The following is a 43,848-nucleotide window of genomic DNA, read 5'->3' on the forward strand; positions in this document are numbered from 1 at the left end:
GCATGGGGGCAGTTTCCGTCAGTTCCGCCCGGCACCCCAGGCCGACTCCGTCCAGGCCTCCATAGGGCAGCAACAATGCATGGCCGGCGCGAAAGCCGACCACCTCGCAAGGCACGGAGCGCCCGTCGCGGGCGATGATGCGACAGCGGTCGCCGACGGACAGGCTGGCCTGCACGCCGCCGATCTCGATCACCAGGCCGCGCACGCTGGCCACGCGGCCGAACAGGCGCTCGGTGGGCAAACGCTCGATTTCACCAACCAACGTCTGGATCAGGCCGCTCATACCCATGCGCCTCGCGCCTCGCTGCCAAGTCTGGAAATGTCACAGGGTGTTTCTCATGTACAGGTTGGGACCCCAGGGCAATCGGGTGAAGGGGCATCTCATCGCCGAGATGGACCTCCGGGTGAGAGGCTCGCACAAAACCCGTCATTGCGAGCCGGCGTCTCTGGACGCCGGCGAAGCAATCCAGGGCTTGTTCATGACGTATACGCCCTGGATTGCTTCGTCACTTCGTTCCTCGCAATGACGGATTGCGTGTTTTTGGCGGCAGATGAACCACTCATGCGGATTTTTCGCTCCCACAGGCGTCGTTCACCCGATTGCCCTGCTGGGACACGCGTCACGTTGACGCCCACCCGTGCGGTGTGATAATGATTAAGAAAAGTTAAAGCACTCTCAACAGGTCTGTCGCGCGGGGACTTGCGTAGGGTTGGAGGTCGGCAAACTGTGACGCTTCGTCGGTGTGCAGGGGGTACACCGTCATCCTGGGGCGGGGGGATTGCCTGAACTGCGAAGGGACCACGCCCGATGCGGGTGCTGATTATCGAAGACGACGCCGCCACGGCGGACGGACTGGCGCTGATTCTGCGACGCGAAGGCTGGGTCGCGGACAAGACCGACCTCGGCGAGGACGGTCTTGAGATCGGCAAGCTCTACGAATACGACATCATCCTGCTCGACCTGATGCTGCCGGACATGGACGGTTTGGACGTCATTCGCGGGCTGCGCGCGGCCCGCGTCGAGACGCCCGTGCTGATCCTCTCCGGCATCGACGAGTCCTCGCGCAAGGTCAAGGGGCTCGGCATCGGCGCCGACGACTACCTGACCAAGCCGTTCGACCGGGGCGAACTGCTGGCCCGGATCCAGGCCATTGTGCGCCGGGCACGGGGTCATTCCCAGCCGGTGGTGCAGGTCGGGCGCCTGTCGGTCAACCTGGGGACCCGGACCGCCGAGATCGACGAGCAGCCCTTGCACCTGACCGGCAAGGAATACGGCATCCTGGAACTGCTGGCCATGCGCCGGGGCAGCACGCTGACCAAGGAGCAGTTCCTCAACCACCTGTACGGTGGCATGGACGAGCCGGAACTGAAGATCATCGACGTCTTTATCTGCAAGCTGCGCAAGAAGATCGCCAAGGCCACCGGGTCGGAAACCTATGTGGAAACGGTGTGGGGGCGCGGTTACCGCCTGTGCGAGCCGGCCGAGGCGGCCGCGAAAACGGCCTGACGGGGCGTTGGCGCACAGACCACGGAACGGATGAGCGTGGCCTCTCACCCGCACCGCGCTGTCGGATGATCAGTTCAACGCCATCGCCGCCTGGACAAGCTCGACGAACCGGGCACGGTGGCCGTTCGGGTCCTCGCCTACGGCGCCGCTCGCCAGTTCCAGCACGTCCCCCAGGCCATGGTCGCCGACCGCCGTGTTCCCCTGAAGGATCTGCGCCAGCCCTGCGACGGCGACCGCGAACCGGGCGTCATCGTCCTGTTGCGCCACGGGTGCGCGGTCGGCGTCGGTCACCGGCCGCGTCATCAGGCGCGAGGCCGTCTCGCCCGGGGTCTTCCAGCGGAGGCGCAGGTGGGCGATCTCGGCCTCTCGGCCGCCGGCCGGTGCCGCCGACGCCGTGTCACCATACCGCCGCTCCGGCAGCCGCAGCCCGGCCGAGCCCGGCGCGGCGATCTCGTAGATCGCGGTGACGGTGTGGCCGTCGCCGATCTCGCCGGCGTCCACCGCGTCGTTGGCGAAGTCCTCCTCGCGCAGCAGGCGGGTCTCGTAGCCCACCAGGCGGTATTCGGCGACGCGCGCCGGATTGAACTCGACCTGGAACTTGACGTCGTCGGCGATGGGTTGAAGCTGCGCGGCCAGCTTCTCGACCAGCACGCGGCGGCCCTCCTCCAGCGTGTCCAGATAGGCCGCCATGCCGTTGCCGGCCTGGGCAAGCTGTTGCATGGTCTTGTCGTTGTAGTTGCCGCGACCGACGCCGAGAATACTGAGGTAAATCCCGGTCTCGCGCTTGCGGGCGACGTAGTCCTCCAGGCGGCCGTCATCGATCACGCCGAGGTTGAAATCGCCGTCGGTGGCCAGGATGATCCGGTTGATGGCGCCCTTCTGGAAGTTCTCCTCGGCCAGCGCATAGGCCGTGGCGATGCCCTTGGAGCCGGCCGTGCCGCCGCCGGAGGTCAGGCGACCAAGCGCCGTGCAGATCGTCTCCTTGTCGTCGGCGGGCGTGGGCTCCAGCACCACGCGGTCGGCGCCAGCGTAGGTCACCAGGGCAATGTGATCCTCGGCGCCCAGTTGATCCACCAGAAGCGCCATGGACCGCTTGACCAGCCCCAGGCGGTCGGGACCGTGCATGGAGCCGGACACGTCGGCCAGCAGCACGACGTTGGCCGGCGGGCGCTGGCTGCGCTCGGGCGACCAGCCGCGAATGCCGACCACCATGACCTCGCGTCCCTGGCCCCACGGCGACGGCATCACGGTGACATCCGGGGCGAAGGGCTCGGCGGCGGTGCGCGGGCGGGGATAGGCGTAGTCGAAGGCGTTCACCATCTCCTCAACCCGCACGGCATCGGCCGGCGGGTGGTCGCCGTCGCGGATGAAGCGGCGCACCACGCCCATCGACGCTGTGTCGACGTCGGCGGAGAAGGTCGAGACCGGGTGATCGGCGGTGCGTGTCACGCCGTTCAGGTCGACATCGGAAAAACGGTCCCGTTCGAGGTCGGACGGCGCCGGCTGCTGTTGGCCCCAAGGCTGACCCGGACGGGGTCGCGGTGCATATTTCAAGGCGTCGGGCATCTCGGAGACCGCAGATCGCGCCGCCTCCTGGGGTGCTGGCGCCGGGGGGGCCGCCTGGGGAAGCTGGTTGCGGCGCACCGGCGCGCTGCCGCCGGTCCAGCCAGGCGGAATCGTGGGCCGGATGGTCGAGTCCGTCTGGGTTGCCTCGGTCCGTTCGACGATGGCCAGGCAGCTGTCCGCCGCGCTGGCCGCCGCGCTGGCGGCCGGGGCGACGAACGGCGCCGCGAGCAGGACAAGGACGAGACCGGCGTGACGGCCGGTCCGGGCGCGGTAAGTCATGGGTCGTCTCCCCTCATTGAACGACGCGGTGGACGCTGGCCGCGCCCTTCCCCATGTCAGCCGCAGGGCCGCCGGAGCGCGGTGCGCCGGTCACGGGCGGGCGGGACTGGCGTCGGACCCGTCCCTGATGCAAGCTGGTCCACGAAGGCGTCCACAAAATGGCGGAACCGGCACGAATGCGGGGCGGGGCGGCGCGGCGTCGGCAAGACTGTTGGCGGTGTTCGGGACCGCGAGGACGAAGAGGCACACGACAGGATGTATAGTTCCACCACCTATGATATTCGTGTCACGGTCCAGCCCATCTATCTGGAGGATCAGTCGGAGCCGGACGAGGGGCACTACGTCTGGGCCTATCAGGTGGTCATCGGCAACGAGGGCACCGAGTCCGTGCAGTTGATGCGCCGGCACTGGCTGATCACGGACGCCAACGGCTTCATCCGGGATGTGGAAGGCGCCGGGGTCGTCGGCGTCCAGCCTGTGCTGGAGCCCGGCGAGGTGTTCGAATACACCAGCGGCTGCCCACTCAGCACGCCATCGGGCTTCATGCAGGGCACATACGCAATGCGGTGGACCGAGACCGGCGAAATGTTCGACGTCGAAATCCCTGCCTTTTCGCTGGACAGCCCGCATGGCGGGCACAGCGTCCATTGACGCGGAGGCGGGGAGAGGGCGCTCTCATGGTCAAGCCTGCTGGTGATCTCCGGGGTGCTCGCTTATTGGGCGTTTGACGCCAACGGTTTTGTGCGTCTCCGCAGTGGTGTGAAATATTTGTTTCAGGATCAAACCCGGGTACACTCCCGCGCCATGTGCACTAGACTTGGGCGGCGCGGCCGAACGGTCGGTCGCGTGGGATGAGCCGGCGTTGGTCGGTGTCCGAGCGTGCGGCGCCCCGACCGCCAAGAGTGTGCCCAGGGAACGACCTTTGGGCGCCGGGGTCGGTCGGTGGCGAGCCGGTGGCGATCCCCGGTGGCGATCCGACGACGCGCCGTGGCACACCGGCCGATGGGACAACGGGGGAAGCCAAGCGTGCAGCCGTCAAGCGGACAATCGATCGGCCGGCACGCCAGCAATGATCAGGCCAGCGACATGACGGCATTTGGACCAACGACGCGGTACTACAAAACCATCTTTCTATCCGACATCCACCTGGGGACGCGCGGCTGCAAGGCCGAGATGCTGCTCGACTTCCTCAAGTACACCGAGTCGGAAACCCTGTACCTTGTGGGGGATATCGTCGACGGCTGGCGGCTCAAGAAGCACTGGCACTGGCCGCAACCGCACAACGACGTGATACAGAAACTGCTGCGCAAGGCGCGCAAGGGTACTCGCGTCATCTTCATCCCCGGCAACCACGATGAGTTCGCGCGCGATTACTGCGACGCCGATTTCGGCGATGTGGAACTGCGCCGCGAGATCATCCACGAGGGCGCGGACGGTCGCCGTTATCTGGTCATCCATGGTGATGAGTTCGACGGCGTGGTGCTGTACGCGCGCTGGCTGGCGGTGCTGGGCGACTGGGCATATGTGACGGTGCTGGAACTGAACCACTGGTTCAATGTGGCGCGTCGGCGTTTGGGGCTGCCCTACTGGTCCGTCTCTCAGTACCTGAAGCACAAGGTCAAGAACGCCGTCCAGTACATCACCAAGTTCGAGGACAGCATGGCCGAGCTGGCCCGCAAGCGCGGTGTCGACGGCATCATCTGTGGCCACATCCACCATGCGGAAATCCGGCAGGTGGGCGAGGTGCTGTACTGCAACGACGGCGACTGGGTCGAAAGCTGCACGGCCATGGTCGAACACGCCGACGGCCGCATGGAGATCATCGACTGGACCAAGGTCCGCGATGTCTCGATGGTCGAGGTGTACCGCGGTCGCGGACGACGCAAGGATGTCGGCTCGGACACCGAGCCCGAGCCCGCCGAGGAGACGGTGCCCCTGGCCCAAGTGCGGGAGGTGACGGGCCAATCGCCGGCGCAGGCGCGCGGCAGTGGTGGCGGGGCCGAGGCGGACCGGCCGCGCGAGTCGTCTGGAATGGCTTGACCGATGGTCGCTATACTGCCGCCGTCTGTTCCGTCCTGAGGCGACACGCTTCGCCTCGTTCTCCTGTCGAGCCCCGCGACGATGACCAGCCCGACCGCCCCAGACCCCGCTCCTGAACCCGAATCCGACCCGCCCGGGGCTGGCGCCGGGTCCGATCCGGCCGAGCCGTTCGGGGTGTCCGGGGCGCCGGGTGTGGTCGGCGCGGCCGCGCGGATCCTGATTGTCACCGATGCCTGGTACCCCCAGGTCAACGGGGTGGTACGCACCCTGGATACGCTGCGCAGCCATCTGGAGGGACGCGGCCACGCCGTGCGGATGCTGACGCCGGACCAGTTCGACACGGTCCCCTGCCCGACGTATCCGCAGATCCGCCTGGCCCTGGCGACGCGTCACCGTGTGGCCCGGGCCATCGTCGAGTGGCGGCCGACCGTCATCCATATCGCCACCGAGGGGCCGTTGGGCTGGGCCGCGCGCGGGGTGTGCCTCGACCGGGGCGTGCCGTTCACCACGGCCTTCCACACGCGCTTTCCCGAGTATGTCCATGCCCGCTTCTGGGTGCCGGTGGACTGGAGCTACGCGCTGTTGCGCCACTTCCATGCGCGGTCGCGCTCCATCATGGTGGCCACCCAGTCGATCGAGGACGAGTTGACCCGCTGGGGGTTCTCCAACATTCGCCGGTGGGGGCGGGGGGTGGACACCGACCTGTTCCGGCCGCGCGACAAGACCATGCTCGACGACGTGATCGCCGGGCCGCGCCCGTGGTTCGTCTATGTGGGTCGCGTGGCCATCGAAAAGAACATCGAGGCGTTCCTCACCCTCGACCTGCCGGGCACCAAGATCGTCGTCGGCGGTGGCCCGCAGCTGGACGAGTTGCGCGCCGGCTATCCGGACGTGCGATTCGTGGGCGAGAAGCGCGGCGAGGACCTGGCGGCGCACTACGCCGTCGCCGATGCCTTCGTCTTCCCCAGCCTGACCGACACGTTCGGCTTGGTGCTGCTGGAGGCCTTGGCCAGTGGCGTGCCGGTGGCCGCCTTCCCCGTGGCCGGGCCGAAGGACGTGATCGGCGACGCACCTGTGGGCCGCCTGAGTCACGACCTGCGCGAGGCGGCGCTGGCGGCCCTGGACGCGGATCCCGAGGCCTGCCGGGCCTTCGCCCTGCGGAACTCCTGGGACGCCAGCGTGGACCAGTTTCTGTCCAACGTGCAGCCCTTTGATCCGGCGGCCCTGGCGCCGGCCGAGGCGGGCGGCGCTTGACCCGCCGCCATGGCCCTCGTAAGCCTGACCGGGATCTCCCCATCTCCTCTTCTGTGACGGCCGCGCGGACGGATGCTCTTGCTGACCCTGTACCGGGGATTGACCGATCTGTCCGCGCCGCTGGTCCACCTGCTGCTGCTGCGTCGGCGCGCGCGCGGCAAGGAGGATGCGCACCGCCTGGGCGAGCGCCTTGGCCGGCCCGGACGCCAACGGCCGGCCGGGCCGCTGGTGTGGGTCCATGGCGCCAGTGTCGGCGAGGCTGTCTCCCTGTTGCCGCTGATCGACCGTATCCTGGTCGAACGGCCCGGCATCTCTGTGCTGTGTACCACGGGGACCGTCACGTCGGCGGCACTGATGGCCGAGCGGTTGCCGGCGCGGGCGGTGCACCAGTACGTGCCCGTCGACCGCGTGGCCTGTGTGCGCAGGTTCCTCGATCACTGGCGGCCCGACCTGTTGCTGTTGGCCGAAAGTGAGTTCTGGCCCAACCTTTTGCTGGAGACGGCCCGGTGCGGCGTGCCCATGGTGCTGTTGAACGGGCGGGTGTCCGACGCATCGTTCGCGGCGTGGCGGCGCTATGCCCGGCGACCCATGCGGCACCTGCTGGGCCTGTTCCGCCTGGCCCTGGCGCAGAGCGAGACCGATGCGGCGCGCCTGCGAGACCTGGGGGCCGAGCCCGTGGCCTGCGTCGGCAACCTGAAGTTCGCCGTCCCGGAGGCTCCGGCTGACCCGGCGGCGCTGGACCGGTTGCGGGCGGCCGTGGGCGAACGCCCCTGCTGGCTGGCGCTGTCCACCCACGCTGGCGAGGAATCTCTTGTCGCCCGGGTGCATCGCACAGTGGCGGCACGGGTCCCGGGTCTGCTGACTCTGGTGATGCCGCGCCACGCGGCGCGCGGCGCCGCCGTGCGGGCCGACCTGGAGGCCGCGGGCGTGACGGTGGCGCAACGCTCGGCCGGGGCCGAGCCGGGTCCGGACACGGACGTCTACCTCGCCGACACCATGGGCGAGGTGGGACTGGTCGCGCGGCTGGCGCCGGTGGTGCTGATGGGCAAGAGCCTGCTGGGCGAGGGCGGCGGGCAGAACCCGCTGGAGCCGGCGCGGCTGGGGGCGGCGGTGCTGTTCGGTCCGCGCATGGAGAACTTTCGTGACATCAGCGCGCGCATGGTGGCCGCCGGCGCCGCGCGGCCGGTCGCCGACGAAGCGGACCTGGCCGAGGCCCTGACGGATCTGCTGCGGGACGCGGCGGTGCGGGCGGCATTGGGGGCGCGCGGCCAGGCCTTCGCGGTAGGGGAGGCGCATGTCCTGGACCGGGTGATGGAGGCCCTGGCGCCCGTGCTGGATCCGCTGATGGCCGGAGGGGGCGACGATGCGCGCGCCTGAGTTCTGGACGAAGGACGGGCCGGCGGCCCGGTTCCTGGAGCCTGTCGGTCTGCTTTATGGCTGGGCCACGGCGCGGCGGTTGCGGCGGGGGACGCCCGTGCGGCTGCCCGTGCCGGTGATCTGCGTCGGCAATCTGGTGGCCGGCGGGGCCGGCAAGACGCCGCTGGTGGCCGACCTGACGCGTCGCCTGCGGCGGGACCACGGTGTCGACGCGATGGTGCTGTCGCGCGGGCATGGCGGGACCGCGCGAGGGCCGCTGCGGGTCGATCCGGCCACGCACGACGCCGCCACGGTGGGCGACGAGCCGTTGATGCTGGCGCGCGAGGGCCTGCCGGTGTGGATCGCCCGCGACCGGGCGGCGGGCGGGCAAGCCGCCGTGGCGGGCGGGGCGGGCGTGTTGGTGATGGACGACGGCTTCCAGAACCCGGCGCTGGCCAAGGACCTGTCGCTGGTCGTCGTTGATGGCGGGCGCGGCTTCGGCAACGGTCGGCTGATCCCCGCCGGCCCCCTGCGCGAGCCGGTGCCGGTCGGCCTGGGACGGGCCGATGCGGTGGTCATCATGGGGCGCGATACCGCGCGCGTGGCCCGTGTTGTGCCGCCCCACGTGCCCACCCTTGGGGCGCGGATCGTCCCCGGGCCGCGCGTCGAGGCGCTGGCGGGACAGCGCGTGGTGGCCTTCGCCGGCATCGGTGACCCCGGCAAGTTCTTCGCCATGCTGCGCAACGCCGGCTGCGACGTGGTGGCGATCCATCCCTTCGCCGATCACCACCCCTACCAGCCCACCGACATCCAGCCGATCCTGGACGAGGCCTTTGGCCTGGGCGCCGTGCCGCTGACCACGGCCAAGGACGCCGTGCGCCTGCCCGACGACCAGCGCCAGCAGGTGGACGTGGCGGATGTCACCGTCACTTGGGACGACCCGTCGGCCCTGGAAACCCTGCTCGGGCGGGTGCTGGCGCGGTTTTCATCGCCTCGGCCGCAGGCCGGCGCTTGACAGCCCCGCGCCCCCGTCCTATCTCGTTGGCACTCGCCGGGTCAGAGTGCTAACAACCTCTCGAAACCGGCCGAAATCAACAGGTTGGCCGCCTTCCCAGGGCGGCCTTCAGTGAATTCGCAAGCATCGTCTCAAAACTTTCGACCGAAACGACGTCGATCGACGGAGGAAAAGAATGAAACTGCGTCCGCTGCACGACCGCGTGCTGGTGAAGCGTGTGGAGTCCGAGGAGAAGACCGCCGGCGGGATCATCATCCCCGACACGGCAAAGGAAAAGCCCATGCAGGGCGAGATTCTGGCCGTCGGCGCGGGTGCGCGCGGCGAGGACGGCAAGGTCACCCCGCTGGACGTCAAGGTGGGTGACCGCGTCCTGTTCGGCAAGTGGTCCGGCACCGAGGTGAAGATCGACGGCGAAGAGCTGCTGATCATGAAGGAAGCCGACATCATGGGCGTCGTGGAATAAGCCGGCGCCCACTCCCTCGACCGACCTTCCCCGACATTCCGGATCAAGAGGATAGACAGACATGACCGCCAAGGATGTTCGTTTCGGCATCGACGCCCGCAACCGCATGATGAAGGGCGTCGACACCCTGGCCGATGCCGTCCGCGTGACGCTGGGCCCCAAGGGCCGCAACGTGGTGATCGAGAAGAGCTTCGGCGCGCCGCGCATCACCAAGGACGGTGTGACCGTGGCCAAGGAGATGGAACTCTCCGACAAGTTCGAGAACATGGGCGCCCAGATGGTCAAGGAGGTCGCCTCCAAGACCGCCGATCTGGCCGGTGACGGCACCACCACGGCAACCGTTCTCGCCCAGTCCATCGTCCGTGAGGGCGCCAAGGCCGTGGCCGCCGGCATGAATCCGATGGACCTGAAGCGCGGCATCGACCTGGCCGTGTCGGCCGTCGTCGAGGATATCCAGAAGCGCTCGACCAAGCTGAAGAACAGCCAGGAAGTGGCCCAGGTCGGCACCATCTCGGCCAACGGCGAGGAGTCGATCGGCAAGATCATCGCCGAGGCCATGGAAAAGGTCGGCAACGAGGGCGTCATCACGGTCGAGGAGGCCAAGGGCCTGGAGACCGAACTGGACGTCGTCGAGGGAATGCAGTTCGACCGCGGCTATCTCTCGCCGTACTTCGTGACCAACACCGAGAAGATGCTGTGCGAGCTGGAGAACCCGTACATCCTCATCAACGAGGGCAAGCTCTCCAGTCTGCAGCCGCTGCTGCCGGTGCTCGAGTCCGTGGTCCAGTCCGGCAAGCCGCTGCTGATCATCGCCGAGGACGTCGAGGGCGAGGCCCTGGCCACCCTGGTGGTCAACAAGCTGCGTGGCGGCCTGAAGGTCTCCGCCGTGAAGGCGCCCGGCTTCGGTGACCGCCGCAAGGCCATGCTGCAGGACATCGCCATCCTGACCGGCGGCCAGGTGGTCTCGGAAGAGGTCGGCATCAAGCTGGAGAACGTCACCATCGACATGCTGGGCACCGCCAAGAAGGTGACCCTGACCAAGGAAGAGACCACCATCGTCGATGGCGCCGGCGAGAAGGCCGAAATCGAGGGGCGCTGCAACGTCATCCGCAGCCAGATCGAGGAGACCACCAGCGACTACGACCGCGAGAAGCTGCAGGAGCGGCTGGCCAAGCTCGCCGGCGGTGTGGCGGTGATCAAGGTCGGTGGTGCGACCGAGGTCGAGGTGAAGGAGAAGAAGGACCGCGTCGACGATGCCCTGCACGCCACCCGCGCGGCGGTCGAGGAAGGCATCGTGCCGGGCGGCGGTGTCGCCCTGCTGTACGCCTCTCGTGTTCTGGAAGGCGTGAAGGGTGCCAACTCCGACCAGCAGGCGGGCATCACCATCGTGCGCCGCGCCCTGCAGTCGCCGGTGCGTCAGATCGCCGAGAACGCCGGTGCCGACGGCGCCGTCGTGGCCGGCAAGCTGATGGAGCAGGACAACCCGCACTTCGGCTTCGACGCCCAGAACGACACCTACACCGACATGATCAAGGCCGGCATCATCGACCCGACCAAGGTCGTGCGCGCGGCCCTGCAGGACGCGGCCTCCATCGCCGGCCTGCTGGTGACCACCGAGGCCATGGTCGCCGACGTGCCGGAGAAGAAGGACGGCGGCGGCGCCGGCGCCGGTGCCGACATGGGCGGCATGGGCGGCATGGGTGGCATGGGCTTCTAAGTCCGCCGTTCCCGCCAAAAGTGATCCGACGGAAAAGGGGCCGCGTTCCGAAAGGGGCGCGGCCTTTTTCTATTGTAGTGTCCAGTGTTTGAGAATTGCCGGCACCTATTTTCGCGTGAGGTGGAATAGATTTGCTTGGCCTATAGGGACGCCGAAAGTCACCTTCGATTTGCTATAATGTTCATTGTACACCCGAAATCCTTTAGAGTTCAGCATTAGGGTTAGCTTCTGTTTCTCTTCATCTGTGAGGTTCTTGACAGATATGTCCTGTGCGTAGCCGCCAACGTGTGCGAACCCATTTGGCTTGCCGGCCTGCTTGGCAATTTCAGAGTTCCACCATTCAACTTGCTCTTTTGTTAGCTCGCCTCTTTTTGGGAGAGTCTTCAACTTGTATTTGCTCTTGAACCGCCCTTTTATATTAGGGTAGTTTTTTTCATATTTAGGATCCAAAATAATTTGTAATTGTTCTTCGATCGTCCTGTTTCCGCTTGTTAAATACGCTTTTCCTTTTGTGATTGGGTACTTTTTTTCAAACTCATCTAGCGCGGCGGCCACGTCATTTTCCAGTTTCGTGGGGGTACTTTTTCTACTTCCCATGACAATTCTTCCCTCAAAAAAGAACGATGGACGTGCACGTTTGTTCGAGCGAGCGCTTCGGCGACGGAACGAGCGTCCCTGAATGTTTGAGTGCCCTGCCGAACTCAGCCTTTCCAATATGCTTCAGACGACCACATCCTCTGCGATCCCACAAGCGTGAACTGTGTTCTTTCCAACGGGCGGGCCAATTGCGACCTGCGGAGTCTGTTGTGATGGCAAGCGCAGTCGGTTTGCTGACCCTTACGCCTGGGCGAGACGCATGTTATATCCCGCGCAAGGCAGACGGTGCGGCGTTCTTGGCGCCGCCCACTCACCATCCGAGCGAAAGGCCATGCGCGAGCCGCCGGCAACGGAAACCGGATCGACACCTCCGGACGCAGGCGTCCGTGGCGACGCCCCGTCCAATGGGCGGCGGCCGCACGGCTGGTGGCGCCAGACGTTGCGCCTGATCCGCTTTCGTCTTGTCATCCCCCTGATGCGCAGCCACCATCCGCCGGAGCATTCGGCGCGAGGGGTCATGGTCGGCCTGATGTGGGCCATGACGCCGCTGGTGGGCATCCAGATGATGTTGGTGCTGGCCACCTGGTTCGTCGCCAGCCGGCTGTTTTCGTGGCACTTCAGCCTGGTCCTCGGGCTGGCCTGGACCTGGATCACCAACGCGTTCACCATCCTGCCGTTCTACTACGCCTATTACGTGACCGGACAGCTCATGCTGGGCCACTGGGACGACGTGACCGGCTTCGAGTCCTTCGTCGCCTTGTGGGAGGGCACGTTCGCCGCGAACCTGGGCTTCTGGTCCGCGCTGTATGCCTATGTCGCGGATATTGTCGCCGGCTGGGGCCTGCCGCTGGTGGTCGGCTCGGTGCCCTGGGTCGTCCTCAGCGGTGTGCTCGGATACTGGCTGAGTCTGCGGGTATCGCGCCGGCACGCGGCGGCGCGGGCTGAACGGCGCGCCCATGCCGACCGCCGCCAGGCCTCGCGCGCCGCCGCCTGGACGGCCGCCGACGGGCGCGATGGTGCATCGGATTGACGGGCGGCCCCGAGGGCGCCAAGATCGGCGCCATTCGGTGACTCCCTTGTTTCATTCGGGATTTGACGGAAGCCTTTCATGCCCCTTGGTCGTCCGCGCCGCCGTCGGCGCTCGGGACACGCGGTCCTCATTCTGTTCCTGCTGCTTCTGGGCACCGGTGCCGTCGGCGCCGGGCTGTACTACGGATACCTGCTGCTCAGCCGGGACCTGCGGGACCGCGTCGGTCTGCTCGAGGCCCGCTTGGAAGACATGCGGGACTCGCTGGACGCCTCGGAACGGGCGCGGGGAAGCCTGTCGGTGGAGTTGGAGGAGGCGCGCGCCCGCCTGCGGTATGTTCAGACCCGGTACGAGCGCGATGTGCCGCACGGAGAGGCGCGCCGCCTGCACGACCTGGTGGTCCGGATGTTGGGCGAGGGGATTGCCGCGGATCGGCTGGCGTTCCTGATCCGGGCGGCGCAGACGCCGGCCGATTGCGAGTCCCCTCCGGAAACCCGGCAGTTCTTCGTCCGTGTGCCCGGGCACGCGGCGTCGGCCACCTCGGTCAGCTTCGCCGACCGGCGCATCACGGTCTCGGCGGAGGGGGCGGTGGCGACCGACGAGCAGGATCGGCCGGAGGCGTGGTTCGATCCGGCCAAGCCGGTTCAGGTGGAGTTCAGCCGCCTGGGAGGCGAGACGGAGGAGGTCGAGGGCGTGCTGCCGCTCCATCACGCCATGGTTCTGGACGGCTCCGAGTACCGGTTCACGGTCCGGGCCGGGCGCACCGGGTTCGCCGAGGCGACCGCGACACGGTGCGCGTTTCCCTGATGCGCGGGACCGTGGCTTACGCCAGCCGATCGAAGTCATGACTCCTCCTCATTCGCCGGGCGCGGTGCCGGCGCGGGAGATCCCTCGGCTCGCTTCGCTCGCTCGGGATGACGATTTTCTTTAAAAAACAAACACATACGTCATCCCGAAGCGTCCGTTAGGACGCGAGGGATCTCCCAAGGTCGTGTGCTGACGGTCCGGAAAACGTATCACGATTTCCGTCGCTTGGTATTATACCAGCCTCCGAAAAGGCTGACCTTTTCGGAGGCTGGCCGGCGCGACTGCGCCGGCGCCGCGAAGCGGCGGAGCCGCGCGCCCCGAAGGGGCGCTGCGGCGACAAAGTCAAAGACTCCGCATCGTCGGCGCCCCGAAGTGACCCTGGCCGGACGAGTCATACCTATCGTCGCCCGGTATTACGCCGGGGCTTGATCCGCGTCGGCCAGCGGCAGGCGCACGGTGACGGTGGTTTGCCCGGCCACGCTGGTATCGAGCGCGACGCTTCCGGCTTGCGCCTGTGCCATCATGCGCGCCGAATAGGTGCCCAGGCCGGTGCCGCCGGGCTTGCCGCTGGTCGAGTACTTCTCAAAGAACCGGTCGCGGATCGCGTCCGGCACTGTGCCGGGGTTGGTGATGTGCACGACCGCCGCGCCATCCTGGGCGGTCATGCCGACCTCGACAGCCAGCCGTTTGGCCGGCAGGGCTTCCAGGGCATTGCGGACCAAGTTTGAAAGGAGGGTCCGGCACAGCCACGGATCGCCGACGGCGGTCAGGGGTGCGGCGGCGGTCACCCTGATGTGCGCGGACCGTTCGGCGGCGAGGTACGCCAGTTCCTCGCGCACCTCGTCCATGACTTGGCGCAGGTCCACCGGGGCCGGCACAAGGTCGAAGGTGCCGGCTTCCATGCGGTACAGGGCCATGGAGGCATCGAGCAGCGTAAGCTGGCGCTGGGCGGACCGCTCCATCATGTCCAGGACGTGCCGGTTGTCGTCGCTGAGCGTGTCGGACAGGCGCAGGATGTTGATCCCGGAAATGGTGGCCGCGATGGGGCTGCGCATATCGTGACGGATGATGCGTTCGACGTCCTCGCGGAACTCCTGCTCGCGCTTGTGGTGGGTGATGTCCTGGATCGTGCCGTTTACGACGTGCCCGGCCGGGCCGCGCGTCGGGTTCGGCTGGCCCATGCCGTGGACCCACTTGACCCGGCCGTCCGGCAGGTCCAGGCGTAGCGTGACGTCGTAGGGCCGGCCCTCGTGAACGGCGCCATGAATGGCGGCCCGGAAGGCGGCCAGATGTTCCCCCGTATAGATGTGATCGTACTCGGCCAGCGAAGGTGGGCCGAGCGCCGGGTCGCGCTCGTAGATGCGGAATACCTCGTCCGACCAGACGGGCACGCCGACGGCGGGGTCGAGGGTCCAACTGCCGATGCTGGCGATGCGTTGCGCGAGGGTGAGTTGTGTCAGGCTGTTGGCCAGCGCCTGTTCGCGACGCTTCTCCTCGGTGATGTCCTGCACCAGCCCCAGGAACCGCGTGGGCCTTCCGTGCTGGTCGTGAACCAAATCGCCGTAGGCGCGCAGGTGCAGGGTTTGCCGCGTTGTGTAGTGGATCACGCGGTGTTCCATTTGATGGCTATCGCCCCGGAGCGCGGCACGGAATTCCTCCGCCACGCGGTTCCGGTCGTCGGGATGGATCCAGACCATCAATTCTTCGGTGGTGGTCGCGCTGACCTCAGCCCCGGACAACTCCCGCCATGTCTCGGACAGGGTCCACCGCTCGGTTTCCATGTCGTATTCGAACGACCCCATGCGGCCGAGGCGTTGCCCGGCCACCATCAGGTCGGTGGTTTCGCGCAGCTTGCGCTCGTCCCGTTCGCGGTCGGTGACGTCGAGGGCCACGCCCCGAACCTTCACGACGTGTCCGTCGTCATTCAGGATCGGCGTCCCGTGGACCTTGCCGGTTCGAACCTCACCCGTGCCCTGGTGGATGATCCGGTGGGTGATGTCATAGGGCTCGCCGTTCAGCACGCGCTCGAAGGCGGCCTCGACCCGCGCCATGTCGTCCGGATGCGCGATCGGCAACAGGTCGGCGGTGGTGCGTGGCGGTGTCTCGACGCCGTGCAGCCGGCACCAGTTGTCCGAGACCGTCCAGGTATCGGCGGCGACGTCCCATTCCCAGGAGCCGATGCCGGCCAGTTCCTCGGCGTTCAGCAGCAGGTCGGCGGTCTCGCGCAGGCGGGTTTCGGCGCGCACCCGGTCGCTGGTGTCCTCGGCGACGATCAGCACGATGTCCGGCGGCACGGGCGCGAATTTCAGGTTCAGGTGCTTTTCGTCGCCCGTGGAGCGGAACCGATAGGCGCGCTCGGCGTGCTCGACGGTGCTGTTAAGGTGGCAACGCCAGACCAGATCCCGCATCCATGGCATGTCACCGTAGAACTCCGAGAGGCGACTGCCGATGAGGGCCGAAATCTGATCGTGCGTCAGGGTGTGAGAGGCCGCGTTGACCGCGCTGAGAACAAAATCCTCGCCCTGACGTTGCCACACCGCGAGGCTCAGCGGCATCGCGTCGAACAGTGCGCGAAACCGCGCCTCGCTGGCCTGCAGTGCCTGTTCCGCCTGTTTCTGCTCGGTGATGTCCTGGACGGCGCCGACCACGCGAACCGGCTGTCCGGAGTCGTCGCGGACGAGGATGGCGTAGGCGCGCACATACAGCGTCTCGCCGGTCTTGGCATGGATCAGCCGGTGCTCGTATTCCGGCGTGGCGCCCGTGAAGAACCCGTCAAACGCCGCCTGGGTGATCGGAAGGTCCTCGGGTGGGATGAGGGCGCGCACCTCCTCCCGCGACAGAACCGTGCGGTCCAGGCCGATATGCTGCGCCCAGTTCTCCGAAACGGTCCAGGTCCCGTCCGCGATGTCGAAGACGATCGACCCCATGCGGGCCAGCCGCTGCCCCGTGGCCAGAAGCTCGGCCTGTTCGCGTAGCGCCTCATCGGCGCGGCCTGGGATGAAGTCCCGGTGCGATTCCCGGTGTTGTGGATGCGTGTTTCGGTCCGACGCCGCCCGGTCTTCCGTGTCCATGTTGCCGGTTCTCCTGGACCACGTTGGCGTCGGGCCAAATCCTACCCCTGAAAGCACATTGTATGCGTTCCAATTTACAGGCGCGCGTGCCGTCATCGCAATAACAATTTATTGGCCCGCAGCCACGCAAATACAGCTTTTGCGCGGAATTCCAATATTTCTCGGCGGGACACGCAAGCTATTGCAACTATTTGACCATACACGTCTCCAAGCGTCAATTGTCGCGCCAAGACACAGGTTCGACCTTCGAAGAAGTTGAGTCGGATCAATCGAGGTCAGGACGCCCGCGCAGGGTTTTCACCCGCCCGCGACGGGTCTTGGTATCGGTGCGGCGTTGCTTGGCCGCCCGGCTTGGCCGGGTCGGCGTGCGGGGGCGGGGCGTGTGTGTGGCGGCACGGATGAGCGCGGCCAGCCGCTCGCGCGCGTCGGCGCGGTTGCGCTCCTGGCTGCGGAAGCGGTCGGCGGTGATGACCAGCACGCCGTCGCCGGTCAGACGCCGGCCGGCGCACCGTGCCAGCCGGTCCTTGACCGCGTCTGGCAGCGAAGGCGAGCCGCGCACGTCGAAGCGCAACTGGACGGCCGTTTCGACCTTGTTGACGTTCTGGCCGCCGGGGCCTGACGCCCGCGCGAACCGCTCCTCGATCTCGGAGTCGGGGATGCTGACCCCGGGGGCAATGTGAAGCATGGAACCGGGTCCGTCCGGGGAAAGGGAACGCGCCAGGGGCGAACGGCCGGACCAGGGGGCGGCGTGTCCGGTTTCAGCTCGCCTTGGCGGCCTCCAGTTTCGACAGAAGGGGCTTTTCGTATTCCTTCAGCGTGTCGTATCCGCCGATCAAATGGCCGTCCATGAGGATCTGCGGCACGGTGCGGGCCTCCGGCAGGCGCTGTTTCATCTCGGAAAACGCGGCGGCCGAGGACACATCGTGCTCGGTGTAGGCGATGCCGTGGTCCTGGAACCACGTCTTGGCCTTTGCGCAAAAGGTGCAGTTCGACTTGGTGTAAACCTCGACATGGACCATCGGTCTTCCCTCAATGTGTTGGTCACGCCCGCGCGGTGCGGCGCGCGTGCGGTCGTGCGATGTCTGGTGACGGAGACAGCCCGGATCAGCCGGAAATGCCGTGCTGGATCGCCATGGCCACGGCCTGGGTCCGGTTGGCCGCCCCGATCTTCTTGAAGATGCTGCGCATATGCGACTTGACGGTGATCTCCGTCAACCCCAGGTGCAGGCCGATTTCCTTGTTGGACTCGCCGCGCACCAGCAGCGACAGGACCTGCACTTCGCGGTTGGTCAGGTCGGCGAACCGCCCGCCCGGATGCTGCGCCGGAGCCGGCTCGCCCTCGGCGCTGCCCGGGCTGAGCAGGTGGGCGGAGAAATACGGCTGGCCGCTGAGGATGAGGCGCAACGCGTGCACGAACGAGGCGCCGCTCATGGCCTTGGGCAGGTAGCCGGAGGCGCCCAGTTCCATGGCCCGCAGCACGTCCTCGCGCACCACCTGCCCGGTGATGATGACCACGGGCACCTCGGGGCAGGCCTTGCGGAAGGCACTGACGGTTTCCACGCCGGCCATGCCGGGCATCTTCAGGTCAAGCAGAAGCAGGTCCGGCGAGTGTTCCGACGCCTCGGCCAGCGCGCTGTCGAAGTCCACCGCCTCCATGATCTCGACGTGATCGGCCAGATCCGTCAGGAAGGGCCGGATGCCGTCTCGTAAGAGGGCGTGATCGTCCGCGAGAAGAACCCGTACGGTTGAACTCTTGGCCGCCGATGGGGTGTCCGGTGTCCTGTCAGCGGCGCCGTTGTCGTCCGCAGCCTTGTCTGGGGCCTTGTCCGGGGTGCTGGACTCGTCCGGAGCCATATTGAGGGCATCCTTTCGCACGTATGCCGTGCTTTGATTTGGAGCGCGCCACATTGGCGAGCGCGCAGCACGAAACCTGCCGATCTCACGGTCATATATCCACCGATCGAAGGGGTCCGTCAAGCCTTTGGAAGCAAGCCGTTGCCCCGGCGCCTCCCCCTTTCGAACGGAGGGCCGAGCGCCTGGACGCCCTCAGGCCGTGGCCAGGGTCGCCGCCTCGGCCTTGATCCGCTGGATCATCGAGGCCACGCCGTTGCGGCGGTTGGGGCTGATGTGCTGGTCGAGGCCGAGGCGTTGCAACTCGGCCTCGGCGTCCAGGGCGATGATCTCCTCGGGTGTGCGATCGTTGAACAATATGAACAGGATGGCGATCAGGCCCTTGACGATATGCGCGTCCGAGTCGGCGCAGAAGTGCAGCCGGGCCGGGCTGTCCTCGGTGGGCCGGACCGTCAACCACACCTGGCTGAGGCAGCCGCGCACCTTGTTGGCGTCGATCATGTCGACGTCCGGCATGGGTTCCAGCTTGCGCCCCAAATCGATGATGAACGCGTAGCGCTCTTCCCAGTCGTCGAGGAGCTCGAAGGTTTCGGAGAGTTCGTCCCGGGTCATGGTCATGAGGTGTCGGTTCCGCTCGTCAGTCGTCGGTCGTGTCGGCTCCCTCCGATGTAAGGCGCAACGGCGCCAACGGGAACCCCGAAGCGTCGTGGGTGGCGCCATCCTCGCCCGCCTTGACAAAGCGGGCGGTTCGGTGTGGGTTCCGGTCCGACCGTCGGCACCCGACCCGCCTTCCATCAGGGGACTCCCTTCATCATGCACGCCTACCGCACGCACACCTGCGGCGCACTCCGCCGCGCCGACGTGGGCCAGACCGTCCGCCTGTCCGGCTGGATCCACCGCAAGCGTGATCACGGCAACCTGCTGTTCGTGGACCTGCGCGATCATTTCGGCCTGACCCAGTGCGTGCTGGACATCTCGTCGGAGGTGTTCCCGACGCTGGAGGCGGCGCGCGTCGAAAGCGTGATCACGGTGACCGGCCGGGTCATCGCCCGCTCGGACGAGACCATCAACCCGCGCCTCCCCACCGGCGAGATCGAGGTGGGCGTGGACGCGGTCGAGGTGCAGTCCACCGCCGACGTGCTGCCCATGCAGGTGGCCGGCGAGCAGGAGTTCCCCGAGGATCTGCGGCTGACCTATCGCTTCCTCGACCTGCGGCGCGAGCAGATGCACCGCAACATCGTGCTGCGCTCCCAGGTGATCCAGTCGATCCGCCGGCGCATGGTGGAGCAGGGGTTCCTGGAGTATCAGACGCCCATCCTGACGGCGTCGAGCCCCGAGGGTGCCCGCGACTTTCTCGTGCCGTCGCGGCTGCACCCGGGCAAGTTCTACGCCCTGCCGCAGGCGCCGCAGCAGTTCAAGCAGTTGATGATGGTGGCCGGCTTCGACCGCTATTTCCAGATCGCGCCGTGCTTCCGCGACGAGGACAGTCGCGCCGACCGCTCGCCCGGCGAGTTCTACCAGCTCGACTTCGAGATGAGCTTCGTCACCCAGGAGGACGTGTTCGCGGCCATTGAGCCCGTTCTGGCCGGCGTGTTCGAGGAGTTCGCCGACGGTCGGACGGTGACCAAACCGCCGTTCCCTCGGATTCCCTATGACGAATCAATGCTGAAGTACGGCTCGGACAAGCCGGACCTGCGCAACCCGCTGATCATCCAGGATGTGACCGAACACTTCCGGGGCGGCGGCTTCGGCCTGTTCGCCAAGCTGATCGACGGCAAGGGCGCGGTCGTGCGCGCCGTCCCGGCGCCGGGCGCGGCGGACCGGCCGCGCGGCTGGTATGACAAGCTGAACGACTGGGCGCGCGACAACGGCGCCGGCGGCCTGGGCTACATCATCTTCGGGGCCGAGGGGCCGAAGGGGCCGATCGCCAAGAACCTGGAGGCCGATCGGGTCGAGGCCCTGCGCGCGCAGATGGATCTGAAGGCCGGCGACGCGGTGTTCTTCGCCTGCGACAAGCCGTTGCCGGCCGCCAAGTTCGCCGGTCTGGTCCGCACCAAGATCTGCGCCGAACTGGAGATGCTGGAAACCGGCGAGTTCCGCTTCTGCTGGACCGTGGACTTCCCCATGTTCGAGCTGAACGAGGACACCGGACAGGTGGAGTTCAGCCACAACCCGTTCTCCATGCCGCAAGGCGGGCTGGAGGCGCTGGAGACCATGGATCCGTTGGAGATCAAGGCGTTCCAGTACGACATCGTCTGTAACGGCGTCGAGCTGTCGTCCGGGGCGATCCGGAACCACCGCCCCGACATCATGTTCAAGGCGTTCGCGATCGCCGGGTACGAAAAGGAGCACGTCGAGGAACACTTCGGCGGAATGCTCAACGCCTTCCGTTACGGCGCGCCGCCGCACGGCGGATCGGCGCCCGGCATCGACCGCATCGTCATGCTGCTGGCCGACGAGCCGAATATCCGCGAGGTGATCGTCTTCCCCATGAACGGACAGGCGCAGGACCTGTTGATGCAGGCGCCCAGCGCGGTCAGCGAAAAGCAGCTCAAGGAGTTGCACATCAAGCTCGACCTGCCGAAGCCGAAGCCCAAACCGCAAACCGGGGGCGGCGGCTGAGACACGGCCCGCCGGCGCGAGCGAGACGTTTTGTCGCCATAGCGGACCGGATATGCGCGCCCTGGTGATGACTCGACAGGCGGTCACGGCGTAAGATCAGTGTCACGGAGGGGGCTGTTACAGGGTTCACGCTGTGGGGACCCCTCGCGACCACGACCAATCGTGTCGGTTTTCGCCGGAGGGAAAGGGTGACCCATGGCTTTGCTGGAATGGTCGGATGATCTGAGCGTCGGATACGGTCCCATTGACGAGCAACACAAGAAGCTGATCGACCTGTTCAACGATCTGGACGCGGCCATCGGCTCCGGTCAGGCGGTGGACGTCATCGGCGGTTTCCTGGAGGAGCTCATTGACTACACCGCGTGGCATTTCAGGAGCGAAGAACGGCTGATGGAGGCGCACGGCTACCCCGATGCGTTGGCGCACAAGGTGCAGCACGTGGACTTGACCGAACAGGCCGAGGATTTGCAGCAACGCTTCCTGGACGGCGACCACGATCTGGCCGATACGCTGGTGCCATTCCTGAAGGACTGGCTGACCAACCATATCATGCAGGTCGACAAGCAATTGGGCGCGTTCCTGGCGGCCAAGGCGGCGTAGGGTCGGACCCTGGAGCCGGAAACGGTGGGATCCCGGTCCAAGACCGGCTGGGCGGTCCTGTCGCGCCTTGACCGCGCGATGGTGCGTGCCCATCCTGAGCCCTCAAGCAGGACGCCAATAGCAGGACGCCAATAAGGGTCCCCGATGCACGCAACCCTCTCCAGTAAGGGCCAAATCACGGTGCCGAAGGCGTTGCGGGACAGGCTGCGCCTGAGCCCAGGGGACCGTGTCGCCTTCGTTCTCGACGATGACGGGTCCGTTCGGATCGTGCCCAAGCCCAATTCTGTGCGGGATCTCAAGGGCTGTCTGCCGCGTCCGGCGGCACCGGTCTCCCTGGAGGACATGGACCGGGCCATCGCGGATGGTGCGGCGTCCGAAGGATGATCGCGCTCGATACCAACGTCCTTGTTCGGTATGTCACACAAGACGACCCCGTCCAGGCGGTAGTGGCGACGCGGATCATCGAAAAAGAGTGCACACCTGACGCTCCGGGATGGATTTCCCTCGTCGTGCTGTGCGAACTGGTCAGGGTGTTGTCTCGCGCTTATCGGTACGACAAGGGTCGTATCGCCGACCTGCTGGAACGCCTGCTGAACGCGGCGGACTTGGCCACGGAGCGGGACGAGGTGGCCCGCGCCGCCTTGCGGGCGTGGCGGACAAGCGGGGCCGATTTCGCCGACCACGTAATTCTGGCAAGCGCCCAGGTCACCGGTGCGTTGCCGCTCGTCACTTTTGACCGACGCCTCGCGGCGCATCCGAATGGTGTGCTTGCGTCGGATCTTGACGCTGAGTGATGGGCGGCCCTTTCCGTGTGGCCTTACACATTCAACAACAAATACTCCCGCTCCCAGCTTGAAATGACATGCTGGTAGGCGTCCCACTCCGCCCACTTGACGCTGGTCAGGACCTTGGTGAAGTGCTCGCCCAGCACGTCCTGGAGCGCCTTGGCGCGGGCGAAGCGCTCGATGGCGTCGGGCAGGTGGCGGGGCAGGGCGTGGGCGCGCGAATAGGCGCTGCCCTTGATGGGCCGGCTCGGCTCCAGGTGTTCGATCATGCCCAGGTAGCCGCAGGCCAGCGAGGCGGCGATGGCCAGGTAGGGGTTGGCGTCGGCCCCGGACAGCCGGTTCTCGACCCGCCGGTTGGCGGCGTCGGAGTACGGCACCCGCAGCGAGACCGTGCGGTTGTCATACCCCCAGTGCATGTTGATCGGCGCCCCCCAGTCGGGCACCAGCCGGCGATAGCTGTTCACGTTGGGGGCCAGCAGCAGCAGGGCTTCCGGCAGGTGGCGTTGCAGGCCGGCGATGTGCCAGCGGAACAGGTCGCTGTCCGCGCCGTCGGCGTCGGCGAACAGGTTTCGCCCGGCCGGGTCCGTCTCGACGATCGACTGGTGGATATGCATGGACGAGCCCGGCTGACCCTCCAGCGGCTTGGCCATGAACGTGGCATAGACCCCGTGCGACAACGCGGCTTGCCGAACCGTCCGTTTGAACAGGAAGACCTGATCGGCCAGCGCCAGCGGGTCGCCGTAATTGAAGTTGATCTCCATCTGTGCGGCGCCGCCCTCGTGATGGAGGGTATCGACGTCCAGGCCCTGCGCCTCGCAATGGTCGTAGATGTCCTCGAACAGGGGATCGAACTCGTTGACGGCGTCGATGCCGTACGCCTGGCTGCCGGTCTCGGCGCGGCCCGAGCGGCCTTTCGGCGGCTCCAGCGGATAGTCCGGGTCGTCGTTCATCTTGACCAGGAAGAACTCCAACTCCGGCGCCACGATGGGGTGCCAGCCCCGCTCGGCATACAGCCCGAGGACCCGTTTCAGGACATGGCGGGGCGCGGCCGCCACCGGCTCGCCGGAACGATACACGCAGTCGGTGATGACCTGGGCCGTGGGCTCCTCGTACCACGGCACCATGCGCACCGTGGTCGGGTCCGGCACCAGGAACATGTCGCGGTCCTCGATGTCGACCGGGTCATCCTCGGGATAGCCGCCGGTGACCGTCTGGATGAACACGGACTCGGGCAGCCGCAGCCCCTTGTCCCGCAGGCTGGACAGGAACTTGTGCGCCGGCAGGATCTTGCCGCGCGGAATGCCGGACAGGTCGGAGACCATGCATTCGACCTCGGTGATGCCGCGCAGGCGCACCCATTGCTCCAGGGCCACGAGATCGCCCGGGCCGGGGCGATCCTCGGCCGGCGGCAGGTCGTGGCCCGACAAGGGCTGGTCCGGCATGATCCCGGGGACGGCGGCGGGCGGGTCGGACGAGGGGGGCACGGACGGTCCCTTCCGGTCATGGCGGGGGCGGGGGCGGGGTGGTGCGTCCGGCGGAGTCTACCCGTTCCCCTGGTTGGCGCAAGTCAGGGACGCGGCGCGGCTTGCCGGCGGTCGCGATCCCAGCGTCGCGTTCCGGTCGAGTCTGACCGGCGGGCAATGCAATTCTCGGCGCCGCGCGACCGGCCCATATTGGAGGTGGACTTGCCAAGGTGCCCCGGCTTGGGCACCATCCCGCGCGGCTGGCCGAATGCCAGCCGTGGAGCGTTGGCCGTGACCCCGCGCGGTCGCTCACGGCGGCGCGCTCACCGGTCTCAGACCGTGAAGGAACGCGATCGATGACCCTCAAGGATATTCTGGTGCACCTGGACAACTCGTCGCACTGCCGGGCGCGGGTGGATGCCGCCGCCGGGCTGGCGCAGCGGCATGGGGCCCATCTGACCGGCCTGTTCGTGCGCACCACCCCCCACGTGCCGCAGTTCGTGATGTCGCAGCTTGGTCCCGAGGTGGCGCAGGCGCAGCGCAAGTTCGCCGACGAGGCGGCGGGCAAGGCGCGGACGGTGTTCGACGACGCCGTGGCCGGCCTGGACATCACCACCGAGTTCCGGGACCCCGAAGGCGAGTTGTTGGACATGCTGGTCCTGCACGCCCGCTATGCCGATCTGGTGGTGGTGGGCCAGTACGACCGTCGTGACGACAACATGGCCGACGAGCGCGAGGCCGCCGACCACGTGATCATGGACTCGGGCCGTCCGGTCCTGGTCATTCCGTATGCGGGCGCGTACCCGACCATCGGCGAGACGGTCATGGTGGCCTGGAACGCCAGCCGCGAGGCCACCCGCGCCGTCAGCGACGCGTTGCCCATCCTGCGCCTGGCCAAGGAAGTGCACGTCCTGGCCGTCAATCCGCGCCGCAACGGGGTGAACGGCCACGGTGATATCCCCGGCGCGGACATCGCCACCCACCTCGCGCGGCACGGCGTCAACGCCATCGCCGAGCACGTGGTGGCGCGCGACGTGGACGCCGGCAACATGCTGTTGTCGCGGGCGAGCGACCTGAACGCGGATCTGCTCGTCATGGGCGCCTACGGACGGTCGCGGTTGCGCGAACTGGTGCTCGGTGGTGCGACGTGGCACATCCTGCACCACATGACCGTGCCCGTCTTGTTGGGGCACTGATCCGACCGCCGTCAAAGCGCGGATCACAAGCCGCCCTTGACGATGGAGGCCATCAGTTTGCGGGCCTCGGCGCTGGCGCCCATGTCCTCCAGGATCATGTAGTAGCCCTGGGCGACGGTGGCCTTCATGGCCGGCAGCGTCGAGCGGGGATCGTTGTGGAGCATCGCGCGCGCCCGGTTCAGGTCGTGCAGGGCCAGGGCGAACTTCTCCAGGTACTTGGCCTTCAGATCCTCGACGCCGGCCCGGGTGCGGTTGAGGTCGCGGCGCAGGCCGTCGCGGTCCGCGCGCAGGGCCTCGACGGACCGTTGCGCCTCGTCGCGCTCGGCCTCGACGCGGGCCAGCGCGGTTCGCGCCTCGGTCAGGGTTTCCTTGGTCTTTGCCAGTTCGACGTTCGTGCGCGCCTGGTGACGTTCACGATTCACCAGGACCTTGTTCATGCGGTTCATGGCCTGGCGTTGGTCGCGGATGGTGCCCAGGGCCTCGGCCATCTGCGCGTTGAGCGCCCGCATGTCGCGGCGCGTTTCGGCCAACAGCGCCGTATCGTCGAGGCCGCCGGCGGCCATGATGTGCCGGACCCGGCGGAACATGCGCACGTAACCGGCGATCAGCGCCGTCTGAACCGGCACCTCCGGCAGGATGCCGGCGGCCAGCAGGCGCGCGCGCCGCGCGCGGTCCGCGCCCAGGGCGGCGACCGCGCCCTTCAGCGTGTCCTCGAGGGCGTCGTCGCCCACCCCGGCCGTGAGTTCGGCCCAAACACGGATCACCTCCGGTTGGCGCGGATCGCCAAGGGGATGGACGCCGCCGGCCCCGTCGTCAAGGGCTTGGTCGAGCGCCTGGGCGAGGGTCGAGACCGTGGTGGGCGGTTCGCGGGTCGGGTCAGTCGGCATCACCTTGGCTCTTGCTGCGGGCGCGCATGACCTCGCTCTCCAGCTCGGCGATGTAGCGTGAGGCTTGATCGAGGAGGTCGTTGAGGCGGCGGTTTTCCGTGCGCAACTGTGCCACGATTCGGCTGGCGTACAGCGCGCTCCGAAGCGGATCGTCGGCATCGGCCGCCGCCGGGCCGGCGGCCCGCTGCACCGCCTGGCCGTTTCCGGGTGGCGGTTCACGCTCGGCGAATGTCTGCACCGAAACCGTGCCCCCCAGCACGTCCTCGATGGAGCCGCCGGCGTCCTCCAGGTGGGCGCGCGCGCGGTCCAGGGCGCTCAACGCCTCGGCGCCATCCGCGCGCAGGGCGAGGGCCATGATCTTGCGAAACCGCTCGCGGTCGAAACGGGACCAGTCCATTGATTTTCCAAGGTTTTGACAGGGTGTGCAGGGGTCCGCCGGGGTTGCGGACGCCGCGCGCGCCCATTGTGACGGATGCGGTGGAGTGCGTCGAGGGTGAGGTCGGCTCCTGTCCTCTCGACACGGGGTTGACGTTTACGTAAACTGCGGCCATGAGCAACGACCCAGAAGACCGGACGTACAGCATCGCCGACCTGGCCCACGAGTTCGGGGTCACGGCCCGTGCCATCCGGTTCTACGAGGACAAGGGCCTTCTGTCTCCCCGCCGCGAGGGGCAGCGGCGCATCTTCACGGAACGCGACCGTGTGCGCCTGCTGCTGATCGTGCGGGGCAAGCGCCTGGGCTTCTCGCTGAGCGAGTGCCAGGACATCATCGACATGTACGGCGCCGAGCCGACGGAAGGCGCACAGCTTCGCCGCCTGATCGATACGATCCGCCAACGGCGGGAGTCGCTGCTGGAGCGCATGGAAGACATGCGCCTGACCCTGGACGAACTGGACCAAGTGGAGACGCAGGCGCAGCGCATCCTTGACGGTGTCAACGGCGAGCCAGCGGTGGCGCAAGGTCATACCCGGCCCGCGCGCGAGACGGTCGTTTCCGCGTGCCGCGCCGCACGAAGGTGACGGGTCCGACGTTGGCACCGGGCTGCCTATTTAGAGTTCGTGAACTTCGCGATGTGGGTGTCCAGAAGATCCGAGTTGTTCGTGATCTGAGCCAGGTCTTCCGCTGCCTTGACCGACCCGCGATCCTTCAGGGCGTTAAAGTCGAACATCATCAGGCGCAGGGCCTTGGCGCCCTCGGGGCTGCCGACGGCATTCTCGAAGAATTTGCGGCCGAACCCCTTTTTGTTCCACAGGCCCTCGAAGATAAAGAATACCTCGGCGATGCTGGGGCGGCGATTCTCGGGCAGGTTGGCCCGATCCCGCGGTGACAGCAGGAACAGGGACACGACGGCCTCTTCCGTCAGATAGTCGATGTAGCGTTGGCAGAACAGCGTCATCTGCTCGACGCAGGCCTGGCGTGGCGCGACGTCGAGATCGCGGAGCTTGCGCACGGCCTCGCCGAACACGGTCAACAAGGCGGCCGGGCGCTCCAGCAAGTGGCCGAACTCGCTGCCCAGAACGCTCCGCAAGGTGCGAATATCCGTGGAATACACGGGGTTTTTGACCGGCGGCAGGCCCCGACGCTCGCGTTCCTCGTTGACCCGGTGGGTGATGTCGTGGAGGTCCCAGGCCCCGACGGCGTGCACGGCCTCCGGCGACGACAGTTGGAGCACCTCGGGACCAATGTCGCGCGCCTGTTCCGGAACGGTGAACGCGTCCGCCAGGGCCTTCAGGATCTCCGGGTCGAGGCCCATCAGACGGGGGAACTCCTGGTCCATGGATTCGCGCAAGGCGACCATGACGGCCGGGCGGAACCGGGACAGGCCGTCCAGCATGGCCTCGTCGGTCTGGAACAGAGCCTTGGAGGCGTTGCCTTCGAACCCCCGGATCAGTTCGTTGATCACCAGGGTCTGCATCGACGCGATGTAGCGCAACCGGGGCAGCTTGCTGGCATCGGTGATGTCCTTGACGATGCGGTCATAGACCTTCGGCGAGCGGCGGAGAATCAGGCGGGCCGCCCGGTCCACGAAATAGTGGCGGACGTGATCGACCGAGTATCCGCAGGCCGGCACGATGACCTTGCCGCGCGACGGCGGGATCAGCTTGCCGTTGCCGGCGCGCAGGGCGATGGCCCCGGACGCCCAGGCCGTGTCGAACACGCTCAGGCCGCGTTCGATCGCGCGATCGTCGTTGACGGCGGTTTCGAACGGGGTTCCATCCAGAAGAAGGCCGCCCTCCTCGCCGTCGCCCTTGTGGGTCGCGCGCTCGACTTGGCACAAAGTCGGATACAGGGTGGCCACCGCGCGCACCATGCGCAGGTCGCGCTGGCGGCCCCCGCGCGCGTCGAGGCCCCTGGCCATACCGCGCAGAAAGCCGGGCACGGTCGCAACCCAGCGGCTGTCGCCGTGGCTTTCTTCGATGGTCAGTCGTTCCTGTGCTTCGCCCATGAGGGATTCTCACTCTGGGAGCGGGCGCGGTCGCCGCACCGTGTCAGTTTGGTTATAACGGAAACGGGAGCCTAAAACAAAATGCCTTCCAAAGCGTTTCCGTCCGGTCTTCAGGTTCGGCTTTGAGTGATGGGGCGGCGCCGTTCGTGTTGACGTTTACGTAAACGTCATATACGGTGGCGCATAGAATAACCGCGGGCCACGACCGGCCGTGCCGCCGGGCTGTCGGGCCGCCTGCCGCACCGTTTGAGGAGACGCCCTCGTGATCAGCTATCCCGCCCTCAACTTCGATCTTGGCGAAACCGCCGACATGATCCGGGACACCGTGGCCGCCTTCGCCGCCGAGGAGATCGCGCCGCGTGCCGCCGACATCGACCAGAGCAACCTGTTCCCGGCCGACCTGTGGCGCAAGTTCGGCGATCTCGGCCTGCTGGGCATCACCGTCGACGAGGAAGACGGCGGGTCCGGCCTGGGCTACCTGGAACACATGATCGCGGTTGAGGAGATCAGCCGCGCGTCGGCGTCGGTGGGGCTATCGTATGGCGCGCACTCCAACCTGTGCGTCAACCAGATCCGTCGCAACGGCACCGCCGAGCAGAAGGCGCGCTATCTGCCCAAGCTGATCTCGGGCGAGCACGTGGGCGCCCTGGCCATGAGCGAGCCGGGCTCGGGCTCCGACGTGGTCAGTATGCGCACCCGGGCGGTGAAGAAGGGCGACCGCTACATCCTCAACGGCAACAAGATGTGGATCACCAACGGCCCCGAGGCCGATACCCTGGTGGTCTACGCCAAGACGACGCCCGACGCCGGGCCGAAGGGCATCACCGCGTTCCTGATCGAGAAGGGCTTCAAGGGCTTCTCGACCGCGCAGAAGCTGGACAAGCTGGGGATGCGCGGGTCCAACACCTGCGAACTGGTGTTCGAGGACTGCGAGGTGCCGGAAGAGAACATTCTGGGTCAGCTCGACAAGGGTGTCCGCGTGCTGATGAGCGGCCTGGACTACGAGCGCGCCATCCTCGCCGCCGGGCCGCTGGGCATCATGGACGCCTGCATGGACGCGGTGTTGCCCTACGTCCACGAACGCAAGCAGTTCGGCCAGCCCATCGGCGAATTCCAGCTCATGCAGGGCAAGCTGGCCGACATGTACACCACCATGAACGCCGCCAAGGCCTATGTGTACGCCGTCGGCAAGGCCTGCGACCGGGGCGAGACCACCCGCAAGGACGCCGCCGGGGCCATCCTGTTCGCCGCCGAGAAGGCCACCTGGATGGCGCTGGAGGCGATCCAGTGCCTGGGCGGCAACGGCTATATCAACGAGTACCCGACCGGCCGCCTGCTGCGCGACGCCAAGCTGTACGAGATCGGCGCCGGCACCAGCGAAATCCGCCGGATGCTGATCGGCCGCGAACTGTTCGCCGAGACGGCGTGAGGCGCTTGTGACCAACCCCCTCGCTGATCACGTCGCCGCGCACGGCGCCCGCCTGCTGTTCGCCTGTCGCGTGGGCGAGGCGGTGGAGGGCACCGTGGCCGCGCCCAACCGGCCGGCCGCGCCCGGTGTGCGGTTCGTCTACGTGCGACCGGCGGACTGGTACCTGACCCTGGCCGAACGGCCGGACACGCTGGACGGTCCCGACCCGGACACCTGGGGGTGGGACCTGCGCAAGGGGCTGCGGCTGTTGTTGCGCTCCAACCCGATGGTCTGGTCGTGGCTGGCCAGCCCGGCCGTGCTGTATGATCCGGAGGGACTGGGCGAGGCCCTGCGATCGCTGGCGCACGAGGGGTATTCGCGCCGTGTCCTCGGCCATGCCTTGTGGGACGAGGCGCGCAAGGCCCTGACCGCCTTTCTCGATCGGGGCGAGGCCATGACGGCCACCAAGTCGCTGAAGGCGGCGCGGGCGCTGTTGGCGCTGCGCTGGCTGGAGCGGGGCGGGGCGCTGCCGCCGCTGCCGCTGGACGCGCTGATGGACCCGCCGGGCCTGCCCGACGATGCCCGGGCGGAGATCAATGCCCTGCGCACCACGCCCGTGGAAAGCCACCCGGCCCTGTATCGCTGGATCAACGCCGAACTGGACAGCGCCGCCGAGCGCTGCGCCGCCCTGCCCGAGGGCGCGCCCGACCCGGCGGCGGCCGATGCCCTTTACCGCCTCTATGTGATCGGAAACAATGGCGCCTCGTCGGCCGGAGCGGGACCGGACCGGGCGGACAAACAGCAGAACCCCGCACAGGGAGAGTCACCATCGTCATGAGTCAAGATCCCATCGTCATCGTCGGTGCCGCGCGGACCCCCCTGGGCGGGTTTCAGGGCGAACTGGCCGGCGTGTCCGCCCCCGACCTGGGAGGCCACGCCATCAAGGCCGCCATGGATCGCGCCGGCGTCGACGCCGATGACGTGACCGGCGTCCACATGGGGTGTGTCCTGCCGGCCGGGCTCGGCCAGGCGCCGGCGCGTCAGGCGGCCCACGCGGCCGGTCTGCCCTGGTCCGTCGTCTGCACCACGGTCAGCAAGGTGTGCGGGTCGGCCATGAAGGCCACCATGGTCGCCCACGACGAACTGGCCGTCGGCTCCGCCGATGTGCTCGTCGCCGGCGGCATGGAGAGCATGACCAACGCGCCCTACCTGCTCGACAAGGCTCGGGGCGGCTACCGTCTGGGGCACGGCCAGGTGCGCGATCACATGTTCCTCGACGGCCTGGAGGACGCCTACGACCCGGGGCGCCTGATGGGCACCTTCGCCGAGGACTGCGCCACGCACTACCAGTTCACCCGCGAGGAGCAGGATGCCTTTGCCATCTGCTCGCTGGAGCGGGCGCAGAAGGCCACGGCCGATGGCGTGTTCGCCAAGGAGATCGCGCCGCTGACGGTGCGCGTCGGCAAGGGCTGTGAAGAGGTGATCGAGACGGACCAGAACCCGCGCCTGGCCCGCGTCGAGAAGATCCCGACGCTCAAGCCCGCCTTTCGCGAGGGTGGCACGGTGACCGCCGCCAACAGCTCCAGCATCTCCGACGGGGCCGCCGCGCTGGTGATGACGCGGGCGTCGGTGGCCGAGGCCAAGGGGTGGGCGCCGGTGGCCCGTGTCGTCGGTCATGCCAGCCACGCGCGCGAACCGCACTGGTTCACCACCGCGCCCATCGGGGCCATCGAGACGCTGCTGGAGCGCATCGGCTGGACCGTCGACGACGTCGACCTGTGGGAGGTCAACGAGGCCTTCGCCGTCGTCACCATGGCGGCCATGCGTGACCTGGACATCCCGCAGGACACAATGAACGTGCACGGCGGCGCCTGCGCCCTGGGTCATCCCATCGGCGCCTCGGGCGCGCGAATCATCGTCACGCTACTGAACGCGCTGCGGGAACACGGCCAGCGCCGGGGCGTTGCCTGCCTGTGCATCGGCGGCGGCGAGGCCACGGCCGTGGCGGTCGAACTGATGCCCTGAGGCGAGCGCCGCCGTTACGGTTTCTCATGACAGACGGGAGGTTCTGATGCCCACCGTATTCATCACTGGGGCCAGTCGCGGGCTCGGCCTGGAGTTTGTCCGTCAGTACAAGGCCGACGGCTGGGACGTCATCGCCACCTGCCGCGACCCCGAGCGGGCGCCCGATCTCAACGCCACCGGCGCCGAGGTGTTCCCGCTGGACGTGACCGACGACGCGGCCCTGGCGTCCCTTGGGCGCACGCTGGCCGGCCGGACCATCGACGTCCTCATCAACAATGCCGGCATCTATCCGCTGAAGGGCTCGCAAGGGTCGTTCGGCGACATCCCGGCGGATCCGTGGATGGACTGCCTGCGCACCAACGTTGTCGCGCCGTGGAAGGTGGCCGAGACCTTCGTCGGCAATCTGGAGAAGGCCGACCGGCCGGTGCTGGCCACCATCTCGTCGAAGATGGGCAGCATCGGCGACGCCGCGTCACCGGGTTCCGTGGTCTACCGCTCGTCCAAGGCGGGCGCGAACATGGTGGTCAAGGGGCTGGCCATCGAACTGGGGCCGCGCGGCATCATCTGCATCGCCTTCCATCCCGGGTGGGTGAAGACCGACATGGGCGGCCCGCACGCCCTGATCACGCCGGAGCAAAGCATCACCGGGCTGCGCGGCCTGATCGCGGCGGCGACCCCGGCCGATAACGGTCGTTTCCTGGCTTATGATGGGCAGGAGGTGCCCTGGTAACCGGGGCCAGGGCCAGGGAAACGGGGGGGATCCGCCAATGCCAGAGCCGATTGACTTCCATTTCGACTTCTCGTCGCCCTATGGCTACGTGGCTGCGCACCTGATCGAGCCACTGGCGCAACGCCACATCCGCTCGGTGACGTGGCGGCCGACGCTTCTCGGGCCGGCGATGAAGGTTTCGGGCAATCAGCCGTTGGCGGATCAGCCCCTGAAGGGCCAGTACATGCGCCACGACGTGCCGCGCCTGTGCCGCCGGCACGGCATTCCCTTCGCGTGGCCGGAGCCGTTCCCCATCGCCACCGTGGCCCCGGCGCGGGCGGTGTACTGGCTGTGGGACCGCGATCCGGACCAGGCGGTCGCCTACGCCAAGGCCGCCTATCGCGCCTATTTCGCCGACGGCCGCGCCATCGGCGACACGGACGTCGCGCTGGCCGTGGCGGCCGAGCAGGGCCTCGACGCCGAGGCGCTGGCGGCGGCGCTCCAGGATCAGGCCGTGAAGGACCGGACCAAGGCGGCCGTCGAGGCGTCCATCAAGCTGGGCGTGTTCGGCTCGCCGTTCTTCTTCGTCGACGAGGAACCGTTCTGGGGTGTGGACCGCCTTCCCCTGATGGACGAGTGGCTGGCGCGGGGGGGATGGTGATGGGGCGGTCCGAACCAACGACACTGCGAACCCCGAGCCCGAGGCCGACCCCATGACCATCCTCAAGAGTTCGATCAGCACCCGCTCCGCCGAGTTCCGCGAGAACGCCGAGCACATGCGCACCCTCGTCGAGGACCTGCGCGCCAAGGTGGCTGTCATCAAGCAGGGCGGCGGCGAGCGCGCCCGCACCCGGCATCTGGACCGGGGCAAGCTGCTGCCGCGCGAGCGGGTGCGCACGCTGCTGGACGTGGGGTCGCCGTTCCTGGAGTTCTCCCAGTTCGCCGCCTGGGAGGTTTACGGCGACGATGTGCCGGCCGCCGGGATCATCGCCGGCATCGGCCAGGTGGAGGGCGTCGAGTGCGTCATCGTCGCCAACGATGCCACGGTGAAGGGCGGCACCTACTATCCGCTGACGGTCAAGAAGCACCTGCGCGCCCAGGAAATCGCGCTCGAGAACCACCTTCCGTGCGTCTATCTGGTGGAATCCGGCGGCGCCTTCCTGCCGCTTCAGGACGAGGTGTTCCCCGACAAGGATGACTTTGGCCGCATCTTCTTCAACCAGGCCAACCTGTCGGCCCAGGGCATCCCGCAGATCGCCGTGGTGATGGGCAGTTGCACGGCCGGCGGCGCCTACGTGCCCGCCATGTGCGACGAAAGCATCATCGTCCGCAACCAGGGCACCATCTTCCTGGGTGGGCCGCCGCTGGTGAAGGCGGCGACGGGCGAGGTGGTCACGGCGGAAGACCTGGGTGGCGCGGACGTGCACTGCCGCACCTCGGGCGTCACCGACCATTACGCCCAGGATGACACCCACGCGCTGCATTTGGCGCGCCGGGTGGTGGCCAACCTGAACCGGCGCAAGCGGGTCGACCTTGACATCCGCGCGCCCGAGGACCCGGTGTACGATCCAGCCGAGGTCTTCGGCGTGATCCCCAAGGACACGCGCAAGCCCTATGACGTACGCGAGGTGATCGCCCGGTTGGTGGACGGCTCGCGCTTCGACGAGTTCAAGGCGCTGTACGGCCAGACGCTGGTGACGGGCTTCGCCCGGATCATGGGCTATCCGGTGGGCATCGTCGCCAACAACGGCATCCTGTTCTCGGAAAGCGCGCTCAAGGGCGCTCACTTCGTCGAGTTGTGCAACCATCGCGGCATTCCGCTGATCTTCCTGCAGAACGTCACCGGTTTCATGGTGGGGCGGAAGTACGAGAGCGGCGGCATTGCCCGCGACGGCGCCAAGATGGTGACGGCGGTGTCGTGCGCCGCCGTGCCGAAGTTCACCGTCATCATCGGCGGCAGTTTCGGCGCCGGCAATTATGGCATGTGCGGTCGGGCCTACGGGCCGCGCCTGCTGTGGATGTGGCCCAACGGGCGGGTCTCGGTGATGGGCGGCGATCAGGCGGCCAACGTGCTGGCGCAGGTGCGGCGCGACGGCCTGGAGGCCCAGGGCAAGGACTGGCCGGCCGAGGACGAGGAGGCCTTCAAGGCGCCCATCCGCGCGCAGTACGAGACCCAGGGCCATCCGTACTACGCCTCCGCCCGGCTGTGGGACGACGGCATCATCGATCCGGCCGAAACGCGCATGACGCTGGCGTTGGGCATCTCGGCGTCGCTGAACGCGCCCATCGGCGAGACGAAGTACGGCGTGTTCCGGATGTAAGGCCAGGAACGTAGGGTGCGCTCGACGGCCGCGAAGCGGCCGGCAGCGCACCGGCTGCCGGCCCAATGGTGCGCTGCCCGCCTCTTCGAGGCGGCCGAGCACACCCTACAGGTTATGCCAGCTAAGGTCACACCACGCAAACGGCCGAGGATTCGATGATCGACCCGCAGAATTCCCTACGCATCGACCGCGACGACCGAGGCGTGGCCACGGTCACCTTGACCAGGCCCGCCGTCCACAATGCCTTCGACGACGGCCTGATCGCGCGGCTGACGGAGGTGTTCACGACCCTTGGCGCCGACGCGGTGGTGCGCGTGGTCGTGCTGGCGGCCGAGGGCAAGAGCTTTTCCGCCGGCGCCGATCTCACCTGGATGCAGCGCATGGCCGGCTATTCGCGCGCGGAAAACCTCGCCGACGCCAAGGGACTGGCGGCGATGCTGGAGGCCATCGACGCCTGCCCGAAACCGACCGTGGCCCTGGTGCAGGGGCCGGCCTTCGGCGGCGGCGTCGGGCTTGTGGCCGCCTGCGACATCGCCATCGGCACCGCCGACGCGGCGTTCTCGCTGTCCGAGGTCAAGCTCGGCATCATTCCGGCCGTGATCAGCCCCTATGTGCTGGCGGCCATCGGGCCGCGCGCCTGCCGGCGGTACATGCTCACTGGTGAGCGCTTCGACGCCGAGGAGGCGCACCGTCTGGGCCTGCTGCACGAGGTGGTGGGGCGCGAGGAACTGGTGGGCGCGGGTGAGGTAATGATCGCCGCCCTGTTGAAGGCCGGCCCCTTGGCGCAGGCCGCCGCCAAGGATCTGCTCCGCGCCGTCTCCCACCGGGCGCCCGACGCGGTGGCCGACGACACCGCCGCGCGCATCGCCGACATCCGCGCGTCGGCCGAGGGGCAGGAGGGCCTGACGGCCTTCCTGGAGAAACGCAAACCGGCCTGGATCAAGGAGTAGCCGGGGCATGTTCAGCACCATCCTCATCGCCAATCGGGGCGAGATCGCCTGTCGCGTGGCTCGCACCTGTCGCCGCATGGGCATCAAGACCGTTGCCGTCTACTCCGACGCCGACGCGGCGGCGATGCACGTGGCGCTCTGTGACGAGGCGGTCCGGCTGGGGCCGCCGCCGGCGCGCGAGTCCTATCTGCGCGGCGACGCCATCCTGGAGGCGGCGCACCGCACCGGGGCCGAGGCGATCCATCCCGGCTACGGCTTCCTGTCGGAGAACGCCGGGTTCGCCCGCGCCTGCGCCGAGGCCGGCATTGTCTTCATCGGGCCGACGCCGGAGGCGATCGAGGCCATGGGCTCCAAATCCGAGTCCAAGCGGTTGATGGAGCGGGCCGGCGTGCCGCTTGTGCCGGGCTACCACGGCGCCGAACAATCGATGGAGGCCCTGCGCGCGGCGGCGGCGGAGATCGGCTACCCGGTCCTGGTCAAGGCCTCGGCCGGTGGCGGCGGCAAGGGCATGAGGGTGGTGGCCACGCCGGACGCCCTCGACGCCGCGATCGAGGGCGCGCGCCGCGAGGCGGCCAACGCCTTCGGCGACGAAACCCTGCTGATCGAAAAGTACCTGGACGCGCCGCGCCATGTGGAGATGCAGGTGTTCGGCGACACCCACGGCACCGTCGTGCATCTGTTCGAGCGCGACTGTTCCATCCAGCGCCGCCACCAGAAGGTGCTGGAGGAGGCGCCGGCGCCGAACCTGCCGGCCGAGACCCGTACCGCCATGGGCGCGGCCGGTGTCGCGGCGGCCAAGGCCATCGGCTATGTCGGCGCCGGGACCGTGGAATTCCTCTATCAGGATGGGGCGTTCTACTTCATCGAAATGAACACCCGCCTGCAGGTCGAACACCCGGTGACGGAGATGATCAGCGGCCAGGATCTGGTCGAATGGCAGCTTCGGGTGGCCGCCGGGCAGCCCTTGCCCCTGTCGCAGGAGGCCTTGGTCCCGACCGGTCACGCCATCGAGGCGCGCGTGTACGCCGAGGACCCGGCCAACGAGTTCCTGCCGTCGATCGGCCTGTTGCGGCACCTGCGTCCGCCCGCCGAGGGGCCGCATGTGCGGGTTGATACCGGCGTGCGCGAGGGCGATCGGGTCTCCATGCACTACGATCCCATGATCGCCAAGCTGGTCGTCTGGGACTCCGACCGCGCGGCGGCCCTGCGGCGGTTGCGGGGGGCGCTGGAGGCCTATCAGGTCGTCGGCGTGGCCACCAACCTGGCGTTCCTCGCAAGCATCGCGGCGCATCCCGCCTTTGCCGCGGGCGAGGTCGGCACCGGCTTCATCGAGGCCCATACGCCGGATCTGTTCCCCGAGGCGGTGCCCGCCGACGACGGAGTCCTGGCGCTGGCGGCGCTTGATGTTCTGCTGCGACGGCAGGACGACGCGGCGGCCGCCGCCGCGCGCTCCGGTGATCCGTTCTCGCCGTGGCACGCCACGAACGGCTGGCGGCTCAACGACGACAATTACCAGCGCATGGTGTTCCTGGACGATGGCGCGGCGCGCGGGGTCACGGTCCACTACCGGCCCGAGGGCTACCGCCTGGACCTGCCCGGCGGATCGGTGATGGCGCGTGGGGAAATCGACGCCGACGGCGCCCTGATCTGCGACATCGACGGCTTCCGCCGCCGCGTCGCGGTGGTGCGTCAGGGGCTCGACTTGGTCATTCTGGACCGGGGCCGCCAGCACCGGCTGACACTCGACGATCCGGCCACGCGGGCGGCCGAGGGTGACCAAGGCGGCGGCGGCCTGGTGGCGCCCATGCCGGGCAAGATCGGCCGCGTGTTCGTCGAGGCCGGCCAGGTTGTGGAAAAGGGCGCCGCACTGGTGATATTGGAAGCCATGAAGATGGAGCATACGATTGTCGCGCCGGAGCACGGAACGGTGACGGTGGTCCACTTCGCCACCGGCGATCAGGTTGACGATGGCGCCGCGCTGCTGGAGTTCGAACCGGGGGGAGAGTGAGCCATGGCCCAGGGGCATCCGGATGTGGCCGACGTGATGGTGGCGTTCGCGCGGTGTGTCCGCGATGTTCAGACCCTGGCCCGACGGCTTGGCTATCTGGCGGCGAGCGTCGAGGAAATCGTCGAGGACGCCCGCGACTTCCACGGAACCGTGGAGTCATTGGTCGGCGTGCCGCCGGCCCCGGGGCCTTCGAGACGGGTGCGGGCGGCCATGACCGACGAGGACCGCCAGCTTCTGAACCAAACCCGGGGCGTGCGCGATATGCTGGTCTACGATTTTTTTCTTGATCATAGGCTTGAGGACGCGGACGGCGGGGCCGACGCGGCGGTTCTGACGCGGGGCATGGCGGTTCTGGAGGCCGCTGGCGAGACGGTGCGGCGGGCGTTGGATCTGGCCGACCGTCTCGAGGGGGCGCTCGCCCAGGACGAGCGCGTGTGATCGCCGGACGGCAACGCGACCGGCGGGACATTCGATGACAATGGTAGCGAGGCGCCGATGCTGCCCGGCAGTGTGAAACTGGTCGAGGTGGGGCCGCGCGACGGCCTGCAGAACGAGCCAAAGGCGGTGCCCACCGCCACAAAGGTGGAGTTGATCGAGCGTCTGGGCGCCGCCGGCCTGTCGGTGATCGAGGCGGGCAGTTTCGTGTCTCCCAAGTGGGTGCCGCAGATGGCGGACACGGCCGACGTGTTGGCCTCGGTCGCGCGCCGGCCCGGGGTGTCCTATCCGGTGCTGGTGCCGAACATGAAGGGCCTGGAGGCGGCGTTGGCCGCGCCCGGTGTCGAGGAAATCGCCGTGTTCGGGGCGGCGTCCGAGACCTTTTCCCAGCGCAACACAAACTGCTCGATCGACGAAGGGCTGGCGCGCATGGCCGAGGTGACGGCGGCGGCGCGGGCGCGCGGGCTGCGGGTGCGGGGATACGTTTCGTGTGTGCTCGGATGCCCTTATGAGGGAGATGTCGCGACGGCGGTTGTCACGCGCGTTGCGGATGCTATGTTTAACATGGGTTGTTACGAGATCTCGCTCGGTGACACCATAGGCACAGGAACGCCGCTGGCGGCTCAATCCGTGGTTGATGCGGTGAGTGAACGGGTTCCCCGGGATCGTTTGGCGGCGCATTTCCATGACACGTATGGTCAGGCGCTGGCGAACATCCTGGCCGTCATGGAACGCGGAGTCGGGATCGTCGACAGCTCCGTCGCGGGCCTGGGCGGGTGCCCCTACGCCAAGGGGGCGAGCGGGAACGTGGCGACCGAGGATGTGTTGTACATGCTGAACGGCATGGGCATCCGCACCGGGGTGGACATGGACGCGTTGCTTCAGGCGAGCGCCATGATCTCCCAGGCGTTGGATCGCGTGCCGGCCTCCCGGGTGGCCAGGGCTCTGGGTGCTCGGAAGGATTAGTCGGGGAGATTAGTCGAGTAAGGGGTGGTTGGTTCCCCTTCAGTCCGCGAGGGCTCCCGACAGCGTAAATTTGGACGAACGTGGTCTCTGTAACGTCGTGCCAAAGGAAAAGGGATGGAACAAGCTTACAGTCTGGAACGCCTGAACTTTCTCATCGTCGACGACAACAAACATATGCGGGCCCTCGTCAAAACGATCCTGTACGCATTGGGATCGAGACAGGTGCGCGAGGCTGGTGACGGCGCGGACGCGTTCAAGGAACTGCGCCACTTCCCGGCGGATATCATCATCTGCGACTGGAACATGTCACCCCTCGATGGGCTCGACTTCGTGCGCTTGGTGCGCACCGGCAAGGACAGCCCGAACCCCTTCGTGCCCATCATCATGCTGACCGGGTTCACGGAGATGTTCCGGGTGGTGGACGCCCGTGATGCCGGCGTGCACGAATTCCTGGCCAAGCCGATCTCGGCCAAGTCATTATATTCGCGGATCAAGGCGATCATCGATCGGCCGCGCCCGTTCGTCCGTACCAAGACATATTTCGGTCCGGACAGGCGACGGCGGACGATCGATTGGAAGGGTGCCGAGCGGCGCAAGGGGGCCAAGACCGTGGTGTCGACCCCGGAACCTGACGTGGCGGCGGCGGCGTCGCTGTCTCAGGAAGAGGTCGAGGCCCTGTTGCGCGGCGTGTGACCGTCGGTCGGAGACGAGCACGGGAGATGGTGATGGGTAAGGGCGACAATCGGGATGAGTCGGGCGCGACCTTCGTGAGGCCCCCGGATACCCTGTCGACGAAGGTCCGGATGGGTGCGGGCGGCGTGGATTCCGCGGTGCTGGACAAGGCCGAGGCGCTGATTGCCAGCCTCAGGGATGACTATCTCACCTGGGCAGCGGAGGACGTGACGCGACTCGAAGACGCCATGGCGCGGTTCGACGCCGGGACCGACGATGTCGAAACGGCGCGGCAGGATCTGTTCCGCACGGCCCACGACATGAAGGGGCAAGGCGGCAGTTTCGGCTATGAACTCGTGACCGAGGTCGGCGACCGTCTGTGCCGGCTTTTGGAGGCGATCCACGGCCCCCCGACTCCGGAGCAGCGGGAGGCCGCCGCCCTGCATGTGGAAGCCATGCGTCTGGTCATCGCCCAGCGCTTGGAGGGGGACGGCGGCACCTCCGGCGCGGCGTTGGTCTCCGGCCTTGAACGAATCGTGCGCAAGATGAACCCGTGACCCTTGTATGGCGCAGGGATTGCGTGACGACCTGACGTTGATCGGCGTCACGGTGTGGGCTCGCGCGACTCGATCGACGCGAGGGGGTTCGGTGTGCCCTGTGGTTGGGGGAGCGGTGGGCCGCTTGCGAGCCTCAAAGTGGGGTCCCATATCGAAGCAGTCGGCCGGTTTCACGCGGTTCTTGACGGCGGACGCGATGGGGCTTTGTCGGCCCTGTTGCAAGGCCGTACAATGGAGATCATCAGGCCACCGCGACATGGCGCATACGTCGGCGGATGGTCAGTGCACGGCAGGCTGTGGCCGTGGTGGAGAAAGGCACATCGAGCTTGGGGATTCGGAAGCGGAACCAGCCCATGACTGTTCCAACACGGGGATCGGATGCCGGAGGCGGTAAAGAGGGCGGCGGCGGCCCGGCCACGGGTGTCGTGATCAAGACACGGCCGAAGACCAAGAAACCGGCCATGTACAAAGTGTTGATGCTGAACGACGATTACACGCCGATGGAATTCGTCGTTATGGTTCTCGAGCGGTTTTTCGGAAAGAACCATGAAGAAGCCACGCGAATCATGCTGCACGTTCATCAGAGGGGGGTTGGCATCTGTGGCGTCTACACCTACGAGGTTGCCGAAACCAAGGTAACCCAGGTGATGGACTTGGCGCGCAGGAATCAGCACCCGTTGCAGTGCACCCTGGAGAAGGAATAGCGGCCCATGCTCTCCCGCAATCTGGAAATGAGCCTTCATCGTGCACTGGCGTTGGCTGCCGAGCGCAATCATGAGTACGCGACGCTTGAGCATCTTCTGCTGGCCCTGGTCGACGACCAGGACGCGACGGCCGTCCTGAAGGCCTGTTCCGTCGAGGTGGAGCGGTTGCGGGAGCAACTGACCACTTTTGTGGACAACGAACTGAATGGCCTGGTGGTCGATCGCCTCGACGGCGATCCGAAACCGACCGCCGGGTTCCAGCGCGTGGTGCAGCGGGCGGCGATCCATGTGCAAAGCTCCGGGCGCGAACAGGTCACCGGTGCGAATATCCTGGTGGCCATTTTCGCCGAGCGGGAATCGCACGCCGTCTACTTCCTGCAGACGCAGGACATGACCCGTCTGGACGCCGTGAACTACATCTCGCACGGCATCGCCAAGGCGCCCGAGAAGACCGAGACCCGCCCACCCCAGGGGGCCAGCGAAGGGTCCCGCGAGGAAGAGGTGGTCAAGAAGGGCCAGGAGGCGCTGGACGCCTACTGCGTCAACCTCAACCGGAAGGCGGCCGACGGCCGCATCGATCCGCTGATCGGCCGCGACCTGGAGGTCGAGCGGACCATTCAGATCCTCTGCCGTCGCACCAAGAACAACCCGCTGCTGGTGGGCGATCCCGGGGTCGGCAAGACGGCCATCGCCGAGGGCCTGGCCAAGCGGATCGTCGAGGACGAGGTGCCGGTGGTCCTGCGCGAGGCCACGATTTTCGCCCTGGATATGGGCGCGCTCCTGGCCGGTACCCGCTACCGTGGTGATTTCGAGGAACGCCTGAAGGCGGTGATCAAGGAACTGGAGGCCTTCGACGGCGCCATCCTGTTCATCGACGAAATCCATACGGTGATCGGCGCCGGGGCGACCTCCGGCGGGTCGATGGACGCGTCCAACCTGCTCAAGCCGGCGCTGGCCGCCGGGGGGCTGCGCTGCATCGGCTCGACGACCTACAAGGAATTCCGCAACCACTTCGAAAAGGACCGGGCGCTGGTGCGCCGGTTCCAGAAGATCGACATCAACGAGCCGAGCCTGGACGACGCCATCAAGATCGTCACCGGCCTCAAGCCGTACTACGAGGACCACCACCGCGTCCGCTACACGAACGATGCCGTGCGGGCGGCGGTGACGCTGTCCTCGAAGTACATCAATGACCGCAAGCTGCCGGACAAGGCCATCGACGTCATCGACGAGGTGGGCGCGGCGCGGATGCTGGTGCCGGAAAGCCGCCGGCGGAAGACGGTCAACGTCAAGGATATCGAGGAGATCATCGCCAAGATCGCCCGGATCCCGCCGAAAACGGTCTCGCGCAACGATCAGGCCGCGCTGGCCAATCTGGAACGCGACCTGAAGACCATGGTGTTCGGCCAGGAGGGCGCGATCGATGCCCTGTCCAGCGCCATCAAGCTGGCGCGGGCGGGCTTGCGCGAGCCGGAAAAGCCGATCGGCTGCTATCTTTTCTCTGGCCCGACCGGCGTCGGCAAGACCGAGGTGGCGCGCCAGTTGTCGCGCACGCTGGGCGTCGAACTGGTCCGCTTCGACATGAGCGAGTACATGGAGCGCCACTCGGTCTCCCGCCTGATCGGGGCGCCGCCCGGCTACGTGGGCTTCGATCAGGGCGGCCTGCTGACCGACGCGGTCGACCAGCACCCCTACAGCGTGCTGCTGCTCGACGAGATCGAAAAGGCCCACCCGGACCTGTTCAACATCCTGCTGCAGGTGATGGACCACGGCAAGCTGACCGACCACTCGGGCAAGACGGTCGATTTCCGCAACACCATCCTGATCATGACCACCAATGCCGGGGCGCAGCAACTGGCCAAGGCGGCGATCGGCTTCAACCGCTCGGACCGACAGGGCGAGGACCAGGAGGAAATCGAGCGCATGTTCTCGCCCGAGTTCCGCAACCGCCTGGACGCGGTCATCCCGTTCGCCAGTCTGGACGGTGAGGTGGTCGGCAAGGTGGTGGACAAGTTCATCATGGAACTGGAAGCCCAACTGGCCGACCGTGATGTCGTCATCGAGCTGTCGGAAGAGGCGCGCAAGTGGCTGGCCCGCAAGGGCTACGACAAGCTGATGGGGGCGCGTCCGCTGGGCCGCGTCATACAGGACAGCATCAAGAAACCGCTGGCCGAGGAGCTGCTGTTCGGGCGTCTGACCAAGGGCGGCCTGGTGCGCGTCACGATCGTCGACAACGTGCCGGCGTTCGAGATCGAACCGTCGAAGGATGGGCCGAAGGGTGGCTCTTCCGGCTCGCCGGGTGACGGCGGAGAACCGCGCGACGGCGGCCACGGGCGGACTCCGGAACTGGTGGAGTAAGGCCGGGCGACCGAAGTCATGACTCCTACCCATTTGCCGGGCGCGGTGCCGGCGCGGGAGATCCCTCGGCTCGCTTCGCTCGCTCGGGATGACGGTTTTCTTTAAAAAACAAATACATACGTCATCCCGAAGTAACCGGGGCAAAAGTCCGGGCGGTCAGGCCTGGCAGCGCGCCGCGACCAGGT

The 43,848-nt window shown here is 67.3% G+C and carries 42 protein-coding genes (1 of these 42 cut by a window edge); 30 read left to right on the forward strand and 12 right to left on the reverse strand.

Annotated features, from left to right (window positions below):
* Positions 1 to 283, reverse strand: partial view of a flagellar protein export ATPase FliI gene (gene fliI, locus Q0309_RS08520; RefSeq protein ID WP_299439529.1) — the 5' portion only. 1,070 nt of this gene lie to the left of the window's left edge; only the first 283 of its 1,353 coding nucleotides appear in the window; it begins with the start codon at positions 281 to 283; its stop codon lies off the left edge, out of view.
* Positions 284 to 808: 525 nt separating this feature from the next.
* Here fliI and ctrA point away from each other — a divergent pair.
* Positions 809 to 1,507, forward strand: coding sequence for a response regulator transcription factor CtrA (ctrA, locus tag Q0309_RS08525; protein WP_299439531.1), 699 nt, complete (start codon positions 809 to 811; stop codon positions 1,505 to 1,507).
* A 69-nt stretch (positions 1,508 to 1,576) separates the two neighbouring features.
* Here the strand turns inward: ctrA and Q0309_RS08530 are convergent, their stop codons facing one another.
* Positions 1,577 to 3,352, reverse strand: coding sequence for a von Willebrand factor type A domain-containing protein (locus Q0309_RS08530; RefSeq protein WP_299439533.1), 1,776 nt, complete (start codon positions 3,350 to 3,352; stop codon positions 1,577 to 1,579).
* A gap of 255 nt (positions 3,353 to 3,607) precedes the next feature.
* Between Q0309_RS08530 and apaG the strand changes: the two genes are divergently transcribed.
* The 7 genes from apaG to groL all read left to right on the forward strand — a co-directional run bounded on the left by apaG (position 3,608) and on the right by groL (position 11,197).
* A complete protein-coding gene (gene apaG, locus Q0309_RS08535) occupies positions 3,608 to 4,003 on the forward strand; it encodes a Co2+/Mg2+ efflux protein ApaG (protein ID WP_299439535.1) in 396 nt (131 codons plus the stop codon).
* 435 nt (positions 4,004 to 4,438) lie between these two features.
* On the forward strand, positions 4,439 to 5,392 hold the full coding sequence (locus Q0309_RS08540) for a UDP-2,3-diacylglucosamine diphosphatase (protein WP_299439608.1): 954 nt from the start codon (positions 4,439 to 4,441) through the stop codon (positions 5,390 to 5,392).
* Between the two features lie 81 nt (positions 5,393 to 5,473).
* Positions 5,474 to 6,646, forward strand: coding sequence for a glycosyltransferase family 1 protein (locus tag Q0309_RS08545; RefSeq protein WP_299439537.1), 1,173 nt, complete (start codon positions 5,474 to 5,476; stop codon positions 6,644 to 6,646).
* A 72-nt stretch (positions 6,647 to 6,718) separates the two neighbouring features.
* Entirely contained in the window at positions 6,719 to 8,023 is a 1,305-nt protein-coding gene (locus Q0309_RS08550) for a 3-deoxy-D-manno-octulosonic acid transferase (protein WP_299439539.1), read from the forward strand.
* Positions 8,010 to 9,017, forward strand: a complete 1,008-nt coding sequence (gene lpxK / locus Q0309_RS08555) for a tetraacyldisaccharide 4'-kinase (RefSeq protein WP_299439541.1) — start codon at positions 8,010 to 8,012, stop codon at positions 9,015 to 9,017. Before Q0309_RS08550 ends, lpxK begins: the two co-directional genes overlap by 14 nt.
* A gap of 175 nt (positions 9,018 to 9,192) precedes the next feature.
* A complete protein-coding gene (groES, locus tag Q0309_RS08560; protein WP_092781831.1) occupies positions 9,193 to 9,480 on the forward strand; it encodes a co-chaperone GroES in 288 nt (95 codons plus the stop codon).
* 61 nt (positions 9,481 to 9,541) lie between these two features.
* On the forward strand, positions 9,542 to 11,197 hold the full coding sequence (gene groL, locus Q0309_RS08565; protein WP_299439547.1) for a chaperonin GroEL: 1,656 nt from the start codon (positions 9,542 to 9,544) through the stop codon (positions 11,195 to 11,197).
* A gap of 105 nt (positions 11,198 to 11,302) precedes the next feature.
* Here groL and Q0309_RS08570 read toward each other — a convergent pair whose 3' ends face one another.
* A complete protein-coding gene (locus tag Q0309_RS08570; protein WP_299439549.1) occupies positions 11,303 to 11,752 on the reverse strand; it encodes a hypothetical protein in 450 nt (149 codons plus the stop codon).
* 373 nt (positions 11,753 to 12,125) lie between these two features.
* Here Q0309_RS08570 and Q0309_RS08575 point away from each other — a divergent pair, with 373 nt between their 5' ends.
* The gene (locus Q0309_RS08575; protein WP_299439551.1) at positions 12,126 to 12,824 is read left to right on the forward strand and encodes a DUF2062 domain-containing protein; all 699 of its coding nucleotides are present in this window, start codon (positions 12,126 to 12,128) and stop codon (positions 12,822 to 12,824) included.
* A 78-nt stretch (positions 12,825 to 12,902) separates the two neighbouring features.
* Entirely contained in the window at positions 12,903 to 13,628 is a 726-nt protein-coding gene (locus Q0309_RS08580; RefSeq protein ID WP_299439553.1) for a hypothetical protein, read from the forward strand.
* 413 nt (positions 13,629 to 14,041) lie between these two features.
* On the opposite strand, the gene Q0309_RS08585 is transcribed toward Q0309_RS08580, so the two are convergent.
* The 5 genes from Q0309_RS08585 to Q0309_RS08605 form a co-directional block, all read right to left on the reverse strand.
* On the reverse strand, positions 14,042 to 16,699 hold the full coding sequence (locus Q0309_RS08585) for a PAS domain-containing protein (RefSeq protein WP_299439555.1): 2,658 nt from the start codon (positions 16,697 to 16,699) through the stop codon (positions 14,042 to 14,044).
* Between the two features lie 265 nt (positions 16,700 to 16,964).
* Positions 16,965 to 17,384, reverse strand: a complete 420-nt coding sequence (arfB, locus tag Q0309_RS08590) for an alternative ribosome rescue aminoacyl-tRNA hydrolase ArfB (RefSeq protein ID WP_299439557.1) — start codon at positions 17,382 to 17,384, stop codon at positions 16,965 to 16,967.
* Positions 17,385 to 17,457: 73 nt separating this feature from the next.
* On the reverse strand, positions 17,458 to 17,718 hold the full coding sequence (locus Q0309_RS08595) for a glutaredoxin domain-containing protein (RefSeq protein ID WP_299439559.1): 261 nt from the start codon (positions 17,716 to 17,718) through the stop codon (positions 17,458 to 17,460).
* Positions 17,719 to 17,803: 85 nt separating this feature from the next.
* Entirely contained in the window at positions 17,804 to 18,553 is a 750-nt protein-coding gene (locus tag Q0309_RS08600; RefSeq protein WP_299439561.1) for a response regulator transcription factor, read from the reverse strand.
* A gap of 192 nt (positions 18,554 to 18,745) precedes the next feature.
* Complete coding sequence (locus Q0309_RS08605; RefSeq protein ID WP_299439563.1) at positions 18,746 to 19,168, reverse strand: SufE family protein; 423 nt, start codon at positions 19,166 to 19,168, stop codon at positions 18,746 to 18,748.
* Positions 19,169 to 19,363: 195 nt separating this feature from the next.
* Here Q0309_RS08605 and aspS point away from each other — a divergent pair, with 195 nt between their 5' ends.
* From aspS to Q0309_RS08625, 4 genes are all read left to right on the forward strand, one after another.
* Complete coding sequence (gene aspS / locus Q0309_RS08610) at positions 19,364 to 21,172, forward strand: aspartate--tRNA ligase (RefSeq protein ID WP_299439565.1); 1,809 nt, start codon at positions 19,364 to 19,366, stop codon at positions 21,170 to 21,172.
* A gap of 195 nt (positions 21,173 to 21,367) precedes the next feature.
* Entirely contained in the window at positions 21,368 to 21,772 is a 405-nt protein-coding gene (locus tag Q0309_RS08615; protein ID WP_299439567.1) for a bacteriohemerythrin, read from the forward strand.
* A gap of 144 nt (positions 21,773 to 21,916) precedes the next feature.
* Positions 21,917 to 22,156: an AbrB/MazE/SpoVT family DNA-binding domain-containing protein gene (locus Q0309_RS08620; RefSeq protein ID WP_299439569.1), complete on the forward strand. Its 240-nt coding sequence runs from the start codon at positions 21,917 to 21,919 to the stop codon at positions 22,154 to 22,156.
* Positions 22,153 to 22,566 carry a PIN domain-containing protein gene (locus Q0309_RS08625; RefSeq protein ID WP_299439572.1) on the forward strand — a complete coding sequence of 138 codons (414 nt, stop codon included), beginning with the start codon at positions 22,153 to 22,155 and terminating at the stop codon, positions 22,564 to 22,566. The genes Q0309_RS08620 and Q0309_RS08625 overlap by 4 nt, the downstream gene beginning before the upstream one ends.
* Before the next feature lie 23 nt (positions 22,567 to 22,589).
* Here the strand turns inward: Q0309_RS08625 and Q0309_RS08630 are convergent, their stop codons facing one another.
* On the reverse strand, positions 22,590 to 23,879 hold the full coding sequence (locus tag Q0309_RS08630) for a glutamine synthetase family protein (RefSeq protein WP_299439610.1): 1,290 nt from the start codon (positions 23,877 to 23,879) through the stop codon (positions 22,590 to 22,592).
* Positions 23,880 to 24,376: 497 nt separating this feature from the next.
* On the opposite strand from Q0309_RS08630, the gene Q0309_RS08635 reads away from it, so the two are divergent.
* Positions 24,377 to 25,216, forward strand: a complete 840-nt coding sequence (locus Q0309_RS08635) for a universal stress protein (RefSeq protein ID WP_299439574.1) — start codon at positions 24,377 to 24,379, stop codon at positions 25,214 to 25,216.
* Positions 25,217 to 25,239: 23 nt separating this feature from the next.
* Here the strand turns inward: Q0309_RS08635 and Q0309_RS08640 are convergent, their stop codons facing one another.
* Positions 25,240 to 26,103, reverse strand: a complete 864-nt coding sequence (locus Q0309_RS08640) for a hypothetical protein (protein WP_299439576.1) — start codon at positions 26,101 to 26,103, stop codon at positions 25,240 to 25,242.
* Positions 26,093 to 26,500, reverse strand: coding sequence for a hypothetical protein (locus Q0309_RS08645; RefSeq protein ID WP_299439578.1), 408 nt, complete (start codon positions 26,498 to 26,500; stop codon positions 26,093 to 26,095). Before Q0309_RS08645 ends, Q0309_RS08640 begins: the two co-directional genes overlap by 11 nt.
* A gap of 152 nt (positions 26,501 to 26,652) precedes the next feature.
* Here Q0309_RS08645 and Q0309_RS08650 point away from each other — a divergent pair, with 152 nt between their 5' ends.
* Positions 26,653 to 27,123, forward strand: a complete 471-nt coding sequence (locus Q0309_RS08650) for a MerR family DNA-binding transcriptional regulator (protein ID WP_299439580.1) — start codon at positions 26,653 to 26,655, stop codon at positions 27,121 to 27,123.
* Between the two features lie 26 nt (positions 27,124 to 27,149).
* On the opposite strand, the gene Q0309_RS08655 is transcribed toward Q0309_RS08650, so the two are convergent.
* Complete coding sequence (locus Q0309_RS08655; protein ID WP_299439583.1) at positions 27,150 to 28,550, reverse strand: hypothetical protein; 1,401 nt, start codon at positions 28,548 to 28,550, stop codon at positions 27,150 to 27,152.
* Between the two features lie 310 nt (positions 28,551 to 28,860).
* Here Q0309_RS08655 and Q0309_RS08660 point away from each other — a divergent pair, with 310 nt between their 5' ends.
* The 14 genes from Q0309_RS08660 (at position 28,861) to clpA (ending at position 43,663) form a co-directional block, all read left to right on the forward strand.
* Positions 28,861 to 29,979 (forward strand): isovaleryl-CoA dehydrogenase, encoded by a 1,119-nt coding sequence (locus Q0309_RS08660; RefSeq protein ID WP_299439612.1) that lies wholly within the window; start codon positions 28,861 to 28,863, stop codon positions 29,977 to 29,979.
* A 7-nt stretch (positions 29,980 to 29,986) separates the two neighbouring features.
* Complete coding sequence (locus Q0309_RS08665) at positions 29,987 to 30,796, forward strand: nucleotidyltransferase domain-containing protein (protein ID WP_299439585.1); 810 nt, start codon at positions 29,987 to 29,989, stop codon at positions 30,794 to 30,796.
* Positions 30,793 to 31,983 carry an acetyl-CoA C-acyltransferase gene (locus tag Q0309_RS08670; RefSeq protein WP_299439586.1) on the forward strand — a complete coding sequence of 397 codons (1,191 nt, stop codon included), beginning with the start codon at positions 30,793 to 30,795 and terminating at the stop codon, positions 31,981 to 31,983. The genes Q0309_RS08665 and Q0309_RS08670 overlap by 4 nt, the downstream gene beginning before the upstream one ends.
* A 46-nt stretch (positions 31,984 to 32,029) precedes the next feature.
* A complete protein-coding gene (locus tag Q0309_RS08675; RefSeq protein WP_299439587.1) occupies positions 32,030 to 32,713 on the forward strand; it encodes an SDR family oxidoreductase in 684 nt (227 codons plus the stop codon).
* A gap of 37 nt (positions 32,714 to 32,750) precedes the next feature.
* Complete coding sequence (locus tag Q0309_RS08680; RefSeq protein WP_299439588.1) at positions 32,751 to 33,353, forward strand: 2-hydroxychromene-2-carboxylate isomerase; 603 nt, start codon at positions 32,751 to 32,753, stop codon at positions 33,351 to 33,353.
* A gap of 52 nt (positions 33,354 to 33,405) precedes the next feature.
* On the forward strand, positions 33,406 to 35,013 hold the full coding sequence (locus Q0309_RS08685; protein ID WP_299439589.1) for a carboxyl transferase domain-containing protein: 1,608 nt from the start codon (positions 33,406 to 33,408) through the stop codon (positions 35,011 to 35,013).
* Positions 35,014 to 35,168: 155 nt separating this feature from the next.
* A complete protein-coding gene (locus Q0309_RS08690) occupies positions 35,169 to 35,963 on the forward strand; it encodes an enoyl-CoA hydratase-related protein (RefSeq protein ID WP_299439590.1) in 795 nt (264 codons plus the stop codon).
* 7 nt (positions 35,964 to 35,970) lie between these two features.
* The gene (locus Q0309_RS08695; RefSeq protein WP_299439592.1) at positions 35,971 to 37,971 is read left to right on the forward strand and encodes an acetyl/propionyl/methylcrotonyl-CoA carboxylase subunit alpha; all 2,001 of its coding nucleotides are present in this window, start codon (positions 35,971 to 35,973) and stop codon (positions 37,969 to 37,971) included.
* A gap of 3 nt (positions 37,972 to 37,974) precedes the next feature.
* Positions 37,975 to 38,409 carry a hypothetical protein gene (locus Q0309_RS08700; RefSeq protein ID WP_299439594.1) on the forward strand — a complete coding sequence of 145 codons (435 nt, stop codon included), beginning with the start codon at positions 37,975 to 37,977 and terminating at the stop codon, positions 38,407 to 38,409.
* Positions 38,410 to 38,466: 57 nt separating this feature from the next.
* A complete protein-coding gene (locus Q0309_RS08705; protein ID WP_299439596.1) occupies positions 38,467 to 39,372 on the forward strand; it encodes a hydroxymethylglutaryl-CoA lyase in 906 nt (301 codons plus the stop codon).
* Between the two features lie 114 nt (positions 39,373 to 39,486).
* Complete coding sequence (locus Q0309_RS08710; RefSeq protein ID WP_299439598.1) at positions 39,487 to 40,065, forward strand: response regulator; 579 nt, start codon at positions 39,487 to 39,489, stop codon at positions 40,063 to 40,065.
* A gap of 125 nt (positions 40,066 to 40,190) precedes the next feature.
* On the forward strand, positions 40,191 to 40,601 hold the full coding sequence (locus Q0309_RS08715) for an Hpt domain-containing protein (RefSeq protein ID WP_299439600.1): 411 nt from the start codon (positions 40,191 to 40,193) through the stop codon (positions 40,599 to 40,601).
* 353 nt (positions 40,602 to 40,954) lie between these two features.
* Positions 40,955 to 41,305: an ATP-dependent Clp protease adapter ClpS gene (gene clpS, locus Q0309_RS08720; protein WP_299439602.1), complete on the forward strand. Its 351-nt coding sequence runs from the start codon at positions 40,955 to 40,957 to the stop codon at positions 41,303 to 41,305.
* Positions 41,306 to 41,311: 6 nt separating this feature from the next.
* A complete protein-coding gene (gene clpA / locus Q0309_RS08725; protein WP_299439604.1) occupies positions 41,312 to 43,663 on the forward strand; it encodes an ATP-dependent Clp protease ATP-binding subunit ClpA in 2,352 nt (783 codons plus the stop codon).
* The last annotated feature ends 185 nt before the right edge of the window (positions 43,664 to 43,848 follow it).

It is taken from the genome of uncultured Rhodospira sp., assembly GCF_937138205.1.
GTDB lineage: Bacteria > Pseudomonadota > Alphaproteobacteria > Rhodospirillales > Rhodospirillaceae > Rhodospira.

Excerpts from the sequence above, each read along its gene's own strand:
- Q0309_RS08700 (WP_299439594.1), top strand. The coding sequence starts at position 37,975 with ATGGCCCAGGGGCATCCGGATGTGGCCGACGTGATGGTGGCGTTCGCG.
- Q0309_RS08655 (WP_299439583.1), bottom strand. The coding sequence starts at position 28,550 with ATGGGCGAAGCACAGGAACGACTGACCATCGAAGAAAGCCACGGCGAC.
- Q0309_RS08705 (WP_299439596.1), top strand. The coding sequence starts at position 38,467 with ATGCTGCCCGGCAGTGTGAAACTGGTCGAGGTGGGGCCGCGCGACGGC.
- Q0309_RS08625 (WP_299439572.1), top strand. The coding sequence starts at position 22,153 with ATGATCGCGCTCGATACCAACGTCCTTGTTCGGTATGTCACACAAGAC.
- Q0309_RS08635 (WP_299439574.1), top strand. The coding sequence starts at position 24,377 with ATGACCCTCAAGGATATTCTGGTGCACCTGGACAACTCGTCGCACTGC.
- aspS (WP_299439565.1), top strand. The coding sequence starts at position 19,364 with ATGCACGCCTACCGCACGCACACCTGCGGCGCACTCCGCCGCGCCGAC.
- Q0309_RS08605 (WP_299439563.1), bottom strand. The coding sequence starts at position 19,168 with ATGACCATGACCCGGGACGAACTCTCCGAAACCTTCGAGCTCCTCGAC.
- Q0309_RS08640 (WP_299439576.1), bottom strand. The coding sequence starts at position 26,103 with ATGCCGACTGACCCGACCCGCGAACCGCCCACCACGGTCTCGACCCTC.
- Q0309_RS08575 (WP_299439551.1), top strand. The coding sequence starts at position 12,126 with ATGCGCGAGCCGCCGGCAACGGAAACCGGATCGACACCTCCGGACGCA.
- clpA (WP_299439604.1), top strand. The coding sequence starts at position 41,312 with ATGCTCTCCCGCAATCTGGAAATGAGCCTTCATCGTGCACTGGCGTTG.
- Q0309_RS08545 (WP_299439537.1), top strand. The coding sequence starts at position 5,474 with ATGACCAGCCCGACCGCCCCAGACCCCGCTCCTGAACCCGAATCCGAC.
- Q0309_RS08630 (WP_299439610.1), bottom strand. The coding sequence starts at position 23,879 with ATGGTCTCCGACCTGTCCGGCATTCCGCGCGGCAAGATCCTGCCGGCG.
- Q0309_RS08660 (WP_299439612.1), top strand. The coding sequence starts at position 28,861 with ATGATCCGGGACACCGTGGCCGCCTTCGCCGCCGAGGAGATCGCGCCG.
- Q0309_RS08675 (WP_299439587.1), top strand. The coding sequence starts at position 32,030 with ATGCCCACCGTATTCATCACTGGGGCCAGTCGCGGGCTCGGCCTGGAG.
- ctrA (WP_299439531.1), top strand. The coding sequence starts at position 809 with ATGCGGGTGCTGATTATCGAAGACGACGCCGCCACGGCGGACGGACTG.
- Q0309_RS08615 (WP_299439567.1), top strand. The coding sequence starts at position 21,368 with ATGGCTTTGCTGGAATGGTCGGATGATCTGAGCGTCGGATACGGTCCC.
- Q0309_RS08670 (WP_299439586.1), top strand. The coding sequence starts at position 30,793 with ATGAGTCAAGATCCCATCGTCATCGTCGGTGCCGCGCGGACCCCCCTG.
- Q0309_RS08690 (WP_299439590.1), top strand. The coding sequence starts at position 35,169 with ATGATCGACCCGCAGAATTCCCTACGCATCGACCGCGACGACCGAGGC.
- Q0309_RS08600 (WP_299439561.1), bottom strand. The coding sequence starts at position 18,553 with ATGGCTCCGGACGAGTCCAGCACCCCGGACAAGGCCCCAGACAAGGCT.
- Q0309_RS08595 (WP_299439559.1), bottom strand. The coding sequence starts at position 17,718 with ATGGTCCATGTCGAGGTTTACACCAAGTCGAACTGCACCTTTTGCGCA.
- Q0309_RS08680 (WP_299439588.1), top strand. The coding sequence starts at position 32,751 with ATGCCAGAGCCGATTGACTTCCATTTCGACTTCTCGTCGCCCTATGGC.
- lpxK (WP_299439541.1), top strand. The coding sequence starts at position 8,010 with ATGCGCGCGCCTGAGTTCTGGACGAAGGACGGGCCGGCGGCCCGGTTC.
- Q0309_RS08650 (WP_299439580.1), top strand. The coding sequence starts at position 26,653 with ATGAGCAACGACCCAGAAGACCGGACGTACAGCATCGCCGACCTGGCC.
- Q0309_RS08580 (WP_299439553.1), top strand. The coding sequence starts at position 12,903 with ATGCCCCTTGGTCGTCCGCGCCGCCGTCGGCGCTCGGGACACGCGGTC.
- Q0309_RS08540 (WP_299439608.1), top strand. The coding sequence starts at position 4,439 with ATGACGGCATTTGGACCAACGACGCGGTACTACAAAACCATCTTTCTA.
- Q0309_RS08645 (WP_299439578.1), bottom strand. The coding sequence starts at position 26,500 with ATGGACTGGTCCCGTTTCGACCGCGAGCGGTTTCGCAAGATCATGGCC.
- Q0309_RS08710 (WP_299439598.1), top strand. The coding sequence starts at position 39,487 with ATGGAACAAGCTTACAGTCTGGAACGCCTGAACTTTCTCATCGTCGAC.
- groL (WP_299439547.1), top strand. The coding sequence starts at position 9,542 with ATGACCGCCAAGGATGTTCGTTTCGGCATCGACGCCCGCAACCGCATG.
- Q0309_RS08530 (WP_299439533.1), bottom strand. The coding sequence starts at position 3,352 with ATGACTTACCGCGCCCGGACCGGCCGTCACGCCGGTCTCGTCCTTGTC.
- clpS (WP_299439602.1), top strand. The coding sequence starts at position 40,955 with ATGACTGTTCCAACACGGGGATCGGATGCCGGAGGCGGTAAAGAGGGC.
- Q0309_RS08550 (WP_299439539.1), top strand. The coding sequence starts at position 6,719 with ATGCTCTTGCTGACCCTGTACCGGGGATTGACCGATCTGTCCGCGCCG.
- Q0309_RS08695 (WP_299439592.1), top strand. The coding sequence starts at position 35,971 with ATGTTCAGCACCATCCTCATCGCCAATCGGGGCGAGATCGCCTGTCGC.
- Q0309_RS08620 (WP_299439569.1), top strand. The coding sequence starts at position 21,917 with ATGCACGCAACCCTCTCCAGTAAGGGCCAAATCACGGTGCCGAAGGCG.
- Q0309_RS08585 (WP_299439555.1), bottom strand. The coding sequence starts at position 16,699 with ATGGACACGGAAGACCGGGCGGCGTCGGACCGAAACACGCATCCACAA.
- apaG (WP_299439535.1), top strand. The coding sequence starts at position 3,608 with ATGTATAGTTCCACCACCTATGATATTCGTGTCACGGTCCAGCCCATC.
- arfB (WP_299439557.1), bottom strand. The coding sequence starts at position 17,384 with ATGCTTCACATTGCCCCCGGGGTCAGCATCCCCGACTCCGAGATCGAG.
- groES (WP_092781831.1), top strand. The coding sequence starts at position 9,193 with ATGAAACTGCGTCCGCTGCACGACCGCGTGCTGGTGAAGCGTGTGGAG.
- Q0309_RS08685 (WP_299439589.1), top strand. The coding sequence starts at position 33,406 with ATGACCATCCTCAAGAGTTCGATCAGCACCCGCTCCGCCGAGTTCCGC.